This window comes from Thermohalobaculum xanthum (genome assembly GCF_016623495.1).
Lineage (GTDB): Bacteria > Pseudomonadota > Alphaproteobacteria > Rhodobacterales > Rhodobacteraceae > Thermohalobaculum > Thermohalobaculum xanthum.
Map to the genome: position 1 here is coordinate 339,968 of NZ_JAEHHL010000006.1, position 54,349 is coordinate 394,316.

Sequence of the window (54,349 nt, forward strand, 5' to 3'; positions counted from 1 at the left end):
CCCTGCAAGCCGAAGATGCGGTCGACGCCGCGGGCCTTGAGGAAACGCGCGATCCATGCCGCGCAGGCCTGCTCGTTACTGTTCAGATCGTTGACCGGCGCCGCCATGGCATCTCTCCCTATGGTGTCTCGTGTGTCCGTGGTCTTGTGTCAGGCGCGCGGGGCTTCCGCGCCGAAGCGGGCGCGCAGCTCGCGATGAAGCACCTTGCCGGTCGCGGTGCGCGGCATCTCGGCGGCGGCGATGATCGAGATCGACCGCGGGCGCTTGAAGCCCGCGATGCGCGCGCGGCACCAGTCGATCAGTTCGGCCTCGGTCGCCTCGGCTCCCGCGTGCAGCACGACGACGCCATGCACGCGTTCGCCCCATTTTTCGTCCGGCAGGCCGATAACGGCCACGTCCATCACCTTCGGGCAGGCACCGAGCACCTCCTCGACCTCGGACGGATAGACGTTCTCGCCGCCCGAGATGATCATGTTCTTCTTGCGGTCGATCAGCTTGATGAAGCCATCCGGCGTGCGCAGGGCCATGTCGCCGACCGAGCAGTAGTCACCGCGGAACGCCTCGGCCGTCTTCTCGGGGCGCTTCCAGTAGCCCTCGAAGGTGTAGGGGTTGCTTGAGAAGAGCTCGCCCGGCTCGCCGTCCGGCACCTCTGCGCCATGCTCGTCCAGAAGCCGGATAGGGGCCGAGCCGACGCATTCGCGCCCGACCGTGCCCAGATGGGTGAACTGCTCGTCGGGATGGAGCATGGTCACCCAGCCCGCCTCGCTCGAGCCATAGAGCTCGAAGAGGCCGGATGCCGGAAACATCTCCATAACCTGCCGCTTGGTGTCGGCACGCGCCGGGGCGGACGAGATCATCAGCTTCGACACCCGCTCGAGCGGCACCGTCCCGCGCTCGGCCGCCGACAGGCCCAGCATCATGATGTAATGGGTCGGCACCAGCGAGGTGAAGGTTGCGCAGGTTTCGCCCAGCGCACGCAGGCAGTGCTCGGGGTCGAAGCTGCGCCGCGAATAGATGCTGACCGCAGCCCCGCAATAGGCGAAGGACGAGAAGAAGTAGAGCGAGTTCGCATGGCACATCGGCATGACCAGCAGCGCGTCGTCGCGCCGGCCGAGGCCGAGCTCGATCTCGGTCACCAGCGACAGAAGCGCCCCATTGCGATGGTTGCGAACCACGCCCTTGGGGTTGCCGGTGGTGCCCGAGGTGTACATCAGCGTCCACGGGTCGAAGGCCGAGATATGCTGATCGGGCTCGGCATCGCTGGCGCGGCTCAGCAGGTCCTCGTAGTCGAGCCAGCCTGCGGGGCAGGGGCCGCCGAAAAGGATCATGTTGCGCGCGGGCACGGACAGAAGGTCCCGCGACTCCTCGATCACGTCCTGGAGGTCGGCCTGCGCGATGAGTGCCGAGGCCTCGGCGTCCGTGATGCAGAAGGCGCACTCCGCCGCGGTCAGGCGGAAGTTGATCGGCACCGCGATCAGACCCGCCTTGGCGACGGCGGCATAGATCTCGGCCCATTCCAGGCAGTTGTAGGCCAGCACGGCCACGCGCTCGCCCTTGGCCAGCCCAAGCCCGAGAAGCGCGTTGGCAAGGCGGCAGGCGCGCCGGTTCCAGTCGCGGAACGTCAGCGAGCGCTCGAGGTCCCGCGCCCCCAGCCTGTCCGGCTGAAGGCGGGCATGCACGCTGAGGCTCTGTCCGAGGGTCAGCAAATCCTTCATCGGTCGGCGTCCTTTCCCGACACCGGTTGCGCGTTGCCGGCCACGCCGGCCTCGCGCCCGTCCGCCTGACCCGAAAGCGCGGCGCTCAGCCGCCTCGCGGCACGCTCGACATGGGCCGTGGCGCGGGCAGCGGCCTCGTCGGCGTTGCCCGCCACCACCGCGTCGAGAATCTCGGCATGCTGCTCCCAGATCGAGCCGCCATCCTCTGCGTGCCGCAGCACGTCGCCCATCACGCGGCGAAGGTAGCGCCAGTGCGGCTCGGCTGTCGCGGCGACGAGGCCATTGCCCGAGACCTCGTAGAGATACCGGTGGAAGGCGACATCGCGCTCGACCATTCGCGGGATGTCGCCTGCGGCCGTCGCAGTCTCACCCGCCGCGATGATCTCGCTGCCCCCGCGGCCGATCTCGCGCGCGACTTCCTGTGCCGCCGCGGCGCGACTGGCCGCGAGCCGCGCGGCAAGCGCGTCGAGCGCGGCGCGGACCTCGTAGCGCTCGCGCATCGCGTCGAGGTCGAGCGGCGCGACGCAAAGCCCGCGCCCGCCGATCTCCTGCACCAGCCCATCGCTCTTGAGGAGCGCCATCGCCTGCTGGATCGGCTGGCGCGAGACGCCGAGCCTGGCCGCCAGTTGCTCCTGCACCAGGTGCGTGCCGGGCGTGAGGGCGCCGGTGCAGATCTGGTCGAGGATCGCCTGATAGGTCTGCTCGGTTCGGCTGGGTGTGGGCGGTATGGGTTTCATGTCCATGAACTCTGAATTCAGAATTCAATACGCCGATGCCGATCGCGAGTCAACGCGTCTTGCGCGCCGCGCCCCGACCGGATTGTCATGGACGGACATGCGACGAGGCCGGGAAGGCGCGAGAGCAATGCGTTCATCCCCGGCGGCCGGCCGTCATCGATGCTTGCGCAAGGGTGGAAGAATGAGGGACGACGACCCGGATCCCCGGAAGCAGCGAAACCCGTGCCGTAGTGGCCGTCGCATGGGCTGGCATTGCGCGGGCTGCGTCCGATGACCGAGGGATTCGACCGTTTCGATCTCTGGACCGGCCTCTTCGGCGGGCTCGCCTTCTTCCTGTTCGGGCTCGACCTGCTGACGCGCGCCCTCAAGCGCGCCGCCGGCGACCAGATGCGGGATCTGCTGGGCAAGGTCATGCGCAACCGTTTCGCCGGCGCGGCGATGGGGGCGGTGGTGACGGGGATCGTGAACTCGTCCTCGGTGACCACCGTCATCCTGGTTGGTTTCATCTCGGCGGGCATCATGTCGATGGCCCAGAGCGTCAGCATCATCATGGGCGCGAACATCGGCAGCACCTTCACCGCCCAGATCCTCGCCTTCGACGTCAGCCGCTTCGCCCTGCCGATGATCACGCTGGGCTTCCTGACAAGCTTCCTGTCGCGTGACGAGACCTGGCAGGATCTCGGCTCCATGCTGCTCGGGGCAGGGCTCGTCTTCTACGGCATGGGGGTGATGAGCGCGGCGATGGCGCCGCTGCGCGAGATGCCCGCCTTCGTCGATTTCATCGGCAGCATCGAGGATCCGCTTCCGGCGGTGCTGGTGGGCGCGCTCTTCACCGCAATCGTGCAATCCTCGGCGGCGACGACCGGTATCGTCATCGTGCTTGCCGGGCAGGGGCTGATGTCGCTCGAGGCCGCGATCGCCGTCGCGCTGGGGGCCAATATCGGCACCTGCGCGACGGCGGGGCTCGCCTCGATCGGCAAGCCGCGCGAGGCGGTGCGCGCCGCGGTGGTGCACGTGCTCTTCAACGTGGTGGGGGTGCTGATCTGGATCGCCCTCATCCCCGAGCTTGCCGGATTCGTGCGCTCGATCTCGCCCGATGGGGGCTCGGGCGGCGGCGCATACGCGGCGGCCGAGGCCGTGCCGCGCCAGGTGGCGAACGCGCATACCATCTTCAACGTCGCCAATACCCTGATCCTGATCGGCTTCACCCGCCAGATCGCGCGGTTCGTCGAATGGCTGGTGCCGGACCGCCCGGTCTCGGCCGAACAGCCGCTCGCGCCAAAGTTCCTCGACGAGAGCCTGCTCTCGACCCCGGCGATGGCGCTGCACAACGCGCGCTTCGAGATCGGGCGGATGGGCGAATACGTGGCTGAGATGCTCGAGCGCGCGCTGCCCGCGGCGGTCGCCAACTCGCGCGTGGCGCTGAGTGACCTTGCCGCTCTCGACGCGCCGGTGGACCGGCTGCATCGTGCCTTGCTCGACTACCTGGGGTGCGTCTCGCTCAGCGCCCTGACCGCCGAGCAGGCCGAGGAACTGATGCAGCTGGTCGAAGTCGCCAACGACCTCGAGCACGTCGCCGATCATGTCGCCACCGACATCGTGACCTCGGCCCGGAAACGCATCGACGAGCGCTCGAATATCGCGCCCGACGCCATCAAGCGCATCGCGCAATACCATGCTCAGGTCGCGCGCGCGCTGCGCGAGGCCGTGCAGGCGGTCGTGGACGAGGACGCCGAGGCCGCGACCAAGGTCCGGCAGATGAAGCGCGAGGTAAGCGACGTCGCTCACCAGATCAGCCGCGAGCGTTTCAGGACGATGCCGCATGGCGCGGGTGCCAGCATGGGCGGCTATGTGCGCGAGGTCGAACTGCTGGAAATCCTCGACGGCGTGTTCAAGATCGCGCGCCGCATTGCGCGCAGCCAGATCGGGGATCGCGCCGTTCGGGTCGACGAGGCCGATTGAGGCTCAAGCGGCAGCAGCGCCGTCCGCGCGGAAAGGCGCAAGGCTGTCGAGGAAGGTCTCGAGGAACTCCAGCGTGATCATCGAGGCGCGTGAATGCGTCGGCCGCAGCAGCGCCAGCCGGTGCGGCACCGCCGGGCGGAAGGGGCGGATCGTCAGCCCGCGATCCTCGTAGCCGCGCGCGTCCATCTCGCTCACGACCGACACGCCCGCGCCCTCGGCCACCAGCATGCAGGCGGCGGTGAACTGGCGCGTCTCGATCACGCCGGGGATCTGAACCCTTCGGGCGGCGAAGGCCTCGCTCAGTTCGCGGAAGAAGACGCTGTCGCGCCGGGTGTGGATCATCCTCTCGCCGGCCAGATCCTCGGGCCAAACTTCGCTGCGGGCCTCGAGCTCGTGCCCGCGCGGCAGGATGCAGACGGTGCGCATCGCCACGGTCTTGCACTCGACCGCCGGGTGTCCCTCGAAGCCGTCGGTGATGCCGCAGTCGTACTGCTCCCCGATGATCCATTCGAGGATGCGTTCGGGCCGGTCCGGCTCGAGCGTGACGCTCACGCCGGGCCGGTCGCTCAGGAAGCGCGCCAGCACCGCGGGCAGATGGCTCGTGGCGAAGCCGGGCAGGCAGGCGATCCGCAGATGCCCCGTCTTGCGCGCCGAAAGCTCCTGCGTCAGCTGGTGGATGTGGTCGATCCCGTCCAGCAGGCGCGCGACCTCGCGCAGCAGATAGCGTGCCTCCTGTGTCGGCACCAGCCGGCCGCCCTGGCGCTCGAAGAGCGGGAAGCCGACGGTCTCGGAAAAGCTCGCGAGCAGGCGGCTGACGGCGGGCTGCGAGATATCGAGCTGCTGGGCGGCGCGGGTCATGCTGCCGGCCTGCGCGACCGCGCGGAAGGCCTCGAGCTGGCGCAGTCGGATGGTCATGGTCGTCCTCGCGTGGCGGGTCCGTCATGCCGGGACGAAAGGGGCGCCCGCGGTCGTCAGGCAGGCGCGTCCCGCGATCAAATTTATAATACAGCATTATTACACGGAAGCGGAAAATCGGTTTGTATTATGATTGTCATCATGCTTCGATAACTTCCGTGCACACAGAGTCGCGGCCGGTCCCGGCGGCGGCTCTGGCATTCGTGCTCCAACAAGGATTCGGGGAGAGAAGGTATGAAAGGTCTGTTTCTGGGCTCGGCGATGCTCGCATCGGTGGCGGCATTCGCAACCCCGGCAAACGCGGCGACGGAAATCCAGTGGTGGCATGCCTTCACCGGCCGGCTGGGCGAGCTCCTAGCCGAGCAGGTCGCCGAGTTCAATGGCAGCCAGAGCGACTATGTCGTCGTCGCCACCCACAAGGGCAATTACTCCGAGACGCTGAACGCCGGGATCGCCGCGTTCCGCGCGGGCGAACAGCCGCACATCCTCCAGGTCTTCGAGGTGGGCACCGCGACCATGATGGCCGCGCAGGGTGCCATCAAGCCGGTCTTCGAGGTGATGGCCGAGGGTGACGCTCCCTTTGATCCCGACGCCTATCTGGGCCCCGTGAAGGGCTACTACACCACCACCGACGGCAAGATGCTGTCGCTGCCCTACAACTCCTCGACCCCGGTGCTCTACGTGAACCGCGACGCGCTGGCGGGCGCCGGCCTCGACCCGGACACCGAGCTTGCGACGTGGGAGCAGGTGGGCGAGGTGCTCGACGCGCTCAAGGCCGCCGGCCATGCCTGCCCGCTGACCACCGCCTGGCAGAGCTGGGTCCATCTCGAGAACCTCTCGGCCTGGCACAACGTGCCCTTCGCGACGCAGGAGAACGGCTTTGCCGGGCTCGACACCGCGCTGGCCTTCAACGGCCCCGTGCAGGTCAAGCACATCCAGACGATGGGCGACTGGGCCAGGGACGGCAAGTTCATCTATGCAGGCCGCCGCAACGAGGGCGGCGCGAACTTCCGCGCCGGTGAATGCGCGCTCTTCACCGAGTCCTCGGCCGGCTATGCCGGCGTCAAGGCCGAGGCGAAGTTCGACTTCGATATCCGCCCGCTGCCCTACTGGTCGGACGTCGAGGGTGCGCCCCAGAACACCATCATCGGCGGCGCCTCGCTCTGGGTCCTCGCCGGGCACGACGCCGAGGAGTACAAGGCCGTCGCGGCGTTCCTCAGCTTCCTGTCGTCAACGGATGTTCAGGCCAAGTGGCACCAGAACACCGGCTACCTGCCGATCACCCTGGCCGCGGCCGAGCAGACCAGGGCCGAGGGCTTCTACGATGCCAACCCTGGCACCCAGATCGCGGGCGAGCAGATGACCGGCAAGGCCCCGACGGCGAACTCGAAGGGCCTTCGGCTGGGCTCGTTCGACCAGATCCGCGGCATCATCGACGAGGAACTCGAGGCCGTCTGGGCGGGCACCAAGACCGCGCAGGAAGCACTCGACACCGCCGTCGAACGCGGCGACGCGCTGCTGCGCCGGTTCGAGCAGGCGAACCGCTGAGCGAGGCTCGGCCGGGGGCGCCCGCGTCCCCGGCCCGGCTGCCGTCATGCAAAAGCGCGTCACCTTCAAGGGCTGGCTTCTGCCGCTCCTGCTGGTCGCACCCCAGGTGGTGGTGACGGCCGTGTTCTTCTTTTACCCGGCGGGGCAGGCGGTCTGGCAGTCGCTGTTCATTCCCGACCCCTTCGGTCTCAGCGCGCAGTTCGTGGGGCTGGGGAATTTCGAGTTTCTGCTGACCGACCCCTATTACCGCGCGAGCTTCGTCACCACGGGCGTATTTTCGGGTCTCGTCACCATCGTCTCGATGGGGGTGGCGCTCGTCCTCGCGGTAATGGCCGACCGGCTGATCCGGGGCTCGGGCACCTACCGGACCCTGCTGATCTGGCCCTACGCGGTCGCGCCGGCGGTGGCGGGCGTGCTGTGGCTCTTCATGTTCAACACCCGCGTCGGCGTCGTATCCTGGTATCTGGGCCAGCTCGGCTATGACTGGAACCACGTGCTCAACCCGACCGAGGCGATGGGCCTCGTGGTGGTCGCCTCCAGCTGGGGGCGGATCAGCTACAACTTCCTGTTCTTCCTCGCCGGGCTCCAGGCGATCCCACGCTCGGTGATCGAGGCGGCGGCGATTGACGGCGCGCGGTTCTGGACGCGGTTCCGGACCATCGTCTTCCCGCTGCTGTCGCCCACCACCTTCTTCCTGCTGGTGGTCAACATCGTCTACGCGTTCTTCGAGACCTTCGGCGTGATCCACACGATCACCGCGGGCGGGCCGCAGCAGGCGACGACGATCCTTGTCTACAAGGTCTTCGCTGACGGCTTCGTCGGGCAGGACCTGGGCTCGTCGGCGGCGCAGTCTGTGATCCTTCTGGTGGTCGTCGGACTGCTCACCATCGCCCAGTTCAAGTTCATCGAGCGCCGGGTGCATTACTGATGGCCGCGGGCGGGCATTCGGGCATGGTCGAGCGGCGCGGCGCCTCGCTTTGGCTGACCCATGCGGGGCTGATCCTCGGGGTCTTGGTGATCGTCTTCCCGATCTGGCTCGCCTTCGTCGCCTCGACGGTGACCCAGGCCGAGATCGTGCGCCCGCCGATGCCGTTGCTGCCCGGCGACCAGTTCCTCGAGAACTACCGCAAGGCGCTGGTGTCCGGCATCAACGCGCCGGTCGCGACGATGCTGCTGAACTCGGCGGTGATGGCGCTTGGCATCGCGTTCGGCAAGATCGCCATCTCGCTGCTGTCGGCCTTCGCGATCGTCTATTTCCGCTTTCCCGGGCGGCGGGTCTTCTTCTGGCTGATCTTTCTCACGCTGATGCTGCCGGTCGAGGTCCGCATCGTTCCGACCTATGAGGTCGTGGCGCGCTTCGGCATGCTCAACAGCCATGCCGGGCTGATCCTGCCGCTGATCGCCTCGGCCACGGCCACCTTCCTGTTCCGCCAGTTCTTCATGACCGTGCCGGACGAGCTGGTCGAGGCCGCCCGCGTCGACGGCGCCCGCCCGATGCGCTTCTTCCTCGACATCCTGCTGCCGATGAGCCGCACGAACATCGCGGCGCTGTTCGTCATCCTCTTCATCTACGGCTGGAACCAGTATCTCTGGCCGCTCCTGATCACCACCGATCCGCAGATGAACACCATCGTCATGGGCATCAAGCAGATGTTCCCGTCGGGTGACGACTGGGCCGACTGGCCGGTGATCATGGCGACCTCGATCCTGGCGATGCTGCCGCCGGTCCTGGTCGTGATCTTCATGCAGAAGCTCTTCATCCGGGGCTTGGTCGAAAGCGAGAAGTAAGCCATGGCGACGCTGAGCCTCACGGGTGTGCGCAAGAGCTTCGGTGCGACCGAGGTGATCCACGGCGTCGACATCGACGTCGCCGAGGGCGAGTTCATCGTGATCGTGGGCCCCTCGGGCTGCGGGAAGTCGACCCTTCTTCGCATGGTCGCGGGGCTCGAGACCGTGAGCTCGGGCGAGATCGCGATCAATGGCGCGCGCGTGAACGAGCGCGAGCCGATGGACCGCAACATCGCCATGGTCTTCCAGAACTACGCGCTCTACCCGCATATGAGCGTCTTCGACAACATGGCCTACGGCCTCAAGATCGCGCGCCGGCCGAAAGCCGAGATCGCCGAGCGCGTGACCGAGGCGGCCCGGCTCCTGCAGCTCGAGCCCTTTCTGAAGCGCAAGCCGCGCGAGTTGTCGGGCGGCCAGCGCCAGCGCGTCGCCATGGGCCGGGCGATCGTGCGCCAGCCCGACGTCTTCCTGTTCGACGAGCCGCTGTCGAACCTCGACGCCAAGCTGCGCGTGCAGATGCGCCTCGAGATCAAGGCGCTCCAGCGCAAGCTGGGCGTGACCTCGCTCTATGTCACCCACGACCAGGTCGAGGCGATGACCCTGGCCGACCGGATGATCGTGATGAACGAGGGGCATGCCGAGCAGATTGGCGCGCCCCTCGACGTCTACGAGCGCCCCGCGACCGTCTTCGCCGCGCAGTTCATCGGCAGCCCCTCGATGAATATCCTGCCGGGCGAGGGGGCGGGTGATGCCGTTGTGCTGGGAAATGGTGCTCGCGTCCCGGTGGCGCAGAGGGCCGAGGGCAAGGTGCTGCTGGGCGTTCGGCCCGAGCACCTCGTGCTGGACCCCGAGGGCGCCATCGCGCTCGAGACGGGAACCAGCGAGCCCATCGGCGCCCTTACCCTGGTGCATGGCCGGCTCGAAGGCAGCACCCTCGACTGCGTCGCGAGCCTGCCGGGCGTCCATCGCGAATCCGGCCTGCCCGCGATCCAGCGCTTCTCGGTCCCGCCAGGACTTGCCCATGTGTTCGACGCCGGCAATGGGCGCCGACTTGCCGGTTGATCCGCCCGGCGACACCGCAATTTGATATCGATCATTGAATGATGCGTCCCGTTCTGGGACGCTTACAGGCATTGGTGCGCGCTTGCGACGGGCAGCGGCCCCCTTCATCCCCGTTCGCCGGCGCGCTGCGGCTGCATCGCTTCCGGTGACGGGGAAAGGACAGCGCAGATGGAAACCGAGCCCGAGATCGTCTTCCACGGCATTGATCACTCCCCCGCGATCGAGGCGCGCGTGCGCGACCGGATCGCGCGGCTCGAGCGCTATCTCGGGCGGCTCGTCAGTTTCCGGGCGGTGATCGACGCGCCCCATCACCATCACCGCAAGGGCCGGCACTACGCCGTGCGGCTCGAGGCGCGGGCGCCCGCGATGGTCTTCGCCATCGATCGCGCGCCAGGCGACGTGAACGCGCACGAGGATGTATTCGTCGCGATCCGTGATGCCTTCGACGCGATGGAGCGTCGCGTGAAGACCTGGCAGGACACCCATACCGGCCGGCCCGCCGCCCATGCCACGCCCCTCCAGGGGCGCATCGCCGAGCTCGATCCCGCGCGTGACTTCGGGCAGATCGCGCTGACCGACGGGCGGCTCGTCTATTTCCACCGCAACAGCGTCCTGAACGGCGATATCGCCGAGCTCGAGATCGGCGATCCGGTCGAACTCGCCCTCGACCAGGGCGATAGCCCGAAGGGGCCCCATGCCAGCACCGTCAGGCGGATCGGCACGCAGCGCTTCGTCGACGCGCTCCGCTGAGCCCAAACCGGTGAACCCGCGCCCGGGGCCGATCCAGACCAAGGGAGCCAGGTGACATGACAGCGACCCATGACGACATCAAACGGCTCTTCGGCGAGATCGACGAGCACAAGATGGCCGAGATCATCGCCGGGGGCGCGAGCATGGCCGAACTTGAGGAGGTGGCCGCGCATCTTGCGGCCCAGACCGACGTCATGGGCAAACTTGGCCGCCCGCTGACGGGCCGCGCGCTCAGGATCTACGAGTTGCTGCGGCGCGACGAGGAGCAGTGGGAGCCCGACAGCTGAACCGTCGACTCACTCCTCCACCACCCTGAAGTCGCCGGACGGCGCGTCGGTCGGGGGCTCGTCGAAGCCCTTGGCGGCAAGACCGCGGCGCAGCAGTTCGCGGATGGCGGCGGCGCGCGAGGGCAGCCGGTTCTCGAAGCGCCAGTCGTCGATCACCTGCAGTTCCTCGCGGCTCAGCATCAGCTGCAGCTTCTCGGTCCGCTTTGGCGGGCGGGTGGTGTCGGACATCGTCGGCCTCCGCTTCGGGTCGGATCACTTACTCCACTAATGTCGGCGGGGTAAACCCCGCCACCTGCGTCTCTGCCCTCGCTTGCCGAGCCTGAGCAGGCTGTGCAAGCTATGCAGGCCGGGTAACAGACGTATGTTAACTATATGAAAAAATTTGATTTTTTATGGATCAGCTCCTATCTGTCCGCCATCCGATAGCAGAGCAGGAGGAGTTTCGTGACCAGTGCGGTCCTGAAAGCCGAACCGAAGATCGACCAGCCGCAGACCGGGCTTTCCGCCAACAGCGGGATCGCGACGGCGCTCAACGGCGTCCTCGCCGACAGCGTGCTGCTGATGCTCAAGACGCAATCCTGTCACTGGAATGTGGTGGGTCCGCTGTTCCAGCCGATCCACGAACTCACCGAGGCCCAGTATCGCGATCTCTTCGAGGCAATCGACACGCTGGCCGAGCGGATCCGCGCTCTTGGCGAGTTCGCGCCCGTCTCCTTCACCGACATGCTGACCCATGCGGAACTGTCCGAGGAGGAGCGTCTTCGCCCCGCATCCGGGATGCTGGCGCAGCTGATCGACGATCACGAGACGCTCGCGCGGCGCCTGCGCGAACTCGCGGCGCTGGCCGGCGATCACGGGGACGGCGCGACCGAGGATCTCGCGAATGCGCGCCTCGCCTTCCACGAGCAGGCAGCCTGGATGCTGCGCGCGACCGCGTCGGACTAACGCGCCCAGGCTCCATTCCCCGGCAGCGCGCAGGCCGCGCGCCGGGGACGCAGAACACAAGATTTTTTCCGACGGCCGCGGCGGTTCAGCCGCGCGCGCCGTCGCGACTCCGACGAAAGGGTTTTCCAAGCATGTGCGGATTTGGTGGCGAGATCACCTTCGACGGCAGCACGGCCTCGCTTTCGGGCATCGAACGGATGCTCGATGCGCTGGCGCCGCGCGGGCCTGACGGCGTGGGGACAGTTCATCGCGGGCGGGTTGCTCTCGGCCACCGCCGGCTCAGCATCATCGACCTATCGGATGCGGGCCAGCAGCCGATGACCGACCCGGCGCTCGGTCTCGACCTGGTCTTCAACGGCTGCATCTACAACCATGCCGAACTGCGCGCCGAGCTCGAGGCCAAGGGCTATCGCTTCTTCTCGACCAGCGACACCGAGGTTGTGCTCAAGGCGCACCACGCCTGGGGCCCCGAGGCGCCGACCCGCTTCCACGGCATGTTCGCCTATGTCGTGCACGAGCGCGACGGTGGCTGCATCTGGATGGCGCGCGACCGCTTCGGCATCAAGCCGCTGTATCACACGGTCGAGCCCGGTCGGCTGCGCTTTGCCTCGACGCTGCCCGCGCTGCTCGCGGCGGGCGGGGTCGACACAGCGATCGACCCCGAGGCGCTCCACAGCTACATGAGCTTCCACGCCGTCGTCCCGCCGCCGCGCACCATCCTCGAGGGTGTGCGCAAGCTGCCGGTCGCCACCATCCGCCGGATCGAGCCCGATGGCACGATCGAGGACCGCCGCTACTGGGACGTGAGCTTCGAGCGAAGCCGCGAGGACGAGGAGCGCGGAACGCCCGAGTGGGAGGACATGCTGCTCGACGCCATGCGCCGAGCCGTCTCTCGGCGCATGGTGGCCGATGTCCCGGTGGGCGTCCTGCTTTCTGGCGGGGTCGATTCGAGCCTGATCGTGGGCCTGCTCGCCGAGGCGGGGCAGGAGGGCCTGCGCACCTTCTCGATCGGCTTCGAGGCGGCGAATGGCGAGAAGGGCGACGAGTTCGCCTATTCCGACCTGGTTGCCCGGCATTTCGCGACCGACCACATCCAGCGCTTCGTGCCGTCGTCCGAGTTGCAGGCAGCCCTGCCGGCCGCCATCTCGGCGATGTCCGAGCCGATGGTCTCCTATGACAACATCGGCTTCTTCCTGCTCTCGCGCGAGGTCTCGCGCCATGTGAAGGTCGTCCAGAGCGGGCAGGGCGCCGACGAGGTCTTCGCCGGCTATCACTGGTACCCCAAGCTCGACGGCTCGAACGATCCGCTAGGGGATTATTCCCGCGCCTTCTTCGATCGGGACCACCAGACGATGGGCCGCCATCTCGGTGCGCGCTGGATGAACGGCGATGTCAGTCGCGAGATCGTGGCCGCGCATTTTGCCCGAACGGGCGCGCCCGATCCGGTCGACAAGGCGCTGCGCCTCGACACCGAGATCATGCTGGCCGACGACCCCGTGAAGCGGGTCGACAACATGACCATGGCCTGGGGGCTCGAGGCGCGGGTGCCCTTCCTCGATCACGAACTGGTCGAGTTGGCCGCCCGCATGCCGTCGCGCATCAAGCTGGCCGACGGCGGCAAGGGCGTGCTGAAATCGGTCGCCCGGCGCGTCGTGCCGCGCGAGGTGATCGACCGGCCCAAGGGCTATTTCCCGGTGCCGGCGCTCAAGTATCTCGACGGCCCCTTCCTCGAGATGGCGCGCGACGCGCTGACCTCGCAGGCGGCGCGCGAGCGCGGCCTCTTCCGCGAGGACTATCTCGACGCGCTGTTTGGCGCGCCGGCCGAGCACATCACGCCACTTCGCGGCTCCGAGCTCTGGCAATGCGCCCTGCTCGAACTGTGGCTCCAGGATCATGGCATCTGAGGCTGAGACGATGACCCGCAAGACCGCAACTTCCCCCCGCCCGCTGCAGGCGCAGGAGCACCGACTGCGCCGCATGCGCGACACCTCGCCGGTGGGACCGGTCCCAAGCCATCGGGCCGGGACCGCGCCGCACAGCAACGCCACGGTCGACGTGGGCTGGGGCCGGCTGATCTTCGCGCAGACCTTCGCGGACCCCGCCGCGATCGTCGATGCGATGCGCGAGGAGACGCCCGACCGGCGCGACATCGCCTTCTATGTCCGGGATCCGCACGTGCTGCTCTCGAAGGCGCCGCAGGAGCTGTTCCTCGACCCGTCGCACGCCTACCGGCTCGATCTTGCCACCTGGCGCCCGGTGGCGCCGCGGCCGCGCGGCTTCTTCATCCGCCGGCTCTGCTCGCTCGCCGACGCCGAGGCGGTGAACGCGATCTACGCTGCGCGCGGCATGGTGCCGGTGCAGCCCGACTTCTTCTGGTCGCGCCGCGACAGCCGCACCATCACCGTCTTCGTGGCCGAGGACGAGGCCAGTGGCGAGATCGTCGGCGCGGTCACCGGCATCGACCATGCGCGCGCGTTCGAAGACCCCGAGAAGGGCGCCTCGCTCTGGTGCCTCGCGGTCCATCCGCAGGCCACCCGGCCGCGGGTCGGCGAACTCCTGGTGCGGCGCCTCGCCAACCACTTCAAGGCGCGCGGCGCCGCGTTCCTCGACCTGTCGGTGATGCATGACAACGAGAGCGCGATCGGGCTCTACGAGAAGCTCGGCTTCCGCCGCCTGCCGGCCTTCGCGGTCAAGTGCAAGAACCGCATCAACGAGCGCCTGTTCACCGGCCCGGAAACCGATGACGGTCTCAACCCCTATGCCGGGATCATCGTCGACGAGGCGCGCCGGCGCGGCATCCATGTCGAAGTGACCGACGCCGAGGGCGGCTTCTTCGCGCTCTCCTATGGCGGGCGCAAGGTCCGCTGCCGCGAGGCGCTGAGCGAGTTCACCTCGGGCGTCGCGGTCTCGATCTGCGACGACAAGGCGGTGACGCGGCGCATCGTCGGCGCCGCCGGCGTGCGCGTGCCCGAACAGATCGCGGCCGACGATGGCGCGGATCTCGCCGCGTTCTTGCACCGCCACGGCAAGGTCGTGGTCAAGCCCGCCCGGGGCGAGCAGGGGCGCGGCATCTCCGTGGGGCTCGAGGACGCCGACGAGGTCTCCCTCGCCATCGAGGCCGCGCGCGGCGTCTGCGACCGCGTGCTGGTCGAGGAATGGGTGAGCGGCCAGGATCTTCGCCTGATCGTTATTGACTACAAGGTCGTTGCCGCCGCCGTCCGGCGTCCCGCGCGGATCATCGGCGACGGCCAGTCGACGGCACGGGCGCTGATCGCGGCGCAAAGCCGCAGGCGCTCGGCCGCGACCGGCGGCGAGAGCGCGATCCCCCTCGATGCAGAGACCGAGCGCACCCTCAGGGCCGCGGGCTTCGGCCTCGACGACGTCCTGCCCGAGGGGGTCGAGACCGCGGTGCGGCGCACCGCCAACCTTCATACCGGCGGCACCATCCACGACGTGACCGGCGAGACCCATCCCGCGCTGATCGACGCCGCCATCGCCGCCGCGCGCGCGATCGAGATTCCTGTCACCGGCATCGACCTGATGGTGCGCAGCCCGCGCGAGCCCGACTACGCCTTCATCGAGGCGAACGAGCGGCCGGGCCTCGCCAATCACGAGCCGCAGCCGACCGCCGAGCGGTTTCTCGACTTCCTGTTCCCGCTGTCGCGGCCGGCCGCCATCGCCCCCGCGCCAGCCGCCAGCGCGCATGACAAGCAGGACGCCTGAACCGAAGGGACCGACGACATGGGCCGACTGGCCATCGACACCGACTACATTGCCGAGCAGCTCAAGCGGCTTCTCGAGATCCCCAGCCCCACGGGCTTCACCGACGCGGTCACCCATGCGGTGAGCGAGGAGCTCGACCGGCTGGGGGCGCCCTTCGAAATCACCCGGCGCGGCGCGATCCGGGTGCGCCTCGCGGGGCGCAGCGCCCAGCCCGCCCGGGCGATGATCTCGCATCTCGACACGCTCGGCGCCCAGATCCGCGCCATCAAGGACAGCGGACGGCTCGAACTCGTGCCGATCGGTCACTGGTCGGCGCGTTTCGCCGAGGGCGCGCGCGCCACCGTCTTTTCCGAGAACGGGACCTATCGCGGCACGATCCTGCCGCGACTGGCGTCGGGTCATGCCTATGGCGACGCCGTCGATACCGCGCCGATCGGCTGGGACGAGGTCGAACTACGGGTCGACGCGCTGGCCCGCAGCCGCCCCGAGGTCACCCGGCTGGGCATCGAGATCGGCGATTTCGTCGGCATCGACCCGCAGCCGGAATTCCTCGACAACGGCTTCATCGTCTCGCGCCATCTCGACGACAAGGCGGGGGTGGCGGTGATGCTTGCGGCGCTCAAGGCCATGCTCGACGCGGGCGTGGTGCCGACGGTCGACACGAGCTGGCTGTTCTCGGTGTCCGAGGAGGTTGGCCATGGTGCCAGCCACATTCTCACGCAGGACATCGCCTCGCTGATCGTGGTCGACAACGGCGCCAGCGCCGCGGTGCAGAACAGCGCCGAGTTCGGCGTCACCATCGGCATGGCCGACATGAACGGGCCGTTCGACTATCACACCACGCGCAAGCTGATCGAGCTGTGCCGCGAGAACGAGATCCGCTTCCAGCGCGACGTCTTCCGCTTCTACCGCTCGGACAGCGCCTCGGCGATCGAGGCGGGGGCCGATGTGCGCACGGCGCTTGCGACCTTCGGGATCGACGCGAGCCATGGCTACGAGCGCATCCACATGCACGCGCTGCGCTCGCTGGCCGAGCTCCTGACCGCCTATGCAACCAGCCCGGTCGACATCCAGCGCGACGCACAGGAACTGGGCCCGATCTCGGGCTTCCCCGAGCAGGAGACTGGCGAGGCCGACCAGCGGCTGGGACCTGACAGCGGGCTGCCCCGGCGCGGCTGAGGCCGCACCGCGGGTTTCGCTCTAAGGTGTATGGTGGTGGCGCGTCAGCCGCGTCCGCCCGCGCCTATGTCCGCCCAGTTGCGGTCGGCCGCGGCGATGAAGCCGGGGATATCGGTGCTCCAGCGCGCCTGGATGTCGTCGTTGAAGTTCAGATAGAGCTTGCCGTCGACGATCGCCCAGTTGGTTGGCTGGGTCGAGTAGAGTTCGGCCTTTGCCGCAACCGCCCAGGCGCAGAAGCCGCCATATTGCGGGGCATAGGCCAGCGGGTCGGCGCGAAAGGCGTCGCGGTTCGCGGCGCTGGCGAAGTGCCATTCGGCCCCCTGCCAGTCGAGCGCGTACTCGGCCGAGCCGATGACGGCACGCCCTTCGGTGAAATAGGCGACCGGGTCCGCGCCCCGGATCGCGACGCCGTTCTCGGCGAAGACGGCGGCAGGCGGGACCGGCGCGGGCCCCATCAGCGCGCGCGCCAGGGTGACACCTCCGGCGCCCAGCGCGATGGCGCCTCCCAGCGCGGTCATGAAATGGCGGCGGTGGATCGACGGCATGGTCGGCTCTCCTTCAGCGCTCGAAACGGTGGGCGTTGCGCAGGCGGGCCAACTCGGCCTCGAGTTCGGCGATGCGGGCCTCGGCCCGCGCCAGCGGCTCGGCCAGAACCTCGGCCGGGAAAAGCTGGGGGATGTGCTGCGGGCAGTTCGTGTCCCAGGCCTCGACGTGGAACAGGATCGCCTGCTCGACCCGTGCCTTGTAGCCGGGCAGGGCAAGCTTCTCGGCCAGATCGCCTTCGGCGGCCACGACCTCGGCGGTGCCCCACAGCTTGACCCGGCGGCGGTTCGCATAATCCATCACGATGATGTAGGCGCGCGGGTTCTCGGACAGGTTTCCGGTGGTGATGTACTGCCGGTTGCCGCTGAAGTCGGCGAAGCCGATGGTGCGCGCGTCGAGGACCTTGATGAAGCCCGCGGGACCGCCCCTGTGCTGGGCATAGGGCTGCCCCTCGGCGGTGGCGGTGGCCAGGAAGGCGCTGCGCGCCTCGGCCAGGTAGGCCGCCAGCCCGTCGTCGATCTCGACCCGCCAGCCGCCGCGCTCCTCGACCCGGGCATAGGCATCGCGCGAGCCGCGGGCGGTCTGGATGGCTTTCACACTGGGGGTGAAGGCAATGTCGGAACTCGGCGTCATCGGGTGTCCTCCTCGCCGCTTGGCGGGTCCGTGTGGCGGCAGGCGGGCGCCACGGGGGCGCCCGCCGGGGTGGCTCAGGCCGCGACGCGGTGCGCCGAGGCGTCAACCGCGGGGAAGTCGATCGCGGTCTGTGCGACATGGTTTATGTAGTTCGTCAGGATGTTCGCCGCGACCAGTGCGACGACCTCGACGATCTCGGCATCGCCGTGACCGGCATCGCGCACCGCCTTTAGGTCGACGTCCGACACGAAGCCGCGGGTCTCGACGACGCGGCGGGCGAAGCCCAGCGCCGCCGACAGGGCGGGGTCGGACGACCGGCCCGCCAGACGGGCCTCGATCTCGGCGGGCTCGACCTTCAGCCCCTTCGAGATCGCGCTGTGGGCCGAGGCGCAGTAGTCACAGGCATTGGCGCCGGCGACGGCAAGGGCGACCGCCTCGCGCGCCTTGGCGTCAAAGCCGCCCTGGCCCAGCGCCTCGTTCAGCTTGAGATAGGCGTCGAGCACGGCCGGCTGGTTGGCCATCACGCGCATCAGGTTGGGGGTGATGCCCAGCTTCTTCTGGACGCCGTCCAGAAGGTCACGGGCGCGGCCCTGGGCGGTGGCGGGATCGACGGCATTGATGCGGGACATGTCTGTCACTCCTCGTTGGCTGGGCGCGGCCCTCCGTGCCCGTGACCGCCATTTGGGAATTAGGAACCGATCAGTCAATAACACATCGATCACGTGACCGTGAAATCTTGACTGAACGGTTCCGAACCGCAATGTGAAAGGCGGAGGACAACATGGCCAGACCCCGTGAATTCGACATCGACGCCGCCCTCGACGCCGCCATGATGGTGTTCTGGCGCAAGGGATACGAGAACGCGGCGCTGCCGGACCTGCTCGACGCGATGGGGATCGCGCGCGGCAGCCTGTACAAGGCGTTCGACGACAAGCGCACGCTCTACCTCGCCACGCTCGACCGCTACGAGGCAAGGGTCGTCGCGCCCGCGCTCGATTCACTGAGCGATCCGGCCGAGCCCGACGGTGTCGCGCGCATTCAGCGCATGATGCAGGGCGCCTGCGCGGCGGCGGCTTGCGCCGATGCCCCGCCCGGATGCTTCATGTGCAATGCCGCCGTGGACCGCGCCCCGGCCGATCCCGAGGTGCGTGCCCGCGTCGACCGGATGCTGCAGCGGATCGAGGACGCCATCGACGCGGCCCTCGCCGAAGGCGCGCAGACCGCCGGTTGGACGCCCGAACGCCGGCGCGAGGCGGCGCGGCTTCTGACCAGCGCCTATGTCGGGCTGCGCGTCATTGCCCGCGCGGGCCGGCCCGCCGCGATGCTCGAGGCCATCGTCGGGGCCGCGATCTCGCCCCTGCAGGCGCCCGGGGACGGCGCGGCTCCGCCCGGCACGGCCAGCCACTGAGGCGCGCGCCACGTCGGGCCGGGACCCGCCGGCGGCGCGCAGGCCACCGGCGGGCAGGCGCGCGCTCAGCGCGTCACCGAGAATCCGCCATGGATCAGCTCGATCTTGTTGCCCCAGGGGTCGCGGACATAGGCCGCGAAGACCCCGGGCATCGGGTAGGCCGCGCGCTCGCCCGGTGCGCCCTCGTCCTTGCCGCCGGCCTTGAGCCCCGCGGCATGGCCGGCCTCGACCGCCTCGCGCGATGGCGCGGCGAAGCCGATATGGGTGCCGTTGCCGCCGGTGGCCGGGCCGCCGTCGAAGGGCAGCAGCAGCAGGAACTGGATGGTGTCGCGGCCATAGGCGGCGAAGCCGTCGCCGGCGGCGAGGCAGTTGACCTCGAGCGGGGCCAGCAGCTGGTCGTAGAACGCGCGCCCGGCGGCGATGTCGGGCACGCCGACGCTCAGGTGGTCGATGGTGATCATGGTCATTGTCTCCGTCTGGGGGGGTGCGTCGATGCCCGGCCGCACATGCGGCCGGGCAGGGGAACGGGAAGAGAGGTGGTCAGGCAGCGGCCTCGGCTCCGGCGCCGTGCGGGCGGCTCAGCGCCACCACCGCGAAGACGGCGACGGCGTTGACCCAGTAATAGATCGCGTCGAGCCCCGAGAAGCCGAAGACCGAAGGCGCGACCAGGAAGGCGGAGGCCACCGCGGCGTCGATCGCCAGGTGTCCGCGGAACGGCAGCACCCGCAGCGCGCCCAGCCGGTAATCGGTGAGCAGGCTCACCACGATCACGGCGACGCCCGTCGCCACCGCCAGCCACTTGGCCAGCGGGTCCGAGGCGCCCAGCCCCAGCACGAACGGCATCACGATCAGCGCGGCGGCCGCGGAATAGTCGACGACGCCGTGCAGCGTCGGTGTCAGGAAGCGAATGGACATGGTGGTGTTCCTCAGGTCGGCTCGACGACGACCTCGCCGGTCATCATCGGGTGGAAGCTGCAGAAATAGGCGTGGCGTCCGGGCGTCGCGAAGGTGATCGCTGCGCTCTGGCCCCGGTCCAGCCGGTCGGTCTCCCATCCGGCCTCGTCCGCGGTCGCGGTGTGCGGCGCGAGGTCCCGGTTGGTCCAGACCACGGTGTCGCCGGCACGGATCGTGACGCGCCGGGGCGTGAAGGCGAAGGCCGAGATCCCGACCTCGACCCGGTGCGGCCCGTCATGGGCCCGGCCTGCGCCGGGCGCCAGCGCGGCCGCGATGCCGGCTCCCGCAAGGGACAGGAACCGGCGCCGCGTGGTCGTGCTCACGAGCCGCATTTCAGCCCGGCGACCATGTGCTCGGCATGGCCCTCGTGCACGCGGAAGGTCACCAGCGCCTCTCGCAGCAGCTCGGTCAGCGGCTCCACGGTGGTCCAGGGGATGAACTTCTCGGCGACGGTCTCGTTGACCACCTGGTGATAGCCCAGCTCGTTCGTCGCGTAGGCGCAGTCGAAGGCGTGGCCCGACAGGGCGACCAGCTCGGCCCGCTTGTCGGCGGCGCCCGTGGCCAGCGCCTGGCTCAGCGCGTTGTCCTGCGGCGTCACGTTGAGCTCGGCGATCAGCGCGCCCGCCGCGGCGTTCACCGCCGAGTGGTCGCGGATCATCGTCTCGGCGAACTCGCGCACCGCCGCGTTCTCCGAGATCGCCAGCGCGAGGTGCGCGTAGCGGATGTCGATCTGCCCGGCGGTGTAGGCGGTGTGGGCGATCTCGAGATCGTTCATCTTGTCGGCCGCGGCCGCCGGAAGGGCGAGCAGGCCGGCCAGGGCAAGCGCGGAAAGGGTCGGTTTCATGGTTGTGTCCTGTCGGTCGAAGCGTGGATCGGATCGGCCTCCGCGGCCGACACCGCCGATCTGCGCTCCGCGGGACGATCAATCAAGCAAGCAGGTAAAAACGCGGATCATCCGCAAATCATTCAGGACGATCTGCACAGAAATCAGCCCGAGCGTCGCCACTCGCTGGGCGCCACGCCGAACTTGGCGCCGAAAGCGCGGCTGAACGCGGCGGGCGAGCGGTAGCCCGAATCCTGCGCGATCTGCTGCACGCTGCGCCGGCCGTCCTCGAGCATTGCCAGCGCCTTTTGCAGCCGCCAGTCCGACAGGTAGGCCATCGGCCCGGTGCCGAGCGTCTCGGCGAAGCGCTCGGCAAAGCGGCTGCGCGACATGCCGACCTCGGCAGCCAGCCGTTCGACCGTCCAGACCTCCTCGGGCCGCTGGTGCATCAGCGTCAGGGCGCGCCCGATCTGGGGATCGGCGAAGGCGGCCAGCACGCCCTTGAGCGGGCCGCTCTGGGCCACGCCGACGCGGAGCACCTCGATCAGCACGATCTCGGAGAGGCGCGTCACCGCCGCCGCCGACCCCGGCGCGTCCGAGAACATCCGCCTCGCGATCAGGCGCAGCATCTCGTCGAGCCAGGGCTCGCGCGCGCGCAGCGCATTGGTGATCACCAGGTGGTCCGGCAGGGCGCGCAGCAGCGGGTGATCCGCGCCCGCGCGGAAGGTCAGGTGGCCGCAGATCATCTGCGTCGACGCGGCCTCGTCGCTGCCGCCCAGTGCCAGAACGCCTTCGCCGTCGTAACCGGCCGCGTTCAGCACCGTCTCCAGCGGCGGAGCCGAGCGGCCGGGCGCGTCGGCCAGGACATGCGACCGGCCGCGCGGGATCAGGACCAGGTCCCCGGGCTCGAGCCAGGCGCTCGCCTCGCCCGCGACGGTGACATGGACGTTGCCCTTGACCACCAGGTGAAAGCGTGCGGCCTGGCCCAGCTCGGGCACGGTCACGCCCCAGGGGCCGTTGAACTGCGTCCGGAAATAAAGCGCCCCGCGCAGGTTGAGCGTCGCGAGGATGTCGTCCAGCACGTCCATGGTGATATCCCGTTTCCTGCGCCGACCGTCCGGCAGGATGGGACGGAATGTCAAGTCAACGCGCGATCACGCTTTGGTTTGAGAGGATGCCCATGCGCGGGCGGCAGCGTTCAGCCCAGCTCCTCCAGCCGGTCGGTCGCGGGCGCGGGCCGGCGCGCCAGCTCCGCGATCTCGGCCCGCAGCTCGGGCGTCATCGGGATGTCGAGCGCGGCCAGCGCGGGGCGCAGCTGCGCGACGTCGCGCGCGCCGATGATCGGTGCGGTGACCGCCGGGTGCGATGCCACCCAGGCCAGCGCCAGGCTCACCGGGTGCCAGCCATGCGCCTCGGCGAGATCGGCAAAGCGCGCGGCCGTTTCGAACATCCACTCCTCGCCATAGCGGCGGACATACGAGTCGTTCTCGCGGATCCGGCCCTGCGCGTCGCGGCTGCGGTACTTGCCGCTCAGGAGGCCGCCGCCCACCGGGCTGTAGGGCATCACGCCCAACCCCTCGGCCGCCGCCAGAGGCAGGATCTCGACCTCGGCCTGGCGCTTGACCAAGCTGTACATCGGCTGGAGCACCTCGAACCGCGCCCAGCCGCGCCGCGCCGAGACCCCAAGCGCGCCGGCCACCTGCCATGCCGCCCAGTTCGATGCACCCAGGTGGTGCACCTTGCCCGCGCTCACCAGGTCGTCGAGCGTGCGCAGCGTTTCCTCGACCGGCGTGTCGGGGTCGAAGCGGTGGACGAAGAGCACGTCGAGCCGGTCAGTCCCGAGGCGCCTGAGGCTTTGCTCGACCGACTCGCGGACATGCCGCCGCCCCAGGCCGCCGGGCACTCCCGGCCGGCTCATGCCGACCTTCGAGGTCAGCACGATCCGGTCGCGCTCGGGCGCGATCAGCCGACCCAGGATCTCCTCGGCCCGGCCGCCGGCATAGATGTTGGCGCAGTCGAAGAAATCGACCCCGGCCTCGCGGCAGGCGGCATAGATGCGGGCCGATTCCGCCTCGTCCGCCTCGCGTCCGAACGACATCGTCCCCATGCACAGACGCGATACCCGCGTCCCCGTGCGGCCCAGCAAGGTCGTCTGCATCGCTCTCCCCTCTCGCATCCCGGCGGGCGGACCCTAGCGCATTGCCGGGCCCCGATCACCCGCGATCGCGCGCTCAGGGCAGCGCGTCGCGCGATCCCATGATCGAGCGCCACTGCGCGGTGAAGAGCGCGCGCTTCTGCCGGTCCAGCCCGACCAGCAGCGCGGGGCTCAGCGCGATCGGCCTCAGCGTCGAGGGGGTCCCCGACAGCGTCGCCGTCGCCGGGTCGTCGGTTTCGCCGAAGCTCACGATCAGCGACGCCTGCGCGAGGCCGAAGCGCCCCTCGGGCGACAGCAGGTAGTCGATCAGTGCCTTCGCCGCCCGCGGATTGGTGGCATGCCGCGGCACCATCGCCGCGCGCGACAGCGCCAGCGTGTAGTCCGACGGGGCGACGACGCCGATGCGCGCATCCTCCGCCGCCCGTGCCAGCGCGTAGGAGCCCAGCAGGTTGTAGGCGATCAGGAAACGCCCCTCGGCCACCGCGTCGATCAGTTCGGCCGAGCAGCAGGTCGCGACCGCATCGGCGCGCTCGAAGGCCTCCATCAGCCGGCCGAAAGTCGTCGCCTCCTGCGAGTCGGCAAAGGCGAACAGGTAGCCCAAGCCCGATTGCTCGATGTCGTAGGTCGCGACCTTGCCGGCATAGCGGGCGGGCTTCGCGCGCAGCAGGTCGATCAGGTCGAAACGCGTGGCCGGCACGTCCGCGGCGGGCACCAGCGCACGATTGTAGACGATCACGGCGGGCTCGAAGGTCAGGCCGAACAACTCGTCGCGCCAGCGTGCCCAGCCCGGCAGGAGCTCGGCCGCCGCCGTGCGATGCGGCTGGGCGCAGCCGTCGTTCACCAGCTTGACCTGCAGGTCGATGGCCGAACTGATCACCACGTCTGCGCCCTGCGCGGCGTTCGCGCAGGCATCGGCGGCGCGGCTGAACAGGTCGTTGGTGCCGCGCTGCTCGTAGACGATGGAAATCCCGGGCCGGGCCGATGCGAAGGCCTCCAGCACTGGCCCGAAGACCGCGAGGTCGGTCGAGCCCTCGACCCGCAGGACCTCGGGTCCCGAGCCGAAGGTCGCTACCGCCTCCTGCGCCGCGGCGGGCGCGCCTAGCCCGAGCGCCAAGATCAGGGCGATGAGCCGCCTCATTGCGGCCCGCCCTTCGCGCCGTCCCCGAGCGCCGCCGCGCCAAGGTCCAGCGTCGCCCGAAAGCCGCCCCGCGCGGGCCGCGAGAAGACCATCCGCCCGCCATGCGCCTCGGCCACGGCGCGCACGATCGCAAGTCCGATGCCGGCGCCGCCCTGGGCGTTCGCCTCGCTGCGGGCGAAGCGCTGGCCCGCCTGCTCCCACGTCGCCTCGGGCAGGCCGGCCCCCCGGTCGGTCACGTCGATCGCGCCCGGCGCGCGCACCGTGATGGTGACGGGCGGCACGCCGTAGCGCAGCGCGTTGTTGACCAGGTTCTTGGTCGCCTCGATCAGGCTCAGCGCGTCGCCCTCGACGCTCACGCGGTCCTCGGGCAGGTCGAGCCGCAGGTCCTCGGGCGTCGAGGCCAGGTCGTGATCGCTCGCCTCGGCCACGCGGATCGCGACCATGCGCAGGTCCAGTTCCTCGCGCGGCACGGCGTCGGCCCGGTGCATCACCAGCGCCTGGTTCAGCAGCTGGTCGGTCAGCCGCCCCAGTCCGGCGGCGCAGCCGCGGATCCGCGCGGCCAGTGCGCGCAGGCGCTCGGGGTCGGCTTCCTCGGCCGCCAGTTCGGCCTGCGCGCTCAACGCCGCCACGGGCGTGCGCAGCTGGTGGGCGGCGTCGGCGATATAGGCCTGCATCGCGTCCATGCGCCGCGCCAGCCGTGCCATGAAGCCGTTGATCGCCCCCACCGTCGCGCGGATCTCGCGCGGTGTCTCGACATCGAGCGGCGAAAGGTCCTCGGGCCGGCGCCCGGCCAGCGCCGCCTCGACCCGCCTCAGCGGCCCCAGCGCCGAGCGCACCGCCGCCGCCGTCAGCACGACCAGGCACAGGCCCCCCGCGGCCGCCAGCCACATCGCCTTGCGCGCAATGTCCCAGGCCAGGGTGCTGCGCGCCCGCAGGGTGTGGCCCACCACCACCGCAACCTCGCCGCTGTAGGCGCGCTCGGCGAAGCGGCGGCGCACCGCCGCCAGCCGCACCGGCTCGCCGCCGAACTCGGCGCCGTAGAACGCGACCTCGGCGCCCTGCGACGCCCGTGGCGGCGGCGGCACCAGGTCATAGCCGGTCACCGTCGCGCCCTCGCGATCGATCACGCGGTAGACGACCCGGTCCTCGGGCGCGAGCGCCAGCAACTCGAAGGCCGAGACGGGGATGTCCACGGCCACCGCCCCCGCCGAGACGCTGACCGAGCGCGCGATGTCGAAGGCCGCGCCCGCCAGCAGCCGGTCATAGGCCTCACGCGCCGCCTCGCGCCCATAGGCCAGCGCCGCCAGCGCCGCGCCAAGCCCGCCCACCGCCAGCACCAGCGCCACCGCCAGCCCCAGCCGGACCGCGATCGAGGGCGCGCGTTCAGTCATCCGCGATCAGCTGGTAGCCCAGGCCTCGCAGGGTGCGGATGCCCACCCGCGAGGGCTCGAGCTTGCGCCTTAGGCGCCCGACATAAAGTTCGACCGCGTTGATCCCGACCTCCTCGGCGTCGAAGGCGAACATCTTCTCGAAGATCGCCTCCTTCGGCATCACCCGGCCACGATTGGCGATCAGCGTCGCGAGCAGGGTGAACTCGCGCTTGGTCAGCGTCAGGGGCCGGCCCGCGATCGCGGCGGTGCGCCCGCCCGGGTCGAAACGCAGGTCGCCATAGTCGATCACGCCCGCCGCCTCGCCCGTGCGGCGCCGGGCCAGTGCCCTCGCTCGCGCCTCGAGCTCGCGCAGATCGAAGGGCTTCATGAGGTAGTCGTCCGCGCCCAGGTCCAGCGCCTCGACCCGGTCCTCGACGGCCAGCCGCGCGGTCAGCATCAGCACCGGGGTCGTGTCGCGCGCCTCGCGCAGGCCGCGCAGCAACTCGACCCCCGACCCGTCGGGCAGATTGATGTCGAGGATCATCAGGTCATAGGCCTGCACCGCCAGCGCGTCGTCCGCCTCGGCGCAGGTCGCGGCGCGGTCGACGGCATCGCCGCGCCGGCGGAAATGCTCGACGATCGCGTCAGCGACATCGGCAATGTCCTCGACCAGCAGAATGCGCATGCCGTGCGTTTCCCCACCGGACGGGCGCTTGGCGGCCCGCTCCGTTCGCGATGAAGCCTAGCCGCTGCGCCGTCGGGGGTGAAGCGCCCTGCGCCGACGACCCGTCCCCCCCGGCGCGCGCCGATGCGACAGCTTCGTGACAGGCGCCGGTGCTAGGATGCGACACCGGCCGCCCGGCTCGCGCGAGTCGTCCGGCGGCCGCAATGACATTCTTTCGGGAGGAAAAGACATGCTCGTATCAACCCCGGTCCGGCGTCTCGCGACGGCGGCGGTCCTGGCGCTCTCCGGCCTCGCCGCGCCCGCGCTCGCCTTCGAGCCGACCGCGACCGAATGCATCGCCCCCGCGAACCCCGGCGGCGGCTGGGACTTCACCTGCCGCCAGGTCGGCAAGACGCTGCAGGATCTCGGGCTCATTCCCGGCACGATGCAGGTCAGCAACCTCGCGGGCGGCGGCGGCGGCGTGGCCTTCGCCGAGGTGGTCAACAAGCGCAACGACGAGAACAACCTGATCGTCGCCGCCTCGACCGCGACCGCGACCCGCCTCGCGCAGGGCGCCTATCCCGGCAATACACGCGACCAGGTGCGCTGGCTCGGCTCGGTCGGTGCCGATTACGGCATCATCGCTGTCGCCAAGGACAGCGAGGTCAACACGCTTCCCGAGCTCATGGAGAAGATCAAGACGGATCCGCGCTCGGTCTCGATCGCCGGCGGCTCGGCGGTCGGCGGCTGGGACCACCTCAAGGTGCTGATCGCCGCCGACAAGGCCGGGATCGAGGACCTGCGGACCATCAAGTACGTCGCCTTCGATGGCGGCGGCGAGGCGGTGACGCAGCTTCTTGCCGGCTCGGTGCAGGCCTTTACCGGCGACGCCTCCGAGGCCAAGGGCTTCGTCGACTCGGGTGACATCAAGGTGATCGCGGTGCTCGCGCCCGAGCGGCTCGAGGGCGATTTCGCCAGTTTCCCGACTGCGCGCGAGCAGGGCATCGACGCGATCGGCGCCAACTGGCGCGGCTTCTACGGGCCGGGCGGCATGTCGGACGACGCCTATGGCTTCTGGGTCGAGCAGATCGGCAAGGTCTACGATTCGGCCGAGTGGAAGCAGGTCATGGCGCAGAACGGTCTCGCGCCGCTCGACCTGCGCGGCGCCGAGTTCGAGGCCTTCGTGGCCGACTCGATCGCCTCGATCGAGCAGCTGTCGCGCGAGATCGGCCTGATCAAGTAACCCGGGTCCGCGACGGGCCCGGAAAGCCGGCGGCCGCCACCGCGGCCGCCGCAAGATCAACGACCACGAGCGGCACGGCGCCGGAGAGCGCGCGACCGCAGGAGGAAACGGACCAATGAGCGACCGCATCTTTGGCGGCATAGGGCTCCTGCTCGCCGCCTTCTTCATCTGGGGCGCGACGCAGATCGAGCTCAGCTTCATCTCGGACCCGGTGGGGCCGCGCAAGTTCCCGATGATCATCGGGGCGGTGCTGGGGCTCGCCAGCCTCGTCGTGCTGATCCGGCCCGACGCCGAGCCGCACTGGCCGCCGCTCGGGCGCCTTGCCGAGATCGCGGGCGCCGTCGCGGTGATGGTCGCCTACGCGCTCCTCTTGCCCGATCTCGGCTTCGTAATCGCCACGGCCGCGGCCTCGGCGGTCCTGACCTGGCGGCTCGGCACAAGGCCGCTCTGGGCGGTGGTGACGGGCGTCCTGACCTCGCTTGGCATCTACACCGTGTTTCACCTGATCCTTGGCCTGTCGCTGGCCAAGGGCCCGCTCGGTTTCTGAGGAGGCGGCCATGGACGCACTCGCATCGCTCGCCGACGGGTTTGCCGTCGCGCTGACCTGGCAGAACCTCTTCCTCGCGCTGGTCGGCTGCTTCCTCGGCACCGTGATGGGCGCGCTGCCGGGGCTCGGACCCTCGAACGGCGTGGCCATCCTGATCCCGCTCGCCTTCACCCTCGGCCTCGGCCCGACCGAGGCGATGATCCTGCTCACCTCGGTCTATTACGGGGCGATGTATGGGGGGCGGATCTCGTCGATCCTGCTCAACATCCCCGGCGACGAGCCGGCGCTGATGACGACCCTCGACGGCTATCCCATGGCGCAGCAGGGCCGGGGCGGCGAGGCGCTGGCGCTTTCGGGCGTCGCGTCCTTCGTCGGCGCCTTCCTCGCCACCTGGGGTCTCGTATTCCTCGCGCCTCAGCTGGTGAAGGTCGCACTGCTGTTCGGCCCGGCCGAGTATTTCGCCCTTTTCGTGCTGGCGTTCGCCACGCTTGGCGGCATCGCCTCGCGCAACCAGGCAAAGGCGGCCTTCGCCGCGGCGCTCGGCCTCGGCATCGCCATGGTCGGTGTCGACGGGCAGACCGGAGTGCCGCGCTTCTCCTTCGGCGAGGTGCATCTCTATGACGGGATCGACTTCCTCGTCGCCATCGTCGGGCTCTTTGCGCTCTCCGAGGTCTTCATCTTCCTCGAGCATCGGGGCGAGGCCTCGGTCGAGGGCAAGGACACCGGGGCAGGCATCGGCCGCATCGTCCCCTCGGGCCGGCTGATCGCGCGCTGCACGCCGACCATGCTGCGCACCTCGCTGCTCGGCTTCATCGCCGGCGTCCTGCCGGGGGCGGGCGCCTCGCTCGGCTCGTTCCTGGCCTACTCGATGGAGAAGAAGCTGGTCGACCGCGAGGGCACCTTCGGCACCGGCGACCCGCGCGGCGTGGCCGCGCCCGAGGCCGGCAACAACGCGGCCGCGGGCGGCGCGCTGGTGCCGATGCTGGCGCTGGGCGTGCCGGGCTCGGGCACGACGGCCGTGCTGCTCGCCATGCTGCTCGCGCTCAACATCACGCCGGGGCCGCTCCTGTTCACCCAGAACCCCGACGTCGTCTGGGGCCTGATCGCGGCGCTGTTCATCGGCAACCTCATGCTGCTGGCGATGAACATCCCCATGGTCGGCCTATTCGTGCGCGTCCTGCTGGTGCCGCCGCGGATCCTGATGCCGATCGTGGCGATGGTCTCCTTCGTCGGCATCTATGGCATCTCGGGCTCGACCTTCGACCTGCTGGTGATGGTGGTGTTCGGCGTGCTCGGCTGGCTGCTGCGCAAGCTCGACGTGCCGCTGGTGCCGGTGATCCTCGGCGTGCTGCTGGGCAACCTGATGGAGGCCAACCTGCGCCGCGCCATGACCATCTCGGACGGCGACTGGACCACGCTCTTCGCCTCGCCGCTGTCGATCGGGCTGTGGACCGTCTCGATCGTGGGCTTCGTGCTGCCGATCATCTTCGGCAAGGTGCTGCGCGCCCGGATGGGCCGCCGCAAGGACGAGGAAGGCGCGGTCAGCGACTGACCGGCCTCTCCGCGCGACAACAGGGCGGGCGGCCAGTGGCCGCCCGTTCTCGTCCGGGCCGGCGTCGCAAGCCGCGCAGAACGCATGCAGGGCAGACCCGGAGGCTGCGAACTGGCATTCGGTCGGGAAAAATGGTGCTGCTGGTCAGGATTGAACTGACGACCTCTCCCTTACCAAGAGAGTGCTCATGGACCGCTTCGTGCGACATATCCCGCCTTTGCAGCGACACATGGCGTTGCAAACAATAGAATTTATGCGACACTCGCCGACATGACACGGCGGCGCTATCGTGCTGATGTGTGACCCCAGTGTGACCCCAGGCGTGAGGCGGGAAGTTGAACAGAACCGCGGATATCATCCCTCTTGGAAAGGCCGGGGAGGTCGACGCCCCCAAGGCAAAGGATCGGGGGAGGACGCTGACACAGCGGGCGGTCGAGACGGCGAAACCAGGAACTGAGCGTTACGAGATCCCTGATGCGAGCCTTCCCGGCTTCGTGCTCAGGGTCTCGCCCGGCGGCGCAAAGACCTACTATGTCCGGACACGGGTAGGACGCGGGCGAGGTGCCAGAAGTGTGCGGGTCCAGATCGGCGGCGCACAGCTCTGGAGGCTCGCTGACGCACGCGAGGAAGCGCGCCGGATCATCGCCGAGGCGAGGGCGGGTGTTGATCCAACCGACGCCAGCGCTGGGAAGAACCTCAGCGATCACCTGGATGACTACGAGAAAGAGCTTCGACGCCGGGAAGTGGTGAAGCGGTCGGACATGATGACAACCCTGCGGCGTGGCCTTGATGGTCGGCTTGCGCCCAGCGATCTCACACGGACGATGATCGTGGCTGAGATCGAGCGGCTCGAGGCGACCGGCAGGGTGGGGGCTGCGGAATATTTTCGGAAGACCGCAGCGACCTTCCTCAGCTGGTTGGTCAGCCGGGGCGCGATCACAGCCTCTCCGATGGCCGGGTATCGCAGACCGCGCTCCACGCGAGCGGAGAGGCTCGCCCGGCGGCGCTGGGTTGCGACCGGGGCGGATGAGATCAGGCGGCTTTGGGATGCTCTGGGAGCCATCTCTGATCCCGTTCGCCGCGATCTGGTGCGTTTCATGCTCTTGACCGGGCAGAGGCGGACGGAGACGAGCCTTGTCGAATGGGATCAAATCCATGACGACAGATGGGATATTCCGGCGAGGATCACAAAGACCGGCGCGGACCATTCTGTGCCACTAGGCCCGCTCTCTCTCGCGCTCATGGAGGCGCAGCCGCGGCTTGCCGGAGCGTCACTGGTTTTCCCCGGCCGGAACTTGCGGCCGATCTCAGGCTGGTCGAAGCTGCTCACGCCGGCGCGCAAAGCCTTTGGCGACGAGCAGCTCTGCTTGCATGGTCTCCGCAGAACCTACCGCACCGGGCTCTCTACGCTCGGCGTCGAGGAGGCTGTCGCGGAACTCATGATCGGTCACAAGCGTCAGGACCTCGTGCGCCTCTATGACTTCTCCAACCTTTGGGAAAAGAGATGTGAGGCGCAGGTCCGATGGGAAGATCACATCAGATCCGTGGTGGGGGCCTGAATGGCAGATCGTCAGGACGAAGCCCCGCGGCTCCCAGAGGAATATATGAACGATCCCTATCGCGAACTCGCCGAGAAACTATACGCTCTGAACGGCTTCCCATTGCCAGATGAAGACGCGGACGTTCCGCGTGATTTTACTATCAAAGCCACGCCTCAAATGCTCGCGAATTGGGCCAATGCGCTTGGCGTCGTCTGCCAGCATTTGCTGACCAACTCGGCAGTGTTTCGTGATTTTCCCAATTTGGCCGATCCGCTGCATCAGCTCATGGCGAAGCTGAGCAACGAAGTCGTTCGCGACCGGTCTCGCCGTGCTGGCGTTGGCCGCCCGCGATACGATGGTAACGCGTTGCAGATCCGCACCTTGGCCTTGGCGTGGGAGACTTTGCTCGCCGAGCTGGGAATGGCACGGCGAGATGCGGCAACGATGGTTGTGGATGCGTTGAACGAAGGAGGCATCACCACCTCGAAAACAAGCCTGAAGAACTGGCGCCACAAGTGGCTAGAGGAAGGCGACGAGAGCGCAGATGGTTCTGTTTCGAGGAAGCAGCGGTACCACGACACGCTCGAGCGCTTGGCGGAAGGCCACACGGATCTGTCGGATGCGATCGGTAAATGCCGGGCCATGATCGTCAGCATCGCGCTTTCGAACTCGGGATAGTTCCTAAACCCTCCTGTTTCGTAAGCCGGTCTGCATGGTTGATGGGGACATCACCTGATGAGGAGATGTTCTACCATGATCACCAAGCCTTCACAGTTTGCTCCGCCGCGCATCGATCCGCGTCACCGCATTGCCGATGACTGCCTCTACACGACCGACGAAGTGGCCGCTCTTCTTCGCGTGACGCGGCGCACCCTCGAGCGGTGGCGCCGGGAAGGGAAGGGCCCTCGGGTCACGAGGCTCTGGGACGGCGGTCGCCCACTGTATCGGGGAAAGCATCTCTTGGAGGCGCTTGAGGCCTCGTCACACGCAGCCTGAGGTGGAGGCGCTTGATGGCACGGAAAAATCGGAAGGGCAGGACGGAGTTCAACGAGCATTTTGCAAAGATGCTGCGCTCCACCATGGAGGAGCCTGCTTGGCGGGCACTCTCAACCGCCGCGCAGTCTCTTTATCCGTGGATCAAGCTCGAGTGGCATGGACCGAGTAGCAACAACAACGGCAAGATCCGCTTCAGTGTTCGCCAGGCCGCTCAGGCAGTGGGGTGCGATCCCGGAACAGCAAGGAGAGCGTTCTGCGATCTACAGGCGAAGGGTTTCTTGCATGTGACGAAGGTCTCCTCGCTTGGGTCGGAGGGCGAGGCGCGGGGCAACGAGTATGAAATCACCGAACTGGCCCTGCCCGGCGCCATCGAGGGAAGGAAGCTCTATCGCTCATGGCGCCCGGGTCGAGATTTTCCGGTCCAAAGAGCGAAGGCGAACAACCCGAAGGGAAAGGGCGGCTTCGGAAATTCAGAAACCCGACCGCAAGATGCAGATCAATCTCGTGCCTCCGAACTGCAGAATGCGGGATGGCCTGACCGCAATTCGCAGATGAACACGCCGAATATCGACAACGTCGCAACTGCAGAACGCAGACATCCTTATCTACCAGAGGGGTGTGGGGAGCGTGCAGCTTCTGGATGCGTCCGCGCGACGAGCGCTGCTGTTGGCGCAGAGTGCTGAGTTCATGGGGTCGTCGTCAATCAGCGCCCTGCGGATGATCCGTGGTTCTGTAATCAGCTTTCGCCAAGAGTGCGTCGGGAGGGAAAATGACCAGCAATGATGATTTCGGTGGGCGTGTCATGGAGCCGGCTGGTGAGGGGGATGTCGCCGACGCCCTTGCCTTGCTTGTCCGGGCATTCATGCGGGCGATCGCGTCCGGTCAGGTCGGCCACAGGGTGCGCGCCGCGAGGGCGTTCATCGACCTCCTCCGATGCCTTAACGACGCGGACGACTTCAGGCTAAAGCCTGTCATCGATGAAGCTATGGATGCTCTCTCAGTTGAAGTCCCCTGGGAGCACCATGATGCGAAGCAGTTGAGCGTCGCGCGCCCTGCTGTGCGGTACATTGTCGAGATGTCCTGCACGGATGCCGCGGCCCGAGGGCGGGCTTCGCAATGCTGGCAAAAGGTCGAGGAGAACTTTATCGCGATGCTTGACGAGCGCTACGGCCGACCGCTCTGGCGATAGCCCGCGTCATTCTCGGTGAGCGTGAAATGCGCACGTGAACAACTGCCTGATGGGCACTTCTCTTCGTGGAGTTGAGCGCTGAAAGCATCCATCCGGATCGAGTGAGGGTGGGGTATTATAATACCGCGAGCGCTCGCCCGAATATCGCGAGGCTGCCACGAGACGGAGATATGCATAAACATTTGATATTCATCATCTTAGTTGTTTTTAAAGCATCGGCGATGCGCTTGAGCACTTGAGCAATCTGTGCACCGGCGGTCATTCGGTTTGGCGGCTGTAGACGATACGTTTTCGAGCAGGTAGCCGATTGGGGCTGGAAAGCAGAAGGACTGACGTGGCGAAGGGCAGCAAGTGGCGGTCACTCCAAGATGATGTTGCCATCCCGCTCGTGATGGGCTGAATGACGAGCGACGGCCTCTCAGGTTTCCGTAAAAAATCCGCGGGGCAGAGGGGGGCTCGCCAAGACAAGCTCGGATTTTTCCCCTCCCCCCATCTCCCAGCACTGTTCCTGACTACAAACGCTTCGATGTCGTCAACCGTCTTACAAGTAAAGCCCCTACTAGCCGGGGCATGAGAGCTCGTCAAAGTTAGGCGTGTTCGGTTGCGGCGCTGCCGAAAGCCCCAGCCAAGGCACCGTCTGCAATCACCTCTTGCATGACGTAGGACTTGAATGCGTCCGAGCTGGTAAAGCACCTCAAGCCGGCAGCATTCGCGATCTCCAGCGTTCGCTCCCCTTCGTTGAGGAGCAGCGCCACGGGCTCGGTCAGGCCCTCGCGAATACCTTTTGGCCAAACTAGGTCGAACACGGCGACCTGCTCGCCGGTCGTTTCGTCCGCATGATCATAAGAGAGCTCTCCGCCTTTAAGGCCCAGCTCCTCGATCCACGTATTCACGGCGAGAAGCTCCTCTTCCTCCTCGATCCCCGATATGCCGCCGACAACCACCGGGGTCTCCTCAGAAGCGTGGCGTGCATTCTCGGCCAGCCAGTGGTCCTCTCCATGCAGGAGGGCAGAAAAGCGCCGGTTCGCCTCCTCCGCCAGCAGTTCGCGCCGTGCCTCGAGGAAATCCTCGTAGCGATCAGCCCGCCAGAGGTCCTCGTCCATCGGTATCCACTGCGACGCAAGCGCGCCGGGATGCTTCTTCTCTACCTCTGGGAAGTAGGTTTCGGGCAGCCGATCACTGATCGAGAGGTTCGTGTCTTTGGTGAGGAGGCAGAAATTGGCGATGGCGTTGACCGCTGCCCTGCTGTGGTCGCGCTTGTAAAGCTGGGCCTTCGGGAAGATGTGGTGGACCTCCAGGTTGCTCATCTTGCCAAGCATCCCCTGCCGTAGCGGAATGCCCGTGCCCCAGTCGCGCGCCTCGCCCATCCGAGTGAGCATGTAGAGCACCGGATAGAAGCGTGCGCCAAGGCTCCAGCCGCGGAAGTGGCCCGGCTCGATCCTGAGCCCGCCATGCCAGAGGCGAAGCTCCTCGAGGAGCGCGTCGAGACTGCCGTTCGCCCCCTCAAGACACTCAAGATCGCGATCAATGAAGCTTTCCGTTGAACCGGAGTAGCGCCCCCACATGCCTGCTTGCGCGAACCAGAAAAGAAGCTTGTCGCGTTCCGTCTCATCGAGCGATCCGCCCTGCAATTCAAGGAACCGCACCATGACCGGCACCGCGAAACGGCCAAAGAACACGCGCGCATGGTCGAGGCCAAGACGGCCGTCGATCAGGTTGAGGCATTTATCGATGTGCTTGGTGGCCTTGAAGAGCGCCTCTTGCACAGCCTCCGGCGGCTGGTCTTCGAGGTATGAGAACTTCGCCTCGCCGGTCAGAACCGTGTTCACACTGCGCAGGAGCCAGTCGAGATTAAAATCGTAGCCCGCCTTTTGCCATGCCGCCAAGCGGGTCTTCATCTGGTTCCGAGCTTCCGGCCACTCAGCGCAAATCTTCGCCAGCGCCAAGTCACCCTTGGAGAGCTTCGTGCCGCCGCTGTTCACTTTGTTGAATATGTCGACGACAACATCGAGCGTCTTGTCCTCGCCGGTCACCTCCTCAACATGGAGGTCGATGTCGAGAATGCCGAGCAGGCGCGAGATGCGGCTCGAATATTTCACCGCCTTCATGCCGATCTCCGGTCGCTGGCTTAACTCCTCGATCAGCTTCTCGCTGCCTGCCTGGCCGGAGACGATCAGTTCTGATACGTCGATCCAGAGCGGATCGTCGCGCATTTTCACCGGCTGCCAGAACTCGAAGCTCTTATCCTCGAGGTGGAAGCGCAGGCCCGTGAACGCTTGTGCGTTGCCATCGAAGAATGTGGGCGGCTTTCCGCGGGCTACGCCATAGAGCGAGGTCATGCGCTGCTGGCCATCGAGCAGAAGCTTGACGACGCCAGGGGCGAGCGTGCCGTCACCACGATATTTCGCAGACTTCGCCTCGGTGGCCCAGACCAGAAGACCGCCGACTGGGTGCCGCTTGTAGAGCGACGTGAACAGACCTCTGACCTGCTCGCGGCCCCAGACATACCCGCGTTGGAACTCGGGCAGCGCCATGTGGCCATTGTCGATATGGTCGAGGATGGTGGAGATCTTCATCTCTGCTCCCGTTTAAAAGTGCTCATCCAGAACGATGATCCCGCAAATGACCAGGCTCGGTCGGCATAATTAACTTGGCCAGCGAAAATGCAAACATCAGCGTTTCGTCTTTATCACTTCAAGGCGGACAATCGGACCGAGCTCCTTTTCGAGCGTGGTGACGGCCTCAGCAAGCTCCTGATCTAGTTGCTCTCCTTCGTCCCCGCGTCCGTAGATCCTTCTTCGATGCTTTACTGCTAGATCACGTTCGTCGGCGTCCATTTTGCGGTCTAGACTGGTGAGTTCGGCAAGCGTCTCAAACGAGTGCAAAAGAGCGCTGCGTGATGAAAATAAGATGTCGACGGCGCTCTCCACTGCGTCGTTCCGTAAGACAGCCTTTGCCCTGATCTGAGCATGGCGCAAATTCTGGAACGCGTCGTTCCTCTCAACCATACGAGACCAACGTCGATGATAAATGTAAGATGGGTTGTTCGCCTCTTCTTGGGGAACCTTTTCAAGGGGTGACCGCAAGCTATCCAATACATCCTTGGCAATCATTGCAGCGGCCCAAAGTTCTTCGGCAACTTCCGCTTGCCGGCGATCCCTAGCCTCGGTCTTCCAGATGCTTAGCTGATCCTTGGCGAAGCGGAGCCCCCAGATCACGGCTCCGGCAGAAGCTATCGATGCCGCCGCCGAGATCCAGTCTGTAAGAGCACTCATGCGGCCTCCCTGAACAGCCGCGCCATCAGCGACGCGCTGAGGGCCGAGGCGGTGGTCGAGGCCGTTTCGGCCGTGGCGGCGATAGCGCGCGCCGTCGTGACGATCTCGGCGAAGCAAGTTTGGAGGGCGAGGGGCGGACAGATAGCCGGATACGAAAAAAGGCTCCGACGGTTAACTTTTGGCATCTGAGCTCTAGTCGAACTCTTTACGGCATAATCCGAGAAACCGTCGCTAAGTAGGAGGGCGTAGAGAAACTCCGGGATCGCATCCCGAGTGCAAGTCAGAGGATACATATCGGCGCTGCAGTAGCCGGAGAAGTCAGCGATGACGCACTTTCTTAAGGCGGGTCGAATTTTTGAATAAAGAACATCGCCGCTCTCGAAGTGGTATTTTCCGCTTATAGGTCTGACTTCCTCAACTGTAGATCGTTGGAGCCACCTACCGCTCTCTTTTTCAATGCTGTCCGGTCCTATGCACAACTCATCCCCTTCTGTGTCGACATCTGGGATAGAGAAATTTCGCTCAATGCTGCAGAGTTCCCCCAACGGCCGCACCTCCCAGCCCATTGGGTTCTCGACGGGGTCGCCGAACATCCTGATGAAGAGGGCGGGGATGAAGCCGCGGAGTTTCTCGCGGGCCTCGGCGCGCAGCCGCTCGATACTCGCCGCCCGGTTCAGGATGTCGACAATCCTCCGCTGCTCGTCGAGCGAAGGGAGTGGTAGTTGGATCGACCTGAGATCCCGCTGCGATATTGCGGCGAACGTGCTGCCCTGTCCTTTGGCAACCAATTCGGGTTCCTTGAAGCGAATACCCCAATGCACATAATCGCGCAGGGCATTCGCTTCGTTGACGCGAATAGCGGCAAGCCCTCGTCCGATGCAGCATCGCTCTTGGGCAACATTCGTGGGTCCCACAGGCGCACGAACTGAAATCAAAATGTCGCCGGCTTCGGCGACCTTGTTCGGCCGAGAGCACCATTTGCGCACGACGGGGTGGACGTCGCCAAATTCCGCCTTGCCCTGAAAGAAAGGCAGACCTTCGCCAGCCTCGTTGTAGGTGTCTCCTGGAGGCGATTGTCCTGCGATAACAGTGGCGACATCTCCGAGCGCGACTTGCTCCCTCATGCCACCGTCTCCCGCACGGCATCCGCCAACTCGTCCAGTTCCTCCATCAGCTCGCGCTCGATCGCGCGCAGTTCGTCGAGGATCTCCTGCGGATCGCGGTGCTGGACTTGTGCGCGGCTCTGTGGGCGATGCCGCCCGGCGCTGAGGTTGAAGTCGGCGGCGCGGATTGTCTCGGCATCGGCGAACCACCAGTTCTCGGTCCACTCGGCCTCTTGGTCGCGGGCCTGCCAGTCCTCCCACAGCTCCTCGCGGCTATTGAACGCGGCGACCAGGCCCGGCAGGTCGTCAGCCTCGATCGGCTGGTCGTGGTTTGCGTCGAGCTTGTAGCCGTCATTGTCGGCATGGAGGAACATGACCCGCCCGGTCTCGCCGCCCTTGCGGAAGACGAGGATCGAGGTCTTTACCCCCGAATAGGGCTGGAACACGCCGCCCGGCAGCGACAGCACGGCCTCGACGGTGTTGTTCTCGATCAGCTTGCGCCGCAGTTCCTTGTGCGCGCCGGTCGAGCCGAACAGAACGCCTTCGGGCACCACCACGCCGCAGCGCCCGCCTGGCTTCAGTTGGTTCAGCATGTATTGCAGGAACAGAAGCTCGGTCTGGGTCGTCGTGCCGACCTTCACGTCGTCGACGATCCGGTCTTTGTCGAGCCGCCCGGAGAAGGGCGGGTTCGCCAGGACAACGTCGAACCCCTCGGGCGGCAGGCCCATCTCGATCTTCTGCTGGCGGTCGAGCGTTCGGGTCAGCGCGTCGCGGCGCAGGATGCGCACGCGGTCGAGGCCACGCAGGCTCAGGTTCATGGTGGCAAGGCGCACCATCTGCGGGTCCACGTCGTTGCCGTAAAAGGTTGCCTCGTGGAGCTGGCGGGCAGCCTCGCGGCTCAGCCGGTCGCCTGCGCCGCGCTGCATCGGCTTGCCGTCGACTACTGCCTCCTCGATCGCATCGGGCGACGAGTTCACCAGTCGGATGTGGTCGTAGGCGGCGACCAGGAAGCCCGCCGTGCCGGCGGCGGGGTCATAAACCGTTTCGCCGAGCCGGGGATCGACCAGATGCACAATGGTACGGATGACATGGCGCGGCGTGCGGAACTGGCCCAACTCGCCCGCCTGCTTGATCTGGCGCAGCACGTGCTCGAACAGATCGCCCTTTGTGTCGGCGTCCATCTGCTCGAGGTGCAACTCGCTCACGCGCGTTAGCGTCTGAGAGAGCACCGTCGGCTCATCGAGCACTAGCCGCGCGCCCTCCATGAAGTTGGTGACACCCTGCGCCGCGATCTCGGCATAGAAGGGGAACACCTCCTCCCGGACCCAGGACACTAGTCGTTCGCCGTTAAGTGCGTTTGCCCATGACGACCAGCGCAGCAGGTCCTTCGGCACCGTCTCGGCGCCTCGGTCACGGGCATTGAGCGGGTTCCTCAATTGCCAGTCGCCCTCGAAGGCGCTGGCGTAGGGCGCGGCCCCCGGCCGTTTCGCGCCGCGCACTCGGGCCGCGTCCGTCGCCTCGAACATGTAGAAGAAGATCAGGAAGCTGAGCTGCTCGGCGTTCTGAGCCGGGTTCGGATAGCCTCCCGCGTAGAGGTAATCGCGGATCTGGTCGATACTGCGGCGGAGATCTGGTGTCAGGGGCATCTGCTCGGGTCTCGTTTCTTATGTGCGAGGTTGGTCTTTCTTGTCGGCCTTTCCGCTGTCTCCATCGGGGCCGAAGACGGCAACATTCAGGCTGCCGAGTAGGTCATCAAGGGCCGATTGCCCGCCGAAGACCCGCAGCGCTTGGTCGCAGCCACCCATTCGGTCGAAGGGGTGCTCGTCCAGGTCGTAATCCCAAAAGCCGTCGATCTCGGTTGCGTCGGCCTCGATGCGGTTTTTGATCATGCGCACCCAGCGCTCCTGCTCGGCACTCAGGGCTCGGGTTTCAAACCAAGCCTCGAAGCGCAGTCCAAGCTGTGCGGCTCGCGCGTCATGTTCGGTCGTGCGCACGATGCGGCCGTCGGCATCGAGCGTGACCCAATCGCGCGAAGCCGGGTCGATGTGGTCGTGGACGTCGAGCGTGAGAAGCGACCGCGATGTCGGGGTGCCGGAGGCGGGCTTCGTGGTGATGACGAAGCCGCCGGGGATCGTCTCGTCGTCGTCGCCGTGGAAGTCGCTCACGCCCACGAAGTCGAACATCGTGAAGCCGGCCTTGCCGATGTGCTCGGCCTTTCTCGTGCCGCGTCCACGCATCTGCTGGTAGAGGATTGCGCTCTTGGTGAAGCGCGCCATGACGAGGTTGACGACCTCGGGGCAATCGAAGCCCGTGTCGAGCATGTTGACGCTGACGAGGATCTTGGGGAACTCGTCGTCCTTGAAGCGCTTGATGATGGTCTGTGCGTCGGGTGTCGGCCCGCCGCCGAGATCACTGACGACGAAATCCGCGTATCTGGTCGTCGAGTGCGGCTTTAGATCGGCGAAGTGCTGGTCAAACATCGTCGCCAGCGTCTCGGCATGCCGCTTGTTGACCGCGAAGACGATGGTCTTGCCCTTCTGGGGGAGGCGCTTCACCCCGTCCGAGCCGCAATAGCCATTGTCGATAACGTCGCGAAACTCACGCACCATCGCGCGATTGCGCTCGGGGATAGTGAAGCGGCGCTCCAGCGAATTGGGGTCGACGACGATCGTGTCGCCACCGTCAAAGAGCTCCTCGAACTCAGCCTTGGTCTGGGCATCCATCGCCGTCCAGTCAAGCTCGCCACGCTTGACCTCGAAGCCACCCTCGGCCGCCGTCTTCACGGTCTTCGCCTTGTAGATCCGGTAGGGGACGAGGTGCCCGTCGGTGATCGCCTGGTGCAGGTTGTAGCTGAAGGTGGGTTTGTCGACCTCGAAGAAGCGCAGCGTGTCGCGGACGAACAGGCCGTCCTCGGGATCGGGCAGGTCCTTGGCATCGACGGTGCAGGGCGTGGCTGTCAGGCCAATCTGGATGCCGTCGAAGTGGCGCAGAACGCCACTCCACTGACCGTAGATTGAGCGGTGGCATTCGTCGGTGATCACGAGATCGAAATAGCCTGACGAGAGCTGGTCATATTCGTTCACCATCGTCTGCAGCGTCGAGATGGTGACACGCTTTGCGTGGTCGAACTGGCGGCCGCCTCGCAGGATGTAGGAGGGATAGCCGCGAAGGTGATCGGTGAAGGCATCGAGGGTCTGCGAGGCCAGCGTGATGCGATCGACGAGGAAGAGCACCCTGGTGACATGCCCGGCCTCAAACAGCCGTTTTATCAATGCGGCGGCGGTCCGCGTCTTGCCCGTGCCGGTTGCCATCTCGACCAGCAGCTTGCGCCTGCCGTGGGTGATCTCGCGGCAGAGCGTATCGATACACTCGACTTGGTAGTCGCGCTCGACGATAGATCTATCCGTGTCCACCGACGTCAGATCTCGCCGGACAGTCCGGGTCGCCATCCGCCTCTCAAGGTCCTCTTGGGAGAAGAAGCTGGCGATCTCGCGCGAATGCGCGTCGACGTCGGCATCGAGAAAGCGGATCTCTTCTCCGTTCGAGAGAAAAACGAAAGGGATGCCGAGCTGTTTCGCGTAATGCCGCCCTTGATCCTGTGCGGTGATAGCGGCCGTCGACATCTTCTTGGCTTCGATCACAGCGACCGGAAGTCCGCGCCGATCAAAGAGCACGTAGTCGGCCCGCGTGCCATCGGGGAGATGATACTCGAAAAGGACGGATCGCCCGTCTGTCGTGTTCCAACCCACGTCCGACAAGAGCGCGTCGATCTTCGCTCGGGAGAAGGCCTCGTTCTTCGACATTGGTTCTCGAACTAAAAAGCATTGGTGAGCCGGCGGCGCCGCTGGGTGATGACTGGATCGGACTGCATGAGATCTTCACCAAAAATCTGAGGCCACAATTGGGCATCTCGCGAGGCGGAAGGCAAGATGGTGCGAAGCACGAAGCTGTTGGTGGAGACACTGGCGGAGGTCGCGAGAGCGGTGAAGAGGCGGGAGGTTGCGTGAAATGGAGAGCCACAGCTTGGCCCCTCGAACGCGTTCACCTTCCGCGGCGTGTGACCCCGGTGTGACCCAAGGGAGAAATCGACGGCAGGGCGTCCGCCGTAGTGTCTTGTTATGGTTTGGAAAAATGGTGCTGCTGGTCAGGATTGAACTGACGACCTCTCCCTTACCAAGGGAGTGCTCTACCACTGAGCTACAGCAGCGCCGGTCATGTGCGCCGTGCCGGCGGGACGGGCCCGCCCCGGTGCGGGGCGACTGATACCAGCATGGCCCCTGAATGCAAGCCCAATCTGGACCTGCCGGCGAAAGACGATTACATCGCGCTCTGCCATGACGCGACGTGGAGACGACACCGGCGGCCGCGGGCCGCAGACGGGCAAGGCGGGCGCCTCCGACAAGGCGGCGCGGCTTGCGGGCGCGCTGCGCCGCAATCTCCGCCTGCGAAAGGCGCAGGCCCGTGCCCGCAAGGCGGCTGACGACGACGGCGCGCCGGCGCGAGCCACGACGGACGGCGAGGCCGGGGACGACGGCGCGGGCGGCGCCGGGAGCTGACATCATCAATGGCCGCCTGCGCAAGGGCGGCGGAAGAGGGGCAGGCATGGACAGGATCCGGGTTCAGGGCGGGCGCCCGTTGTCGGGCGAGATCGCGATCTCGGGGGCGAAGAACGCCTGCCTCGCGCTGATGCCGGCGGCGCTGCTGACCGATCAGCCGCTGACGCTGACCAACGCGCCGCGGCTCGCGGACATCCGCACCATGTCCGAGCTGCTCGCCTCGCTGGGCTGCGAGGTCGCGGGCCTGCAGGCGGGCCGGGTGCTGGCGCTCTCGGGCGCGACGCTCGATTCCGACACCGCCCATTACGACATCGTGCGCAAGATGCGCGCCTCGATCCTGGTGCTGGGGCCGCTTCTCGCGCGCCTTGGCAGGGCGCGGGTCTCGCTGCCGGGCGGCTGCGCCATCGGTGCGCGGCCGGTCGACCTGCACCTCTCGGGCCTCGAGAAGATGGGCGCGCAACTCGAGCTCGCCGACGGCTACGTCACCGCCGCGGCGCCGGGCGGCCTGCGCGGCGCGGTGGTCGAGTTCCCCCTCGTCTCGGTCGGGGCGACCGAGAACCTGCTGATGGCGGCCACGCTGGCCAAGGGCACCACCGTGCTCAGGAACGCCGCGCGCGAGCCCGAGATCGTGGATCTCGCCCGCTGCCTTCGGGCCATGGGTGCGGCGATCGAGGGCGAGGGCAGTTCCGAGATCCGGATCGAGGGCGTCGAGGCGCTGGGCGGTGCCACCCACCGCGTGCTGCCCGACCGGGTCGAGCTTGGCACCTACATGATCGCCCCCGTGATCGCGGGAGGCGCCGTCACGCTCAAGGGCGGCGAGCGCGGGCTCGTCTCGGCGCTCGCGGACAAGCTCGAGGAGGCCGACATCGCCGTCGACGAGGTAGAGGGCGGCCTGCGCGTGGCCCGCCGCAACGGCGTGATCCGGCCGCTGCGCGTGGTGACCGAGCCGTTCCCGGGCTTCCCCACCGACCTGCAGGCACAGATGATGGCGATGCTGACGCTTGCCACCGGCGAGAGCGTGATCGAGGAGCACATCTTCGAGAACCGCTTCATGCACGTCCCCGAACTCGGCCGCATGGGCGCACGGATCGAGGTCCATGGCGGCACCGCCCATATCCACGGGGTCGAGGGGCTGCGCGGCGCGCCGGTGATGGCGACCGACCTGCGCGCCTCGGTCAGCCTGATCCTGGCCGGCCTCGCCGCCGAGGGCGAGACCGTGGTGAGCCGCGTCTACCATCTCGACCGGGGCTACGAGCGGGTCGAGGAGAAGCTCGGCGCCTGCGGGGCGCTGATCGAACGTGTGACGGAGTCCGACTGATGACCGATGACGCCCGTTTCGAGGATGCGCCCCTTTCCGACCGGCCGCTGCGGCTGAGGGCCGAGACCGCCGACGACCTCCAGATCGTCTCGGCGCTGGTGCAGGATGCCGTCGGCAAGGTCGGCGATGTTGCCTGGCTGCCGAAGAAGCGCCGCCTCGTCGTGCTGATGAACCGTTTTCGCTGGGAGGATGCGGCGAGGGCTCGCGGTGCCCGGCGGCCCTTCGAGCGCGTGCGCACCGCGCTCACGCTCGACGGCGTGATGGCGGTGAAGGCGCGGGGTATCAGCCCTGCCGACCGCGAGGCCGTCTACGCGCTGCTCGCGCTCGATTTCGAGCCGGGCGAGGATTGCTCGGGCCGCATCGTCGCGCGCCTCGCCGGCGGGGCCGAACTGGCGGCCGAGGTCGAATGCCTCGACGCGAGCCTCGAGGACCTTACCCGCCCCTGGCAGGCCGTCGCGGCCGGGGCGCCTGATCACGACCGCTGAGCCACCGTCAGAACCTGCATGTCGCCTGCATCGCGCGGCGCGCCTTCGCGCTGCCGCTCAGGTCGAACCGGGCCACTTCCGCCCCGCCCGCGCCCCGCAGCAGCATCGTGCGCCCGGCGGCGAAGGCATCGAGGAAATCGCTGCCGAAGGCGTCGACCGCATCCCACCACTGGTCGTTGCCGTCATGCCGGGTCAGCACCGTCTCGAAGCGGCGCGGGCCGGCGCGGCCCTCGATCTCGATGACGACGCCGGCGCTCTCGCCGTCGCGCTTCGGCAGGCCCGCGGGCGGTTCGCCATGGATCTGCATCGTCACGCGCGCAAGCCCGCCCGCGCGGCACTGGAACGTCGCCTCCGTCCTGCCGTCCCGCGCCTGGCCCTGCGCGGTCGCGGTGCCGCCGCCTCCCAGGCTGCGCCATGCTGCGCCGCCGCCCGCCGCGTCGCCGGTGACACTCACCCGGATGCGGAAGGGCTCGTCGCGCGCCGCGCGCATCAGCTGGAACACGCGCATCCGATAGGTCTTCGCCTCGGTGCGGAAGGCGAGGTCGTCCCGCGCGTCCGCGAGCCCCTCGATCGAGAAGGCGGTGTTGCGCCCCTCCAGCACCCGGACCTGTGCCTGCTGTCCCGCGCCGGTCGCGAAGCTGTAGCAGAGCACCCCGTCGGCGGGCGCCGCGCCGGTGATGTCGGCCGAGCTTGCGCCGCGCGCGAAACGGATTTCGGTGCAGGATTGCGCCGCGGCGGGCTGCGTCCAGAACAGCGCCACGAGCAGAAGCGGAAAAATCACGAGCGGCATCGAAATCACCTCCGGCAGGGCAATCGATCGGATCTGATCTGCGGGCGCCCGACATCCGGACGGGGCGATCAGCTGGCGCGCATCGCCTGCCAAGGCCGGCCCGCGGCACGGCCCTACCCGAGGTCGTTCACCTCGCTGTAGATGGCGTCGAGGTTGGAAAGATACGCCTTCCTGCCGTCAAAACGGACCAGCCGGTCCCGCTGGAGATCGCGGATCGTTCTCGAGATGGACTCGGGCGCCGTGCCGATCAGCGATGCCAGGTCCTGCCGCGCCAGCGGCAGGTCCACGGCGTGGCCCTCGGCCTCCCCGTAGCTGCCATACCGTTCGTAAAGGGCCAGCAGCACATGCAGCAGGCGCGCGCGAACCCCCTGGTTCATGGCGATGACGTAGTTGTCCTCGGTCTCCGCGAGGTTGCGCATGAGTTGCCGCACGAGGCGCTCGCCCAGCGTCGGGTTGCGGTCCAGCAGTTCGCGGACAACCGATTTCGGCAGGAAGCAGACATGGCTTTTTCTCAGGGCCTCGGCCGAGTTGCGGTGGCTCGCTTCCGTCACCAGCTCGTCGTAGCCAAGGGTTGCCCCGGGATGGTCAAGACGGATCAGGGTCGAATGGCCCTCGGCATCCACGCGCCGCTCGCCCAGCAACCCGTCGAGGATGCAGTAGATCCCCTCGCACGGATCGCCCTGGCGGTAGAGCAGGTCGCCGGCATCGATCTCGCGTTCGCGCCGGAAGCTCAGGACGTATCTCACCCCGTCGGCGCTGAGCTCGCGCTTCTCGCGGTCGGCCGTGAGCGGGCAAAGCGGACAGCCGGCAATCCGCGGGGCGTGGTCAGATCGGCTCATCGCAGTTGTTCAATCCTCGTCGGCGGGACGCGTGTGTGGGCCTCAAAAAGCCCTGTCTCTCGCGCTTAACATTGGTCAACGACAGCCTCCAACCGTAACGGGAAACTCGATTCGGAGCCAACGCTGAGCCGGGCCGCCGACCTTGGAAAAGACGGATCCAAATATCCTCGCCGCTGCAACCCGCATGTCCGAGCGGTTCGGTGCCGCGGCGGTGCACGAGGTCGAGTTGCGGATCGCCGAGCTGCTGCGCCACGACGAGCCGGATGCCGTGGAGTTCTGGCGCACGGTGCGCGACCTCCTGCGCGAGATGGCAAAGGGCGGTCCCCGCATGTAGGCGTCACGCATGCACCCGCGCGTCCCGGAGCGAGCCTGTAAATATCTTTATTTCAGAAGCTTAGGCCGTATTTCACGTGTGAAAGGGCCGGCGTTCGGGCGGGCGCGCTCAGGGCTCGCCCGCGCCGATCTCCTCCTTGCGCCGGGCGACATAGGCGTCGAGCGCCTCGCGGATCGCGGGATCCATCGCGGGCTCCTCGTACTCCGCCAGCGCCTTCTGCCACAGCCCGGTGGCACGTGTGGTCGCATCCTCGGCACCTGCCGCGACCCAGGCCTCGTGGTTCTGCCAGTTCGAGAGCATGGGCGCGTGGAAGGCGGTCTGGTAGCGCGCCATCGTATGCGGGTCGCCGAAGAAGTGGCCGCCCGTGGGCACGCGCGCAATGGCGTCGAAGCCCAGCGATGCCTCGTCGACCTTGGTCGGCTCGAGAAAGGCGAACATCATCTCCAGCATCTCGACATCCATCACGAGCTTCTCGTAGCTCGCGCACAGGCCCCCTTCGAGCCAGCCTGCCGAGTGGTAGAGCAGGTTGCACCCGCCCAGCACGCAGCCCCAGAGCGACATCATCGTCTCCCACACGGCCTGCGCATCGGCCGCGTTCGAGGCGTTGGACGGCGTCGCCCGGTAGGGCAGCCCGTAGCGCCGCGCCAGCTGCCCGCTGGCGATGTTGGCCTTGGCGTTCTCGGGTGTCCCGAAGGCGGGGGCGCCCGACTTCATGTCGACATTCGAGGTGAAGGCGCCGTAGATCACCGGGCAGCCGGGCCGCACGGCCTGCACCAGCGCGATGCCGAATAGCGCTTCGGCGTTCTGCTGCGCCAGTGCCGCGGGCAGCGTGACCGGGGTCATGGCGCCCATCAGCGTGAACGGGGTGACGCAGACCGACTGGCCGTACTCGGCCATGGCCATCAGCCCGTCCGCCATCGCGTCGTCGAAGCGCCGCGGCGAGTTGACCGAGATGATCGTCGTCACCGCCGGGTCGCCGATCATCTCCTCGGCCGTCATGCCGCGCGAGATCGCCATCATCTCGATCCCGTCGAGCGCGCGGCCTCGTCCGATCGAGGTGCAGTGATAACTGCGGTCCGAGAGGGTGAGGTTCGCCAGGTAGCAGTCCAGATGCCGGTTGTTCGCGGCCAGCTCGATCGGGGCCGCGACCTGGTTGCCGATCATGTGGATCGCGTTGAAGCTCTGCGTCAGCCGGATGAAGTTGCGGTAGTCCGCGAGGTTCGAGGCCCGGCGGCCATTGATCCGGTCATGCACCGCCGGAGGCCCAGCCACCAGCGTGGTGACGACCGAGTTGCCGCCGATCCGCACCGCGCGGCCCGGGTCGCGCGGGGTCAGGGTGAACTCGGTTGGCGCCTTGGCGACCAGCTCGGCGACCAGGCCGCGATCCATGCGCACCGTCTGCGTCGAGCGGTCGACCTCGGCCCCGGCGCGCTCGAGCACGTCGCAGGCGCGCGGGCTCATCAGCTCGATGCCCAGCTCCTCGAGAATCCGCATCGAGGTCGCGTCGATCTGGTCGAGCTCCTCGCGCGAGAACAGCGCCATCGGCTGGTACGGGTTGGTCACGTGCTGCCATGCCGGCTGGGCGAGGCTGCTTGCAGCGGCGTCGCCGCGTCCCCGTCGCCGTCCCCCGCGGCGGATGGTGGTGCTGATCGTCATCGGACTCTCCTCGGCGGATTCCGACGGAGAATGCCGCAAACGGTGTCGCGAAGTGCGCCAGAAACGCGACAATCGCGACCATCGGCCGGTCGCGACTCACTGCGGGCTGCGGCCGACGAGGCGGAGGGATGTATGCAGCCGGGCCCAAAGACCATCGCTTTCCTGGTGGTGCGTGATTTTTCGAGTCTGTCGCTGGTCTCGGCGATCGAGCCGCTTCGCGGGGCGAACCGGCTCCTCGGCAAGGAAGCCTATGCCTGGAAGCTGGTGACCGATGATGGCGGGCCGGTGCGGGCGTCGAACGGGATTACCATCGCGCCGGAAATGAGCCTCGCCCAGCTTGGCGGCGCGCTCGACGGGCTCTTCGCGATCTTCGTGTGCGCGGGGCTCGACACCGATCCGCCGAACCGCGCGCGCATCAACACGACGCTGGTGCGCGCCGCACGGGCGGGGGTCGTGCTGGGCTCGCTCTCGGCCGGCACCTTCGTTCTGGCGCGGGCAGGGCTGCTCGACGGCTATCGCTGCACCGTGCACTGGGAGTTCCAGCCCGCCTTCGAGGAGGCCTTCCCCGAGATCGATTGCGGACCCGGTCTCTTCGTCATCGACCGCGGCCGGTGGACGGGCTCGGGCGGGATCACCGGCATGGACATGATGCTGCAGATGATCGAGCAGGATTACGGCCCCGGGCTTGCACGCTCGGTCGGCAACCAGTTCCAGGTCGACCGCATCCGCAACTCGGCGATCCACCAGCGCCCGGGCGCGCTCGACCGGCTCGAAACGCTGCCCGGCACGTTGCAAAACGCCGTGAACCTGATGCTAGGCAACATCGAGACGCCGCTCAGAATGGACGAGATCGCCGATCTCTCGGGCCTGAACCTGCGGCGCATGGAGCGGATGTTCCAGGCACATCTCGACGTCAGCCCCGCGCAGTTCTATCGCGGCATCCGGCTCGAGAAGGCGCGCGAGCTGCTGGTCCACACGAATCTCTCGACGCTCGAGATCGGTGTGCTCACAGGATTCTCGTCGAGTTCGCATTTCGCCATGGCATACCAGAAACATTATGGTATCCGACCCAGTGACGAAAGGCGCCGCGCGACCCGCGAGTGAACGGTGCCGCAGGACCACAGGGAGGAGTCGAAGGAATGGCGAAGCCGCGCGTGATCTGCACCCGGAAATGGCCCGATCGGGTCGAGGCCGAGCTCAAGGCCCGCTTTGACGTGACGCTGAACGAAGCCGATGTCGCGTTGACGCAGGACGAACTGCGCGCCGCCTTCGACGACTACGACGCAGTCTGCACGACCGTCACCGACCGCGTCGATGCCGCGGTGATGGCCGCGCCCAAGCGCGCCAGGCTGATCGCCCAGTTTGGCGTGGGCTTCAACAACATCGACACCGAGGCGGCGCGCAAGGCCTCGCTGGCCGTGACCAACACGCCGGGCGTGCTGACCGACGCGACCGCCGACATCGCGCTCACGCTTCTGCTCAACGTCGCGCGTCGCACCTACGAGGGCGAGACGATGCTGCGCGCCGGCGAATGGACCGGCTGGCGTCCCACCCAGCTGATGGGGACCAGCCCGCAGGGCAAGACCCTGGGTATCATCGGCATGGGGCGGATCGGCAAGGCGATGGCCAAGCGCTGCTACCATGCGCTCGATATGAGGATCGTGTTCTACGATGCCTTCCCGGTCTCCGACGCCGGCGTGCCGGCCGAGCAGCTTGGCACGGTCGAGGAGGTTCTAGCCGTCTCCGACTTCGTCTCGCTGCACTGCCCGGGCGGGGGCGAGAACGTGCATCTCATCAATGCCGAGCGCCTTGCCGCGATGAAGAAGGGCGCCATCCTCGTGAACTCGGCGCGCGGCGACATCATCGACGAGGCGGCGCTGGTCGCGTCGCTCCGCTCCGGCCATCTCGGTGGCGCGGGGCTCGACGTCTTCGAGCGCGAGCCGAAGGTCGCCGAGGCGCTCACCTCGATGCGCAATGTCTGCCTGCTGCCGCATCTGGGCAGCGCCACCATCGAGACGCGCGAGGCGATGGGCATGACCGTTCTCGCCAACCTCACGGCGTATTTCGAGGGACGCGACCTGCCGAACCGGGTGGTGTGAACGGCGTTGGGCGCCCGGCCGGCTGGCCGCAGCGCCCCGGTTTCCCTAGAATGCGGCCGCGGCGGCTCGCGTGACGCCGCGATTCCGTCCCCGCGAAAGCGATGCAGCAAACCAGGGAGCGCATGATGGCCGAGGGATCAGGCGCGAGACGCGCCACCGCGTTTGCCTCCCTGCTTCTCATGGCGCTCGTCCTCTCGGCATGCACCACGGTCCTGGTCCGCAAGGGTGTGCCCGAGGACAAGATCGACGAGGCCGCGCCCTACGGCATCGAAGGCGTGACGATCCGCGCCTGGGGCGACAACGTGGGTGAAGACCGGCGCGAGGCGATCGTGAAAGCGGCGATCGCGCGTGCCCGCTTGGCGCGCGCCACCGACATCGCCGAAGGGCGCCCGATCGCCGATGTAAGCATCGCCTTCTCGGGCGGTGGGCCGGATGGCGCGTTCGGCGCGGGCCTTCTGAGGGGCTGGACCGACAAGGGAGACCGGCCCGAATTCTCCACCGTCACCGGGATCAGCACCGGCGCAATCGTCGGCCTCTTCGCCTTCCTCGGGCCCGATTACGACGACGAGCTCGAGGCGATCTACACCAGCTACACGACCGACCAGCTGCTGACCCCCGCGATCTTTGCGGCCCTGCTGGGCGGCACGGCCGTGACCGACACCTCGGGCTACCGGCGCCTGATCGAGTCTTACGTCGATGATGCGGTCGTGGCGCAGCTTGCCGAGCAATCCGCGCGCGGGCGCACGCTCCTGATCGGCACGACCAATCTCGACGCGTCGCGCCCGGTGGTCTGGAACATCACCGGGATCGCCGCCAGCGGATCGCCCGACGCCAAGCGGCTGATCCAGGACGTGATCCAGGCGTCATCCGCGATCCCGGCCGCCTTTCCGCCGGTGCTGATCCCCGTCGTGACACCCGACGGCACGCGCTACGACGAGATGCATGTCGATGGCGGGGCGACGCAGCAGGTGATGCTGCTGCCGCCCGAGCTTTCGCTGCGCGAGGTCGACCGGGCGCTTGGCGCGCGCGTCGACCGCACAGTCTATGTCGTGATGAACAACAAGCTCAAGAAGCCCTACGAGATCGTGCGCCCGCGCGTTTTGTCGATCGCGGGGACGGCTGCCTCCAGCCTGCTGGGCGGGGCGGGGACCGGTGACATCTACAAGATCTATGCGGTCGCACAGCGCGACGGGATCAAGCTCAAGGTGACCTGGATCCCGCGGGATTTCGATCTCGAGCCCGAGGAGGCCTTCGACCCCGTCTACATGCGGGCGCTCTATGATCTCGGCTACGAGCGCGGCAAGGCGGGCGACCTGTGGTCGCCGGTGCCCCCGGACTTCGCGCCGGGGCTAGAGGGTGCGATCAACTCGGTGGAAGCAGGATCACGTAGTGCTTCTGCACGGGCTCGAGCGTCTGCCACGTCCCCCGGAACCCCGGGGGGATGACGAAGGCGTCGCCCGCCCGCACCGTCCAGCTTTCGCCCGCCTCGTTGGTCAGCACGGCGGCGCCCGCGATGATGTGGCAGAACTCCCACTCGGTGTAGTCGATCGCCACCGTGCCGGGCTCTGCCGCCCAGATCCCGCAGAAGAGCCGGCCATCCTCGCCCTCGAAGGCGTTCCACGTCGTCGTGGCGTGGCTGCCCTCGATCAGCTTCGCCGGATCGGGGGTGTCGCGCTCGGGTGCAGGCGCCCCGGGGCCGTCTGTGGTGACGAAGATGAGATCGGTCATGAAGCGCTCCGGCGGGTGAGGTGGGGCACACGAGCATCGCGCGCCCCAACCCGCCTGCGCAAGGCCTACTCGGCGGCCGCGGCCATCGCCGGCGGCGGCGTGAGCAGGGCCAGAAGGCCCGGGACGCTCTCGCTCTCGACCGCCATCAGCGCCTGCTCGAGGGCGCCGGTCCGCCGCGCGCCGGCGACGGGCGCGGCGTAGCTGCGGAACTTCTCGCGGATCTGGGCCTCGGTCAGCGCACGCTCGGGGTCGCCGAGCGGCTCGGTCATCGGGCTTTCGACCCGGCGGCCGTCGGTCAGCTCGAAGGCCACCTGGGCGACGCGCCGGGCGGGGTAGGCGGCGCTGCAGTCGGGGTCCTCGACCAGCCGCATGCCCTTGGACAGGCGCAGCACCTCGGGATCGCGCAGGATGTCGCCGTCGATCTCGTCGGGGCCGACCTTGCCGCGCACCAGCGCCGCCGCGACCGGGAAGGGAACCGAGTACTGCGCCTCGTCCGTCGTGCGCGGGCGTGCGGTTGCAAGGGTCAGCACCTCGCGGAAGCTGCGAACCTCGACGCGGGCGATGTCGCGATGCGTGAGCCCGTGCTCGGCCGCCAGTTCCAGCGCCGCGCGGATCGGGGCATGCGACCATCGGCAGGTGGGGTAGGGCTTGATGTACTGCTCGGTCATGATCCAGCGCGATCCCAGGCTCGAGAACCACTCGGCCGCCTCGGGCGCCTCGACCGTGACCGCCGGCGCGCCGGTGAAGCCGTCGCGCGCGAGGTAGGCCGAGGCGACGCCGACCATCGCGCCCCAGCCCGAGCTGTCCTTGACCATCGTCGGGGTGGTGGTGACGCGCAGCATCTGGCTTCGCGGGCCGTGATATTCGCCGATGCCCAGCGCCTCGCGGGTCTGTGCCGCGTTCAGACCCAGCGCACGCGCACCCACGGCCGCGGTCCCGACCGCGCCCCACGAGCCCGAGGCATGGTATTCGGGCACCGTGGCGTGCTGGACCGCCGCAACCCGGCAGCCGATCTCGTAGCCGATCACGGTCTGGAGCAGCAGCTCCTCTCCGGCCTCGATCGCCTCGGCCTCGCACATGGCCAGCGCCGCGGGGATCACATGGCAACCGGCATGCCCCTTCGACGGCCGCCAGCCATCATGGCCGTCGACCGCGTCGATGGTCGAGGCGGCGGCGAAGGCCGCGCCCGCCGGGCTGACCCTGCGTCCGTCGAACAGCAGCGACGCCGCCGCTGTCCCGGCGCCGAACAGCGCGGCGGCATGGTCCCGTGCGATGCGCGAGCTTTCGGTCCGCGTCGCCGCGGCCGCAACGCCCAGCGTGTCGAGCAGCGCGATCCGCGCGGCATGGCGCACGTCCTGCGGCAGGTCGGCGAAGCGAAGCTCGTGGATGAACTGGGTTGCCATGGCGCGTCCTCCCCTCATGGTTGCACGAGACTCCCACGTCGGCGGGTGGCCGCGCTGCACGAAATGTCCGGCCTTGCGACAACTTCGCGACAGCATGGCCGCATCCATCGCCGCGGCGGGCGACGGATCTGCGGAAAATGATGGTGCCGGGCAGCGAAGAGGCGCAGGCGCCCGATTCTTTCGAATCGGCGCATAGTTGGTCTGGATTCCGGTCCACTCCCTGCTACTCTCACGCCTGCGTTTGCGACAGGAACATACCTGGCAAGACATCAACAACACGACAAGGGAGTGGACACACCATGACGATCGGCAAGCTCAAGCTGACCGCGCTGGTCGCCGTAGCCGCCGCATTCGGCGCAACCGAGGCAATGGCAACGACCTGGAACGTCTCGGTCTGGGGCAAGCGGCGCGCCTTCACCGAGCACATCCACAAGCTCGGCGACCTCGTGGCGGAAAAGACCAACGGAGAGTTCACCTTCAACATCTCCTACGGTGGTCTCTCCAACGAGAAGGAGAACCTCGACGGCATCTCGATCGGCGCGTTCGAGATGGCGCAGTTCTGCGCCGGGTATCACCCCGACAAGAACCCGACCCTGACGGTGCTCGAACTGCCGTTCCTCGGCGTCAACACGCTCGAGGAAGAGGTCGCGGTCTCGAACGCCGTCTACGGTCATCCGGCGACGCAGAAGGATCTCGCGCGCTGGAATGCCCGGCTCCTCATGACCTCGCCCATGCCGCAGTACAACGTGGCCGGCGTCGGCAAGGCGCCCGAGAAGCTCGAGGACTACCAGGGCATGCGCATCCGTGCGACCGGAGGCATCGGCGAGGCATTCCGCACCATCGGCGCGACGCCGACCTCGGTCACCTCGGCCGAGGCCTACAACGCGATGGAATCGGGCGTCGTCGACTCGGTCGCTTTCGCGCAGCACGCGCATTTCAGCTTCCGCACGATCGACCTCGCCAAGTGGTGGACGACCAACCTTAACCCCGGCACCGTGAACTGCCCGGTGGTGGTCAACATCGACGCGTACGAGGCGCTGTCCGATGCCGAGCGCCAGGCGCTCGACGAGTCGATCGACGAGGCGATCGCCTACTACATCGAGAACTATGGCGAGGTGTTCAAGAAGTGGGAGGCCGCGCTCAACGAGAAGGGCGTGCAGCGCGTCACCTACACTGACGATCAGATCGCCGTTTTCGAGGAGCAGGCGGCAGGCGCCATCCGCAAGCAGTGGCTCGAGGAGATGACGGCGCAGGGTCTGCCGGCGGAAGAGCTGCTGCAGACCGTCAAGGACGCTCTCAAGGAGTCCCGCGGCGGCAGCTGAGCCGGCGCATCCGGGCGGCGCCCCGAGCGGGAGCGCCGCCCGCACCGCTTCCATAAAATCGGAACACTCAGGGA

General features: G+C 67.6%; 55 protein-coding genes and 1 tRNA gene (1 of these 56 only partly in view). 28 read left to right on the forward strand and 28 right to left on the reverse strand.

The genetic code is table 11. From position 1 onward, the window contains the following. The 3 genes in view from H0I76_RS11330 to H0I76_RS11340 are tightly spaced (at most 42 nt apart) and all read right to left on the reverse strand, a layout consistent with a single transcriptional unit that may run on beyond the window. On the reverse strand, nucleotides 1-107 hold the beginning of the coding sequence (locus H0I76_RS11330) for a thiamine pyrophosphate-binding protein (RefSeq protein WP_200609973.1). Its footprint begins 1,627 nt before the window's first position; 107 of the gene's 1,734 nt are visible here — the first part of the coding sequence; the start codon lies at nucleotides 105-107; the stop codon falls past the left edge of the window. Nucleotides 108-149: 42 nt separating this feature from the next. Continuing rightward, entirely contained in the window at nucleotides 150-1,715 is a 1,566-nt protein-coding gene (locus H0I76_RS11335; RefSeq protein WP_200609974.1) for a class I adenylate-forming enzyme family protein, read from the reverse strand. Then, entirely contained in the window at nucleotides 1,712-2,452 is a 741-nt protein-coding gene (locus H0I76_RS11340; protein ID WP_200609975.1) for a GntR family transcriptional regulator, read from the reverse strand. The genes H0I76_RS11335 and H0I76_RS11340 overlap by 4 nt, the downstream gene beginning before the upstream one ends. A gap of 270 nt (nucleotides 2,453-2,722) precedes the next feature. Between H0I76_RS11340 and H0I76_RS11345 the strand changes: the two genes are divergently transcribed. After that, nucleotides 2,723-4,414, forward strand: coding sequence for a Na/Pi cotransporter family protein (locus H0I76_RS11345; RefSeq protein WP_200609976.1), 1,692 nt, complete (start codon nucleotides 2,723-2,725; stop codon nucleotides 4,412-4,414). Nucleotides 4,415-4,417: 3 nt separating this feature from the next. On the opposite strand, the gene H0I76_RS11350 is transcribed toward H0I76_RS11345, so the two are convergent. After that, complete coding sequence (locus H0I76_RS11350) at nucleotides 4,418-5,329, reverse strand: LysR substrate-binding domain-containing protein (RefSeq protein WP_200609977.1); 912 nt, start codon at nucleotides 5,327-5,329, stop codon at nucleotides 4,418-4,420. A gap of 234 nt (nucleotides 5,330-5,563) precedes the next feature. Between H0I76_RS11350 and ugpB the strand changes: the two genes are divergently transcribed. The 6 genes from ugpB to H0I76_RS11380 all read left to right on the forward strand — a co-directional run bounded on the left by ugpB (nucleotide 5,564) and on the right by H0I76_RS11380 (nucleotide 10,764). Further along, entirely contained in the window at nucleotides 5,564-6,877 is a 1,314-nt protein-coding gene (ugpB, locus tag H0I76_RS11355; RefSeq protein WP_200609978.1) for a sn-glycerol-3-phosphate ABC transporter substrate-binding protein UgpB, read from the forward strand. 46 nt (nucleotides 6,878-6,923) lie between these two features. Further along, on the forward strand, nucleotides 6,924-7,805 hold the full coding sequence (gene ugpA / locus H0I76_RS11360; RefSeq protein WP_200609979.1) for a sn-glycerol-3-phosphate ABC transporter permease UgpA: 882 nt from the start codon (nucleotides 6,924-6,926) through the stop codon (nucleotides 7,803-7,805). A 23-nt stretch (nucleotides 7,806-7,828) separates the two neighbouring features. Then, on the forward strand, nucleotides 7,829-8,665 hold the full coding sequence (gene ugpE, locus H0I76_RS11365) for a sn-glycerol-3-phosphate ABC transporter permease UgpE (protein WP_200610069.1): 837 nt from the start codon (nucleotides 7,829-7,831) through the stop codon (nucleotides 8,663-8,665). Between the two features lie 3 nt (nucleotides 8,666-8,668). After that, on the forward strand, nucleotides 8,669-9,727 hold the full coding sequence (gene ugpC / locus H0I76_RS11370) for a sn-glycerol-3-phosphate ABC transporter ATP-binding protein UgpC (protein WP_200609980.1): 1,059 nt from the start codon (nucleotides 8,669-8,671) through the stop codon (nucleotides 9,725-9,727). A gap of 168 nt (nucleotides 9,728-9,895) precedes the next feature. Continuing rightward, a complete protein-coding gene (locus H0I76_RS11375; RefSeq protein ID WP_200609981.1) occupies nucleotides 9,896-10,477 on the forward strand; it encodes an HPF/RaiA family ribosome-associated protein in 582 nt (193 codons plus the stop codon). Nucleotides 10,478-10,533: 56 nt separating this feature from the next. Next, nucleotides 10,534-10,764: a hypothetical protein gene (locus H0I76_RS11380; RefSeq protein ID WP_200609982.1), complete on the forward strand. Its 231-nt coding sequence runs from the start codon at nucleotides 10,534-10,536 to the stop codon at nucleotides 10,762-10,764. A 9-nt stretch (nucleotides 10,765-10,773) separates the two neighbouring features. Here H0I76_RS11380 and H0I76_RS11385 read toward each other — a convergent pair whose 3' ends face one another. Next, nucleotides 10,774-10,992: a hypothetical protein gene (locus tag H0I76_RS11385; RefSeq protein WP_200609983.1), complete on the reverse strand. Its 219-nt coding sequence runs from the start codon at nucleotides 10,990-10,992 to the stop codon at nucleotides 10,774-10,776. A gap of 216 nt (nucleotides 10,993-11,208) precedes the next feature. On the opposite strand from H0I76_RS11385, the gene H0I76_RS11390 reads away from it, so the two are divergent. The 4 genes from H0I76_RS11390 (at nucleotide 11,209) to H0I76_RS11405 (ending at nucleotide 16,611) form a co-directional block, all read left to right on the forward strand. After that, nucleotides 11,209-11,709: a Dps family protein gene (locus tag H0I76_RS11390; RefSeq protein ID WP_325166436.1), complete on the forward strand. Its 501-nt coding sequence runs from the start codon at nucleotides 11,209-11,211 to the stop codon at nucleotides 11,707-11,709. Between the two features lie 131 nt (nucleotides 11,710-11,840). Then, nucleotides 11,841-13,613, forward strand: a complete 1,773-nt coding sequence (locus H0I76_RS11395; RefSeq protein WP_200609984.1) for an N-acetylglutaminylglutamine amidotransferase — start codon at nucleotides 11,841-11,843, stop codon at nucleotides 13,611-13,613. A gap of 10 nt (nucleotides 13,614-13,623) precedes the next feature. Continuing rightward, entirely contained in the window at nucleotides 13,624-15,432 is a 1,809-nt protein-coding gene (gene ngg / locus H0I76_RS11400) for an N-acetylglutaminylglutamine synthetase (RefSeq protein ID WP_200609985.1), read from the forward strand. A gap of 18 nt (nucleotides 15,433-15,450) precedes the next feature. After that, nucleotides 15,451-16,611 carry an osmoprotectant NAGGN system M42 family peptidase gene (locus H0I76_RS11405; protein WP_200609986.1) on the forward strand — a complete coding sequence of 387 codons (1,161 nt, stop codon included), beginning with the start codon at nucleotides 15,451-15,453 and terminating at the stop codon, nucleotides 16,609-16,611. 44 nt (nucleotides 16,612-16,655) lie between these two features. Here the strand turns inward: H0I76_RS11405 and H0I76_RS11410 are convergent, their stop codons facing one another. The 3 genes from H0I76_RS11410 to H0I76_RS11420 all read right to left on the reverse strand — a co-directional run bounded on the left by H0I76_RS11410 (nucleotide 16,656) and on the right by H0I76_RS11420 (nucleotide 18,416). After that, nucleotides 16,656-17,156: a YHS domain-containing (seleno)protein gene (locus H0I76_RS11410; protein WP_234455260.1), complete on the reverse strand. Its 501-nt coding sequence runs from the start codon at nucleotides 17,154-17,156 to the stop codon at nucleotides 16,656-16,658. Between the two features lie 13 nt (nucleotides 17,157-17,169). Continuing rightward, entirely contained in the window at nucleotides 17,170-17,787 is a 618-nt protein-coding gene (locus H0I76_RS11415; protein ID WP_200609987.1) for a pyridoxamine 5'-phosphate oxidase family protein, read from the reverse strand. Between the two features lie 74 nt (nucleotides 17,788-17,861). Further along, nucleotides 17,862-18,416: a carboxymuconolactone decarboxylase family protein gene (locus H0I76_RS11420; protein ID WP_200609988.1), complete on the reverse strand. Its 555-nt coding sequence runs from the start codon at nucleotides 18,414-18,416 to the stop codon at nucleotides 17,862-17,864. Between the two features lie 152 nt (nucleotides 18,417-18,568). Between H0I76_RS11420 and H0I76_RS11425 the strand changes: the two genes are divergently transcribed. Beyond that, a complete protein-coding gene (locus H0I76_RS11425) occupies nucleotides 18,569-19,195 on the forward strand; it encodes a TetR/AcrR family transcriptional regulator (protein WP_200609989.1) in 627 nt (208 codons plus the stop codon). A 65-nt stretch (nucleotides 19,196-19,260) separates the two neighbouring features. Here H0I76_RS11425 and H0I76_RS11430 read toward each other — a convergent pair whose 3' ends face one another. The 9 genes from H0I76_RS11430 to H0I76_RS11470 form a co-directional block, all read right to left on the reverse strand. After that, entirely contained in the window at nucleotides 19,261-19,662 is a 402-nt protein-coding gene (locus tag H0I76_RS11430) for a VOC family protein (protein WP_234455261.1), read from the reverse strand. 73 nt (nucleotides 19,663-19,735) lie between these two features. Beyond that, entirely contained in the window at nucleotides 19,736-20,110 is a 375-nt protein-coding gene (locus H0I76_RS11435; RefSeq protein ID WP_200609990.1) for an SPW repeat domain-containing protein, read from the reverse strand. Between the two features lie 11 nt (nucleotides 20,111-20,121). Further along, a complete protein-coding gene (locus H0I76_RS11440) occupies nucleotides 20,122-20,472 on the reverse strand; it encodes a cupredoxin domain-containing protein (RefSeq protein WP_407704268.1) in 351 nt (116 codons plus the stop codon). After that, the gene (locus H0I76_RS11445) at nucleotides 20,469-20,993 is read right to left on the reverse strand and encodes a DUF4142 domain-containing protein (protein ID WP_200609992.1); all 525 of its coding nucleotides are present in this window, start codon (nucleotides 20,991-20,993) and stop codon (nucleotides 20,469-20,471) included. The genes H0I76_RS11440 and H0I76_RS11445 overlap by 4 nt, the downstream gene beginning before the upstream one ends. A 143-nt stretch (nucleotides 20,994-21,136) precedes the next feature. Further along, complete coding sequence (locus H0I76_RS11450) at nucleotides 21,137-22,060, reverse strand: AraC family transcriptional regulator (protein WP_200609993.1); 924 nt, start codon at nucleotides 22,058-22,060, stop codon at nucleotides 21,137-21,139. Nucleotides 22,061-22,170: 110 nt separating this feature from the next. After that, the gene (locus H0I76_RS11455; protein ID WP_200609994.1) at nucleotides 22,171-23,130 is read right to left on the reverse strand and encodes an aldo/keto reductase; all 960 of its coding nucleotides are present in this window, start codon (nucleotides 23,128-23,130) and stop codon (nucleotides 22,171-22,173) included. Between the two features lie 73 nt (nucleotides 23,131-23,203). Further along, on the reverse strand, nucleotides 23,204-24,265 hold the full coding sequence (locus H0I76_RS11460; RefSeq protein WP_200609995.1) for an ABC transporter substrate-binding protein: 1,062 nt from the start codon (nucleotides 24,263-24,265) through the stop codon (nucleotides 23,204-23,206). Further along, nucleotides 24,262-25,656: a sensor histidine kinase gene (locus H0I76_RS11465; RefSeq protein ID WP_200609996.1), complete on the reverse strand. Its 1,395-nt coding sequence runs from the start codon at nucleotides 25,654-25,656 to the stop codon at nucleotides 24,262-24,264. Before H0I76_RS11465 ends, H0I76_RS11460 begins: the two co-directional genes overlap by 4 nt. Continuing rightward, entirely contained in the window at nucleotides 25,649-26,320 is a 672-nt protein-coding gene (locus H0I76_RS11470) for a response regulator transcription factor (RefSeq protein ID WP_200609997.1), read from the reverse strand. Before H0I76_RS11470 ends, H0I76_RS11465 begins: the two co-directional genes overlap by 8 nt. Before the next feature lie 229 nt (nucleotides 26,321-26,549). Between H0I76_RS11470 and H0I76_RS11475 the strand changes: the two genes are divergently transcribed. From H0I76_RS11475 to H0I76_RS11510, 8 genes are all read left to right on the forward strand, one after another. Beyond that, nucleotides 26,550-27,542 carry a Bug family tripartite tricarboxylate transporter substrate binding protein gene (locus H0I76_RS11475; RefSeq protein ID WP_200609998.1) on the forward strand — a complete coding sequence of 331 codons (993 nt, stop codon included), beginning with the start codon at nucleotides 26,550-26,552 and terminating at the stop codon, nucleotides 27,540-27,542. 115 nt (nucleotides 27,543-27,657) lie between these two features. Next, entirely contained in the window at nucleotides 27,658-28,089 is a 432-nt protein-coding gene (locus H0I76_RS11480; protein ID WP_200609999.1) for a tripartite tricarboxylate transporter TctB family protein, read from the forward strand. 10 nt (nucleotides 28,090-28,099) lie between these two features. Continuing rightward, complete coding sequence (locus H0I76_RS11485; RefSeq protein ID WP_200610000.1) at nucleotides 28,100-29,641, forward strand: tripartite tricarboxylate transporter permease; 1,542 nt, start codon at nucleotides 28,100-28,102, stop codon at nucleotides 29,639-29,641. A gap of 335 nt (nucleotides 29,642-29,976) precedes the next feature. After that, on the forward strand, nucleotides 29,977-31,200 hold the full coding sequence (locus H0I76_RS11490; RefSeq protein WP_200610001.1) for a tyrosine-type recombinase/integrase: 1,224 nt from the start codon (nucleotides 29,977-29,979) through the stop codon (nucleotides 31,198-31,200). Nucleotides 31,201-31,245: 45 nt separating this feature from the next. Further along, a complete protein-coding gene (locus H0I76_RS11495; protein WP_200610002.1) occupies nucleotides 31,246-31,860 on the forward strand; it encodes a hypothetical protein in 615 nt (204 codons plus the stop codon). 75 nt (nucleotides 31,861-31,935) lie between these two features. Beyond that, nucleotides 31,936-32,178 (forward strand): helix-turn-helix domain-containing protein, encoded by a 243-nt coding sequence (locus H0I76_RS19795; protein ID WP_200610003.1) that lies wholly within the window; start codon nucleotides 31,936-31,938, stop codon nucleotides 32,176-32,178. Between the two features lie 14 nt (nucleotides 32,179-32,192). After that, on the forward strand, nucleotides 32,193-32,861 hold the full coding sequence (locus tag H0I76_RS11505; RefSeq protein WP_200610004.1) for a hypothetical protein: 669 nt from the start codon (nucleotides 32,193-32,195) through the stop codon (nucleotides 32,859-32,861). An 86-nt stretch (nucleotides 32,862-32,947) separates the two neighbouring features. Beyond that, nucleotides 32,948-33,367 (forward strand): hypothetical protein, encoded by a 420-nt coding sequence (locus tag H0I76_RS11510; RefSeq protein WP_200610005.1) that lies wholly within the window; start codon nucleotides 32,948-32,950, stop codon nucleotides 33,365-33,367. Nucleotides 33,368-33,954: 587 nt separating this feature from the next. Here H0I76_RS11510 and H0I76_RS11515 read toward each other — a convergent pair. From H0I76_RS11515 to H0I76_RS11540, 6 genes are all read right to left on the reverse strand, one after another. Then, entirely contained in the window at nucleotides 33,955-35,943 is a 1,989-nt protein-coding gene (locus H0I76_RS11515) for a GmrSD restriction endonuclease domain-containing protein (RefSeq protein WP_200610006.1), read from the reverse strand. A gap of 96 nt (nucleotides 35,944-36,039) precedes the next feature. Beyond that, the gene (locus H0I76_RS11520) at nucleotides 36,040-36,642 is read right to left on the reverse strand and encodes a hypothetical protein (RefSeq protein WP_200610007.1); all 603 of its coding nucleotides are present in this window, start codon (nucleotides 36,640-36,642) and stop codon (nucleotides 36,040-36,042) included. After that, nucleotides 36,639-37,766 (reverse strand): restriction endonuclease subunit S, encoded by a 1,128-nt coding sequence (locus H0I76_RS11525; protein WP_200610008.1) that lies wholly within the window; start codon nucleotides 37,764-37,766, stop codon nucleotides 36,639-36,641. Before H0I76_RS11525 ends, H0I76_RS11520 begins: the two co-directional genes overlap by 4 nt. After that, the gene (locus H0I76_RS11530) at nucleotides 37,763-39,391 is read right to left on the reverse strand and encodes an HsdM family class I SAM-dependent methyltransferase (protein WP_200610009.1); all 1,629 of its coding nucleotides are present in this window, start codon (nucleotides 39,389-39,391) and stop codon (nucleotides 37,763-37,765) included. The genes H0I76_RS11525 and H0I76_RS11530 overlap by 4 nt, the downstream gene beginning before the upstream one ends. Nucleotides 39,392-39,409: 18 nt before the next feature. Then, nucleotides 39,410-41,548 (reverse strand): type I restriction endonuclease subunit R, encoded by a 2,139-nt coding sequence (locus tag H0I76_RS11535; RefSeq protein ID WP_200610010.1) that lies wholly within the window; start codon nucleotides 41,546-41,548, stop codon nucleotides 39,410-39,412. A 329-nt stretch (nucleotides 41,549-41,877) separates the two neighbouring features. Further along, a tRNA-Thr gene (locus H0I76_RS11540) sits at nucleotides 41,878-41,952 on the reverse strand. 127 nt (nucleotides 41,953-42,079) lie between these two features. Here H0I76_RS11540 and H0I76_RS11545 point away from each other — a divergent pair. From H0I76_RS11545 to H0I76_RS11555, 3 genes are read left to right on the forward strand one after another with little or no spacing between them, the layout of a single operon-like run. Beyond that, nucleotides 42,080-42,301: a hypothetical protein gene (locus tag H0I76_RS11545; protein WP_200610011.1), complete on the forward strand. Its 222-nt coding sequence runs from the start codon at nucleotides 42,080-42,082 to the stop codon at nucleotides 42,299-42,301. Nucleotides 42,302-42,347: 46 nt separating this feature from the next. Then, entirely contained in the window at nucleotides 42,348-43,619 is a 1,272-nt protein-coding gene (gene murA, locus H0I76_RS11550) for a UDP-N-acetylglucosamine 1-carboxyvinyltransferase (protein ID WP_200610012.1), read from the forward strand. Further along, complete coding sequence (locus tag H0I76_RS11555) at nucleotides 43,619-44,104, forward strand: DUF2948 family protein (RefSeq protein ID WP_200610013.1); 486 nt, start codon at nucleotides 43,619-43,621, stop codon at nucleotides 44,102-44,104. Before murA ends, H0I76_RS11555 begins: the two co-directional genes overlap by 1 nt. Before the next feature lie 7 nt (nucleotides 44,105-44,111). Here H0I76_RS11555 and H0I76_RS11560 read toward each other — a convergent pair whose 3' ends face one another. Together H0I76_RS11560 and H0I76_RS11565 are read right to left on the reverse strand one after the other, a co-directional pair. Beyond that, a complete protein-coding gene (locus H0I76_RS11560) occupies nucleotides 44,112-44,894 on the reverse strand; it encodes a hypothetical protein (protein WP_200610014.1) in 783 nt (260 codons plus the stop codon). Between the two features lie 113 nt (nucleotides 44,895-45,007). Then, the gene (locus tag H0I76_RS11565; protein WP_200610015.1) at nucleotides 45,008-45,733 is read right to left on the reverse strand and encodes a Crp/Fnr family transcriptional regulator; all 726 of its coding nucleotides are present in this window, start codon (nucleotides 45,731-45,733) and stop codon (nucleotides 45,008-45,010) included. 142 nt (nucleotides 45,734-45,875) lie between these two features. On the opposite strand from H0I76_RS11565, the gene H0I76_RS11570 reads away from it, so the two are divergent. Then, nucleotides 45,876-46,067: a hypothetical protein gene (locus H0I76_RS11570; protein WP_200610016.1), complete on the forward strand. Its 192-nt coding sequence runs from the start codon at nucleotides 45,876-45,878 to the stop codon at nucleotides 46,065-46,067. A 108-nt stretch (nucleotides 46,068-46,175) separates the two neighbouring features. Here H0I76_RS11570 and H0I76_RS11575 read toward each other — a convergent pair whose 3' ends face one another. Next, nucleotides 46,176-47,723, reverse strand: coding sequence for a trimethylamine methyltransferase family protein (locus H0I76_RS11575; protein WP_200610017.1), 1,548 nt, complete (start codon nucleotides 47,721-47,723; stop codon nucleotides 46,176-46,178). Between the two features lie 132 nt (nucleotides 47,724-47,855). Here H0I76_RS11575 and H0I76_RS11580 point away from each other — a divergent pair, with 132 nt between their 5' ends. The 3 genes from H0I76_RS11580 (at nucleotide 47,856) to H0I76_RS11590 (ending at nucleotide 51,267) form a co-directional block, all read left to right on the forward strand. After that, complete coding sequence (locus tag H0I76_RS11580) at nucleotides 47,856-48,827, forward strand: GlxA family transcriptional regulator (RefSeq protein WP_200610018.1); 972 nt, start codon at nucleotides 47,856-47,858, stop codon at nucleotides 48,825-48,827. A gap of 35 nt (nucleotides 48,828-48,862) precedes the next feature. Further along, entirely contained in the window at nucleotides 48,863-49,822 is a 960-nt protein-coding gene (locus tag H0I76_RS11585) for a 2-hydroxyacid dehydrogenase (RefSeq protein ID WP_200610019.1), read from the forward strand. A 125-nt stretch (nucleotides 49,823-49,947) separates the two neighbouring features. Then, nucleotides 49,948-51,267: a patatin-like phospholipase family protein gene (locus tag H0I76_RS11590; RefSeq protein WP_200610020.1), complete on the forward strand. Its 1,320-nt coding sequence runs from the start codon at nucleotides 49,948-49,950 to the stop codon at nucleotides 51,265-51,267. Here the strand turns inward: H0I76_RS11590 and H0I76_RS11595 are convergent. After that, nucleotides 51,185-51,550, reverse strand: coding sequence for a cupin domain-containing protein (locus H0I76_RS11595; RefSeq protein WP_200610021.1), 366 nt, complete (start codon nucleotides 51,548-51,550; stop codon nucleotides 51,185-51,187). The two genes, H0I76_RS11590 and H0I76_RS11595, sit on opposite strands and share 83 nt — an antisense overlap. 65 nt (nucleotides 51,551-51,615) lie before the next feature. Beyond that, the gene (locus H0I76_RS11600) at nucleotides 51,616-52,953 is read right to left on the reverse strand and encodes an MmgE/PrpD family protein (protein ID WP_200610022.1); all 1,338 of its coding nucleotides are present in this window, start codon (nucleotides 52,951-52,953) and stop codon (nucleotides 51,616-51,618) included. A 299-nt stretch (nucleotides 52,954-53,252) separates the two neighbouring features. On the opposite strand from H0I76_RS11600, the gene H0I76_RS11605 reads away from it, so the two are divergent. Beyond that, complete coding sequence (locus H0I76_RS11605; RefSeq protein WP_200610023.1) at nucleotides 53,253-54,275, forward strand: C4-dicarboxylate TRAP transporter substrate-binding protein; 1,023 nt, start codon at nucleotides 53,253-53,255, stop codon at nucleotides 54,273-54,275. Nucleotides 54,276-54,349: the final 74 nt, after the last annotated feature.

What these genes read in the sequence shown, in the direction of transcription:
- ugpB (WP_200609978.1), top strand. Translation starts at nt 5,564, where the DNA reads ATGAAAGGTCTGTTTCTGGGCTCGGCGATGCTCGCATCGGTGGCGGCA.
- H0I76_RS19795 (WP_200610003.1), top strand. Translation starts at nt 31,936, where the DNA reads ATGATCACCAAGCCTTCACAGTTTGCTCCGCCGCGCATCGATCCGCGT.
- ngg (WP_200609985.1), top strand. Translation starts at nt 13,624, where the DNA reads ATGACCCGCAAGACCGCAACTTCCCCCCGCCCGCTGCAGGCGCAGGAG.
- H0I76_RS11520 (WP_200610007.1), bottom strand. Translation starts at nt 36,642, where the DNA reads ATGAGTGCTCTTACAGACTGGATCTCGGCGGCGGCATCGATAGCTTCT.
- H0I76_RS11515 (WP_200610006.1), bottom strand. Translation starts at nt 35,943, where the DNA reads ATGAAGATCTCCACCATCCTCGACCATATCGACAATGGCCACATGGCG.
- H0I76_RS11375 (WP_200609981.1), top strand. Translation starts at nt 9,896, where the DNA reads ATGGAAACCGAGCCCGAGATCGTCTTCCACGGCATTGATCACTCCCCC.
- H0I76_RS11530 (WP_200610009.1), bottom strand. Translation starts at nt 39,391, where the DNA reads ATGCCCCTGACACCAGATCTCCGCCGCAGTATCGACCAGATCCGCGAT.
- H0I76_RS11545 (WP_200610011.1), top strand. Translation starts at nt 42,080, where the DNA reads ATGACGCGACGTGGAGACGACACCGGCGGCCGCGGGCCGCAGACGGGC.
- H0I76_RS11345 (WP_200609976.1), top strand. Translation starts at nt 2,723, where the DNA reads ATGACCGAGGGATTCGACCGTTTCGATCTCTGGACCGGCCTCTTCGGC.
- H0I76_RS11340 (WP_200609975.1), bottom strand. Translation starts at nt 2,452, where the DNA reads ATGAAACCCATACCGCCCACACCCAGCCGAACCGAGCAGACCTATCAG.
- H0I76_RS11410 (WP_234455260.1), bottom strand. Translation starts at nt 17,156, where the DNA reads ATGCCGTCGATCCACCGCCGCCATTTCATGACCGCGCTGGGAGGCGCC.
- H0I76_RS11335 (WP_200609974.1), bottom strand. Translation starts at nt 1,715, where the DNA reads ATGAAGGATTTGCTGACCCTCGGACAGAGCCTCAGCGTGCATGCCCGC.
- H0I76_RS11575 (WP_200610017.1), bottom strand. Translation starts at nt 47,723, where the DNA reads ATGACGATCAGCACCACCATCCGCCGCGGGGGACGGCGACGGGGACGC.
- H0I76_RS11435 (WP_200609990.1), bottom strand. Translation starts at nt 20,110, where the DNA reads ATGTCCATTCGCTTCCTGACACCGACGCTGCACGGCGTCGTCGACTAT.
- H0I76_RS11595 (WP_200610021.1), bottom strand. Translation starts at nt 51,550, where the DNA reads ATGACCGATCTCATCTTCGTCACCACAGACGGCCCCGGGGCGCCTGCA.
- H0I76_RS11590 (WP_200610020.1), top strand. Translation starts at nt 49,948, where the DNA reads ATGGCCGAGGGATCAGGCGCGAGACGCGCCACCGCGTTTGCCTCCCTG.
- ugpC (WP_200609980.1), top strand. Translation starts at nt 8,669, where the DNA reads ATGGCGACGCTGAGCCTCACGGGTGTGCGCAAGAGCTTCGGTGCGACC.
- H0I76_RS11565 (WP_200610015.1), bottom strand. Translation starts at nt 45,733, where the DNA reads ATGAGCCGATCTGACCACGCCCCGCGGATTGCCGGCTGTCCGCTTTGC.
- H0I76_RS11460 (WP_200609995.1), bottom strand. Translation starts at nt 24,265, where the DNA reads ATGAGGCGGCTCATCGCCCTGATCTTGGCGCTCGGGCTAGGCGCGCCC.
- H0I76_RS11475 (WP_200609998.1), top strand. Translation starts at nt 26,550, where the DNA reads ATGCTCGTATCAACCCCGGTCCGGCGTCTCGCGACGGCGGCGGTCCTG.
- H0I76_RS11470 (WP_200609997.1), bottom strand. Translation starts at nt 26,320, where the DNA reads ATGCGCATTCTGCTGGTCGAGGACATTGCCGATGTCGCTGACGCGATC.
- H0I76_RS11415 (WP_200609987.1), bottom strand. Translation starts at nt 17,787, where the DNA reads ATGACGCCGAGTTCCGACATTGCCTTCACCCCCAGTGTGAAAGCCATC.
- H0I76_RS11380 (WP_200609982.1), top strand. Translation starts at nt 10,534, where the DNA reads ATGACAGCGACCCATGACGACATCAAACGGCTCTTCGGCGAGATCGAC.
- H0I76_RS11525 (WP_200610008.1), bottom strand. Translation starts at nt 37,766, where the DNA reads ATGAGGGAGCAAGTCGCGCTCGGAGATGTCGCCACTGTTATCGCAGGA.
- H0I76_RS11495 (WP_200610002.1), top strand. Translation starts at nt 31,246, where the DNA reads ATGAACGATCCCTATCGCGAACTCGCCGAGAAACTATACGCTCTGAAC.
- H0I76_RS11395 (WP_200609984.1), top strand. Translation starts at nt 11,841, where the DNA reads ATGTGCGGATTTGGTGGCGAGATCACCTTCGACGGCAGCACGGCCTCG.
- H0I76_RS11350 (WP_200609977.1), bottom strand. Translation starts at nt 5,329, where the DNA reads ATGACCATCCGACTGCGCCAGCTCGAGGCCTTCCGCGCGGTCGCGCAG.
- H0I76_RS11510 (WP_200610005.1), top strand. Translation starts at nt 32,948, where the DNA reads ATGACCAGCAATGATGATTTCGGTGGGCGTGTCATGGAGCCGGCTGGT.
- H0I76_RS11485 (WP_200610000.1), top strand. Translation starts at nt 28,100, where the DNA reads ATGGACGCACTCGCATCGCTCGCCGACGGGTTTGCCGTCGCGCTGACC.
- H0I76_RS11580 (WP_200610018.1), top strand. Translation starts at nt 47,856, where the DNA reads ATGCAGCCGGGCCCAAAGACCATCGCTTTCCTGGTGGTGCGTGATTTT.
- H0I76_RS11555 (WP_200610013.1), top strand. Translation starts at nt 43,619, where the DNA reads ATGACCGATGACGCCCGTTTCGAGGATGCGCCCCTTTCCGACCGGCCG.
- H0I76_RS11535 (WP_200610010.1), bottom strand. Translation starts at nt 41,548, where the DNA reads ATGTCGAAGAACGAGGCCTTCTCCCGAGCGAAGATCGACGCGCTCTTG.
- H0I76_RS11480 (WP_200609999.1), top strand. Translation starts at nt 27,658, where the DNA reads ATGAGCGACCGCATCTTTGGCGGCATAGGGCTCCTGCTCGCCGCCTTC.
- H0I76_RS11605 (WP_200610023.1), top strand. Translation starts at nt 53,253, where the DNA reads ATGACGATCGGCAAGCTCAAGCTGACCGCGCTGGTCGCCGTAGCCGCC.
- H0I76_RS11385 (WP_200609983.1), bottom strand. Translation starts at nt 10,992, where the DNA reads ATGTCCGACACCACCCGCCCGCCAAAGCGGACCGAGAAGCTGCAGCTG.
- H0I76_RS11505 (WP_200610004.1), top strand. Translation starts at nt 32,193, where the DNA reads ATGGCACGGAAAAATCGGAAGGGCAGGACGGAGTTCAACGAGCATTTT.
- H0I76_RS11600 (WP_200610022.1), bottom strand. Translation starts at nt 52,953, where the DNA reads ATGGCAACCCAGTTCATCCACGAGCTTCGCTTCGCCGACCTGCCGCAG.
- ugpE (WP_200610069.1), top strand. Translation starts at nt 7,829, where the DNA reads ATGGTCGAGCGGCGCGGCGCCTCGCTTTGGCTGACCCATGCGGGGCTG.
- murA (WP_200610012.1), top strand. Translation starts at nt 42,348, where the DNA reads ATGGACAGGATCCGGGTTCAGGGCGGGCGCCCGTTGTCGGGCGAGATC.
- H0I76_RS11445 (WP_200609992.1), bottom strand. Translation starts at nt 20,993, where the DNA reads ATGAAACCGACCCTTTCCGCGCTTGCCCTGGCCGGCCTGCTCGCCCTT.
- H0I76_RS11585 (WP_200610019.1), top strand. Translation starts at nt 48,863, where the DNA reads ATGGCGAAGCCGCGCGTGATCTGCACCCGGAAATGGCCCGATCGGGTC.
- ugpA (WP_200609979.1), top strand. Translation starts at nt 6,924, where the DNA reads ATGCAAAAGCGCGTCACCTTCAAGGGCTGGCTTCTGCCGCTCCTGCTG.
- H0I76_RS11420 (WP_200609988.1), bottom strand. Translation starts at nt 18,416, where the DNA reads ATGTCCCGCATCAATGCCGTCGATCCCGCCACCGCCCAGGGCCGCGCC.
- H0I76_RS11465 (WP_200609996.1), bottom strand. Translation starts at nt 25,656, where the DNA reads ATGACTGAACGCGCGCCCTCGATCGCGGTCCGGCTGGGGCTGGCGGTG.
- H0I76_RS11405 (WP_200609986.1), top strand. Translation starts at nt 15,451, where the DNA reads ATGGGCCGACTGGCCATCGACACCGACTACATTGCCGAGCAGCTCAAG.
- H0I76_RS11425 (WP_200609989.1), top strand. Translation starts at nt 18,569, where the DNA reads ATGGCCAGACCCCGTGAATTCGACATCGACGCCGCCCTCGACGCCGCC.
- H0I76_RS11450 (WP_200609993.1), bottom strand. Translation starts at nt 22,060, where the DNA reads ATGGACGTGCTGGACGACATCCTCGCGACGCTCAACCTGCGCGGGGCG.
- H0I76_RS11455 (WP_200609994.1), bottom strand. Translation starts at nt 23,130, where the DNA reads ATGCAGACGACCTTGCTGGGCCGCACGGGGACGCGGGTATCGCGTCTG.
- H0I76_RS11560 (WP_200610014.1), bottom strand. Translation starts at nt 44,894, where the DNA reads ATGCCGCTCGTGATTTTTCCGCTTCTGCTCGTGGCGCTGTTCTGGACG.
- H0I76_RS11430 (WP_234455261.1), bottom strand. Translation starts at nt 19,662, where the DNA reads ATGACCATGATCACCATCGACCACCTGAGCGTCGGCGTGCCCGACATC.